At 64.2% G+C, this 52,317-nt stretch carries 52 protein-coding genes, 1 tRNA gene and 1 pseudogene (1 of these 54 cut by a window edge); 25 read left to right on the forward strand and 29 right to left on the reverse strand.

The annotated features are described in order from the left end of the window. From YUA_RS0125925 to YUA_RS0125945, 5 genes are all read left to right on the forward strand, one after another. Nucleotides 1-825, forward strand: the final stretch of a protein-coding gene (locus YUA_RS0125925; protein ID WP_027533321.1) for a 2-oxoglutarate dehydrogenase E1 component. Its footprint begins 2,148 nt before the window's first position; the window shows 825 of its 2,973 coding nt (coding positions 2,149-2,973); its start codon lies off the left edge, out of view; the stop codon is at nucleotides 823-825. Nucleotides 826-1,027: 202 nt separating this feature from the next. Further along, nucleotides 1,028-2,266: a 2-oxoglutarate dehydrogenase complex dihydrolipoyllysine-residue succinyltransferase gene (gene odhB, locus YUA_RS0125930; protein WP_027533322.1), complete on the forward strand. Its 1,239-nt coding sequence runs from the start codon at nucleotides 1,028-1,030 to the stop codon at nucleotides 2,264-2,266. Between the two features lie 55 nt (nucleotides 2,267-2,321). Further along, nucleotides 2,322-3,083 (forward strand): SDR family oxidoreductase, encoded by a 762-nt coding sequence (locus YUA_RS0125935; RefSeq protein ID WP_084292870.1) that lies wholly within the window; start codon nucleotides 2,322-2,324, stop codon nucleotides 3,081-3,083. 38 nt (nucleotides 3,084-3,121) lie between these two features. Next, the gene (lpdA, locus tag YUA_RS0125940) at nucleotides 3,122-4,522 is read left to right on the forward strand and encodes a dihydrolipoyl dehydrogenase (protein WP_027533324.1); all 1,401 of its coding nucleotides are present in this window, start codon (nucleotides 3,122-3,124) and stop codon (nucleotides 4,520-4,522) included. Between the two features lie 34 nt (nucleotides 4,523-4,556). After that, on the forward strand, nucleotides 4,557-5,087 hold the full coding sequence (locus YUA_RS0125945; RefSeq protein ID WP_027533325.1) for a hypothetical protein: 531 nt from the start codon (nucleotides 4,557-4,559) through the stop codon (nucleotides 5,085-5,087). A 154-nt stretch (nucleotides 5,088-5,241) separates the two neighbouring features. Here the strand turns inward: YUA_RS0125945 and YUA_RS0125950 are convergent, their stop codons facing one another. Continuing rightward, a complete protein-coding gene (locus YUA_RS0125950) occupies nucleotides 5,242-5,835 on the reverse strand; it encodes a DUF4337 domain-containing protein (RefSeq protein ID WP_027533326.1) in 594 nt (197 codons plus the stop codon). A 125-nt stretch (nucleotides 5,836-5,960) separates the two neighbouring features. Next, on the reverse strand, nucleotides 5,961-6,926 hold the full coding sequence (locus YUA_RS0125955; RefSeq protein ID WP_027533327.1) for a tyrosine recombinase XerC: 966 nt from the start codon (nucleotides 6,924-6,926) through the stop codon (nucleotides 5,961-5,963). 112 nt (nucleotides 6,927-7,038) lie between these two features. On the opposite strand from YUA_RS0125955, the gene YUA_RS0125960 reads away from it, so the two are divergent. Further along, nucleotides 7,039-9,249 (forward strand): primosomal protein N', encoded by a 2,211-nt coding sequence (locus tag YUA_RS0125960; RefSeq protein ID WP_027533328.1) that lies wholly within the window; start codon nucleotides 7,039-7,041, stop codon nucleotides 9,247-9,249. A gap of 244 nt (nucleotides 9,250-9,493) precedes the next feature. Here YUA_RS0125960 and YUA_RS0125965 read toward each other — a convergent pair whose 3' ends face one another. After that, nucleotides 9,494-10,003: a septal ring lytic transglycosylase RlpA family protein gene (locus YUA_RS0125965; RefSeq protein WP_027533329.1), complete on the reverse strand. Its 510-nt coding sequence runs from the start codon at nucleotides 10,001-10,003 to the stop codon at nucleotides 9,494-9,496. Between the two features lie 614 nt (nucleotides 10,004-10,617). Here YUA_RS0125965 and YUA_RS0125970 point away from each other — a divergent pair. From YUA_RS0125970 to YUA_RS0125995, 6 genes are all read left to right on the forward strand, one after another. Beyond that, nucleotides 10,618-11,178 carry a F0F1 ATP synthase subunit delta gene (locus YUA_RS0125970; RefSeq protein WP_027533330.1) on the forward strand — a complete coding sequence of 187 codons (561 nt, stop codon included), beginning with the start codon at nucleotides 10,618-10,620 and terminating at the stop codon, nucleotides 11,176-11,178. Beyond that, entirely contained in the window at nucleotides 11,178-12,707 is a 1,530-nt protein-coding gene (atpA, locus tag YUA_RS0125975; protein WP_027533331.1) for a F0F1 ATP synthase subunit alpha, read from the forward strand. The genes YUA_RS0125970 and atpA overlap by 1 nt, the downstream gene beginning before the upstream one ends. Nucleotides 12,708-12,883: 176 nt before the next feature. Next, complete coding sequence (locus YUA_RS0125980; protein ID WP_027533332.1) at nucleotides 12,884-13,759, forward strand: F0F1 ATP synthase subunit gamma; 876 nt, start codon at nucleotides 12,884-12,886, stop codon at nucleotides 13,757-13,759. A gap of 51 nt (nucleotides 13,760-13,810) precedes the next feature. Continuing rightward, the gene (atpD, locus tag YUA_RS0125985) at nucleotides 13,811-15,253 is read left to right on the forward strand and encodes a F0F1 ATP synthase subunit beta (protein ID WP_027533333.1); all 1,443 of its coding nucleotides are present in this window, start codon (nucleotides 13,811-13,813) and stop codon (nucleotides 15,251-15,253) included. A gap of 84 nt (nucleotides 15,254-15,337) precedes the next feature. After that, a complete protein-coding gene (locus YUA_RS0125990) occupies nucleotides 15,338-15,745 on the forward strand; it encodes a F0F1 ATP synthase subunit epsilon (protein ID WP_027533334.1) in 408 nt (135 codons plus the stop codon). Nucleotides 15,746-15,894: 149 nt separating this feature from the next. Next, nucleotides 15,895-17,538 (forward strand): adenylate/guanylate cyclase domain-containing protein, encoded by a 1,644-nt coding sequence (locus tag YUA_RS0125995; protein ID WP_027533335.1) that lies wholly within the window; start codon nucleotides 15,895-15,897, stop codon nucleotides 17,536-17,538. 115 nt (nucleotides 17,539-17,653) lie between these two features. On the opposite strand, the gene YUA_RS0126000 is transcribed toward YUA_RS0125995, so the two are convergent. From YUA_RS0126000 to proB, 10 genes are all read right to left on the reverse strand, one after another. Beyond that, nucleotides 17,654-18,154 (reverse strand): RNA pyrophosphohydrolase, encoded by a 501-nt coding sequence (locus YUA_RS0126000; protein ID WP_027533336.1) that lies wholly within the window; start codon nucleotides 18,152-18,154, stop codon nucleotides 17,654-17,656. Nucleotides 18,155-18,216: 62 nt separating this feature from the next. Further along, on the reverse strand, nucleotides 18,217-18,723 hold the full coding sequence (locus YUA_RS0126005) for an RNA pyrophosphohydrolase (RefSeq protein ID WP_027533337.1): 507 nt from the start codon (nucleotides 18,721-18,723) through the stop codon (nucleotides 18,217-18,219). A gap of 72 nt (nucleotides 18,724-18,795) precedes the next feature. Beyond that, the gene (locus tag YUA_RS0126010; RefSeq protein WP_027533338.1) at nucleotides 18,796-20,031 is read right to left on the reverse strand and encodes a divergent polysaccharide deacetylase family protein; all 1,236 of its coding nucleotides are present in this window, start codon (nucleotides 20,029-20,031) and stop codon (nucleotides 18,796-18,798) included. 156 nt (nucleotides 20,032-20,187) lie between these two features. Further along, nucleotides 20,188-21,549 carry a S41 family peptidase gene (locus YUA_RS0126015; RefSeq protein WP_027533339.1) on the reverse strand — a complete coding sequence of 454 codons (1,362 nt, stop codon included), beginning with the start codon at nucleotides 21,547-21,549 and terminating at the stop codon, nucleotides 20,188-20,190. Further along, on the reverse strand, nucleotides 21,546-22,883 hold the full coding sequence (locus YUA_RS0126020) for a murein hydrolase activator EnvC (RefSeq protein WP_027533340.1): 1,338 nt from the start codon (nucleotides 22,881-22,883) through the stop codon (nucleotides 21,546-21,548). The genes YUA_RS0126015 and YUA_RS0126020 overlap by 4 nt, the downstream gene beginning before the upstream one ends. Before the next feature lie 31 nt (nucleotides 22,884-22,914). Then, the gene (gene rlmH, locus YUA_RS0126025) at nucleotides 22,915-23,397 is read right to left on the reverse strand and encodes a 23S rRNA (pseudouridine(1915)-N(3))-methyltransferase RlmH (RefSeq protein ID WP_027533341.1); all 483 of its coding nucleotides are present in this window, start codon (nucleotides 23,395-23,397) and stop codon (nucleotides 22,915-22,917) included. A gap of 93 nt (nucleotides 23,398-23,490) precedes the next feature. Next, nucleotides 23,491-23,847, reverse strand: coding sequence for a ribosome silencing factor (gene rsfS / locus YUA_RS0126030; protein WP_027533342.1), 357 nt, complete (start codon nucleotides 23,845-23,847; stop codon nucleotides 23,491-23,493). A gap of 214 nt (nucleotides 23,848-24,061) precedes the next feature. Continuing rightward, nucleotides 24,062-24,706 (reverse strand): nicotinate-nucleotide adenylyltransferase, encoded by a 645-nt coding sequence (locus YUA_RS0126035; protein WP_027533343.1) that lies wholly within the window; start codon nucleotides 24,704-24,706, stop codon nucleotides 24,062-24,064. A gap of 22 nt (nucleotides 24,707-24,728) precedes the next feature. Then, on the reverse strand, nucleotides 24,729-26,024 hold the full coding sequence (locus YUA_RS0126040; RefSeq protein ID WP_027533344.1) for a glutamate-5-semialdehyde dehydrogenase: 1,296 nt from the start codon (nucleotides 26,022-26,024) through the stop codon (nucleotides 24,729-24,731). 218 nt (nucleotides 26,025-26,242) lie between these two features. Further along, nucleotides 26,243-27,364: a glutamate 5-kinase gene (gene proB / locus YUA_RS0126045; protein ID WP_027533345.1), complete on the reverse strand. Its 1,122-nt coding sequence runs from the start codon at nucleotides 27,362-27,364 to the stop codon at nucleotides 26,243-26,245. A 185-nt stretch (nucleotides 27,365-27,549) separates the two neighbouring features. On the opposite strand from proB, the gene YUA_RS0126050 reads away from it, so the two are divergent. Then, nucleotides 27,550-28,515 carry a Bug family tripartite tricarboxylate transporter substrate binding protein gene (locus YUA_RS0126050; protein ID WP_027533346.1) on the forward strand — a complete coding sequence of 322 codons (966 nt, stop codon included), beginning with the start codon at nucleotides 27,550-27,552 and terminating at the stop codon, nucleotides 28,513-28,515. A gap of 62 nt (nucleotides 28,516-28,577) precedes the next feature. On the opposite strand, the gene YUA_RS0126055 is transcribed toward YUA_RS0126050, so the two are convergent. The 3 genes and pseudogenes from YUA_RS0126055 to YUA_RS0126065 form a co-directional block, all read right to left on the reverse strand. Next, a complete protein-coding gene (locus YUA_RS0126055) occupies nucleotides 28,578-30,212 on the reverse strand; it encodes an alkaline phosphatase family protein (protein ID WP_027533347.1) in 1,635 nt (544 codons plus the stop codon). 240 nt (nucleotides 30,213-30,452) lie between these two features. Further along, entirely contained in the window at nucleotides 30,453-31,493 is a 1,041-nt protein-coding gene (obgE, locus tag YUA_RS0126060) for a GTPase ObgE (RefSeq protein ID WP_027533348.1), read from the reverse strand. Nucleotides 31,494-31,550: 57 nt separating this feature from the next. Beyond that, nucleotides 31,551-31,736 (reverse strand): annotated as a pseudogene (locus YUA_RS0126065) (dehydratase); the annotation flags it as partial. Between the two features lie 127 nt (nucleotides 31,737-31,863). Here YUA_RS0126065 and YUA_RS0126070 point away from each other — a divergent pair. Next, nucleotides 31,864-32,778, forward strand: a complete 915-nt coding sequence (locus YUA_RS0126070) for a DMT family transporter (protein WP_027533350.1) — start codon at nucleotides 31,864-31,866, stop codon at nucleotides 32,776-32,778. A 144-nt stretch (nucleotides 32,779-32,922) separates the two neighbouring features. Here YUA_RS0126070 and YUA_RS0126075 read toward each other — a convergent pair whose 3' ends face one another. From YUA_RS0126075 to rplU, 3 genes are all read right to left on the reverse strand, one after another. Then, complete coding sequence (locus tag YUA_RS0126075) at nucleotides 32,923-33,516, reverse strand: GNAT family N-acetyltransferase (protein WP_027533351.1); 594 nt, start codon at nucleotides 33,514-33,516, stop codon at nucleotides 32,923-32,925. 154 nt (nucleotides 33,517-33,670) lie between these two features. Continuing rightward, the gene (rpmA, locus tag YUA_RS0126080) at nucleotides 33,671-33,940 is read right to left on the reverse strand and encodes a 50S ribosomal protein L27 (protein ID WP_027533352.1); all 270 of its coding nucleotides are present in this window, start codon (nucleotides 33,938-33,940) and stop codon (nucleotides 33,671-33,673) included. 97 nt (nucleotides 33,941-34,037) lie between these two features. Beyond that, a complete protein-coding gene (rplU, locus tag YUA_RS0126085; protein WP_027533353.1) occupies nucleotides 34,038-34,427 on the reverse strand; it encodes a 50S ribosomal protein L21 in 390 nt (129 codons plus the stop codon). Nucleotides 34,428-34,774: 347 nt separating this feature from the next. Here rplU and YUA_RS0126090 point away from each other — a divergent pair, with 347 nt between their 5' ends. After that, nucleotides 34,775-35,935, forward strand: a complete 1,161-nt coding sequence (locus YUA_RS0126090; RefSeq protein ID WP_027533354.1) for an ROK family protein — start codon at nucleotides 34,775-34,777, stop codon at nucleotides 35,933-35,935. A gap of 485 nt (nucleotides 35,936-36,420) precedes the next feature. Here YUA_RS0126090 and YUA_RS0126095 read toward each other — a convergent pair whose 3' ends face one another. Further along, nucleotides 36,421-37,284 carry an alpha/beta fold hydrolase gene (locus tag YUA_RS0126095; protein ID WP_027533355.1) on the reverse strand — a complete coding sequence of 288 codons (864 nt, stop codon included), beginning with the start codon at nucleotides 37,282-37,284 and terminating at the stop codon, nucleotides 36,421-36,423. A gap of 234 nt (nucleotides 37,285-37,518) precedes the next feature. Here YUA_RS0126095 and YUA_RS0126100 point away from each other — a divergent pair. Next, nucleotides 37,519-37,608 (forward strand) — tRNA-Ser (locus YUA_RS0126100). A 194-nt stretch (nucleotides 37,609-37,802) separates the two neighbouring features. On the opposite strand, the gene YUA_RS0126105 is transcribed toward YUA_RS0126100, so the two are convergent. Beyond that, nucleotides 37,803-38,969: an FAD-dependent monooxygenase gene (locus tag YUA_RS0126105; protein ID WP_027533356.1), complete on the reverse strand. Its 1,167-nt coding sequence runs from the start codon at nucleotides 38,967-38,969 to the stop codon at nucleotides 37,803-37,805. Between the two features lie 224 nt (nucleotides 38,970-39,193). Between YUA_RS0126105 and YUA_RS0126110 the strand changes: the two genes are divergently transcribed. The 5 genes from YUA_RS0126110 to YUA_RS0126130 all read left to right on the forward strand — a co-directional run bounded on the left by YUA_RS0126110 (nucleotide 39,194) and on the right by YUA_RS0126130 (nucleotide 42,486). Continuing rightward, on the forward strand, nucleotides 39,194-39,586 hold the full coding sequence (locus tag YUA_RS0126110) for a hypothetical protein (protein WP_035971887.1): 393 nt from the start codon (nucleotides 39,194-39,196) through the stop codon (nucleotides 39,584-39,586). A gap of 88 nt (nucleotides 39,587-39,674) precedes the next feature. Next, nucleotides 39,675-39,905: a type II toxin-antitoxin system Phd/YefM family antitoxin gene (locus YUA_RS0126115; RefSeq protein ID WP_027533358.1), complete on the forward strand. Its 231-nt coding sequence runs from the start codon at nucleotides 39,675-39,677 to the stop codon at nucleotides 39,903-39,905. Nucleotides 39,906-39,909: 4 nt separating this feature from the next. After that, nucleotides 39,910-40,296 carry a type II toxin-antitoxin system VapC family toxin gene (locus tag YUA_RS0126120; protein WP_027533359.1) on the forward strand — a complete coding sequence of 129 codons (387 nt, stop codon included), beginning with the start codon at nucleotides 39,910-39,912 and terminating at the stop codon, nucleotides 40,294-40,296. 328 nt (nucleotides 40,297-40,624) lie between these two features. Then, nucleotides 40,625-41,896, forward strand: coding sequence for a DUF2157 domain-containing protein (locus tag YUA_RS0126125; protein WP_027533360.1), 1,272 nt, complete (start codon nucleotides 40,625-40,627; stop codon nucleotides 41,894-41,896). After that, nucleotides 41,893-42,486, forward strand: coding sequence for a GDYXXLXY domain-containing protein (locus YUA_RS0126130; RefSeq protein WP_027533361.1), 594 nt, complete (start codon nucleotides 41,893-41,895; stop codon nucleotides 42,484-42,486). The genes YUA_RS0126125 and YUA_RS0126130 overlap by 4 nt, the downstream gene beginning before the upstream one ends. Here YUA_RS0126130 and YUA_RS0126135 read toward each other — a convergent pair. Further along, nucleotides 42,483-43,850: a PLP-dependent aminotransferase family protein gene (locus YUA_RS0126135; RefSeq protein WP_051383371.1), complete on the reverse strand. Its 1,368-nt coding sequence runs from the start codon at nucleotides 43,848-43,850 to the stop codon at nucleotides 42,483-42,485. The genes YUA_RS0126130 and YUA_RS0126135 overlap by 4 nt on opposite strands. Nucleotides 43,851-44,012: 162 nt before the next feature. Here YUA_RS0126135 and YUA_RS0126140 point away from each other — a divergent pair, with 162 nt between their 5' ends. Continuing rightward, nucleotides 44,013-44,873, forward strand: a complete 861-nt coding sequence (locus tag YUA_RS0126140; RefSeq protein ID WP_027533363.1) for a DMT family transporter — start codon at nucleotides 44,013-44,015, stop codon at nucleotides 44,871-44,873. A gap of 12 nt (nucleotides 44,874-44,885) precedes the next feature. Here YUA_RS0126140 and YUA_RS0126145 read toward each other — a convergent pair whose 3' ends face one another. The 3 genes from YUA_RS0126145 to YUA_RS0126155 all read right to left on the reverse strand — a co-directional run bounded on the left by YUA_RS0126145 (nucleotide 44,886) and on the right by YUA_RS0126155 (nucleotide 48,371). After that, nucleotides 44,886-46,100 carry an EAL domain-containing protein gene (locus tag YUA_RS0126145; RefSeq protein WP_027533364.1) on the reverse strand — a complete coding sequence of 405 codons (1,215 nt, stop codon included), beginning with the start codon at nucleotides 46,098-46,100 and terminating at the stop codon, nucleotides 44,886-44,888. Between the two features lie 283 nt (nucleotides 46,101-46,383). Further along, entirely contained in the window at nucleotides 46,384-46,809 is a 426-nt protein-coding gene (locus tag YUA_RS0126150) for a hypothetical protein (RefSeq protein WP_027533365.1), read from the reverse strand. Between the two features lie 398 nt (nucleotides 46,810-47,207). Continuing rightward, nucleotides 47,208-48,371, reverse strand: a complete 1,164-nt coding sequence (locus YUA_RS0126155; RefSeq protein WP_027533366.1) for a hypothetical protein — start codon at nucleotides 48,369-48,371, stop codon at nucleotides 47,208-47,210. Nucleotides 48,372-48,712: 341 nt separating this feature from the next. Here YUA_RS0126155 and YUA_RS0126160 point away from each other — a divergent pair, with 341 nt between their 5' ends. Further along, the gene (locus YUA_RS0126160) at nucleotides 48,713-49,330 is read left to right on the forward strand and encodes a LuxR C-terminal-related transcriptional regulator (RefSeq protein ID WP_027533367.1); all 618 of its coding nucleotides are present in this window, start codon (nucleotides 48,713-48,715) and stop codon (nucleotides 49,328-49,330) included. Between the two features lie 40 nt (nucleotides 49,331-49,370). Here the strand turns inward: YUA_RS0126160 and YUA_RS0126165 are convergent, their stop codons facing one another. The 4 genes from YUA_RS0126165 to YUA_RS52715 all read right to left on the reverse strand — a co-directional run bounded on the left by YUA_RS0126165 (nucleotide 49,371) and on the right by YUA_RS52715 (nucleotide 51,354). Next, on the reverse strand, nucleotides 49,371-49,619 hold the full coding sequence (locus YUA_RS0126165) for a hypothetical protein (protein ID WP_027533368.1): 249 nt from the start codon (nucleotides 49,617-49,619) through the stop codon (nucleotides 49,371-49,373). A gap of 99 nt (nucleotides 49,620-49,718) precedes the next feature. Beyond that, nucleotides 49,719-50,096, reverse strand: coding sequence for an Hpt domain-containing protein (locus YUA_RS0126170; RefSeq protein ID WP_027533369.1), 378 nt, complete (start codon nucleotides 50,094-50,096; stop codon nucleotides 49,719-49,721). 147 nt (nucleotides 50,097-50,243) lie between these two features. After that, nucleotides 50,244-50,939: a Crp/Fnr family transcriptional regulator gene (locus YUA_RS0126175; protein ID WP_198029506.1), complete on the reverse strand. Its 696-nt coding sequence runs from the start codon at nucleotides 50,937-50,939 to the stop codon at nucleotides 50,244-50,246. A gap of 190 nt (nucleotides 50,940-51,129) precedes the next feature. Continuing rightward, nucleotides 51,130-51,354 (reverse strand): hypothetical protein, encoded by a 225-nt coding sequence (locus YUA_RS52715; protein WP_027533371.1) that lies wholly within the window; start codon nucleotides 51,352-51,354, stop codon nucleotides 51,130-51,132. A 74-nt stretch (nucleotides 51,355-51,428) separates the two neighbouring features. Between YUA_RS52715 and YUA_RS52720 the strand changes: the two genes are divergently transcribed. Beyond that, a complete protein-coding gene (locus tag YUA_RS52720; RefSeq protein ID WP_371259911.1) occupies nucleotides 51,429-51,770 on the forward strand; it encodes a hypothetical protein in 342 nt (113 codons plus the stop codon). Between the two features lie 194 nt (nucleotides 51,771-51,964). After that, a partial coding sequence (locus YUA_RS45010) for an Hpt domain-containing protein (protein WP_027531868.1) occupies nucleotides 51,965-52,317 on the forward strand: 353 nt, incomplete at its 3' end.

Genomic DNA, 52,317 nt, shown 5'->3' on the forward strand with positions numbered 1-52,317 from the left:
TATTCGCTTGCCGAGCCGAACACGCTGACGCTGTGGGAAGCCCAGTTCGGCGACTTCGCCAACGGCGCGCAGGTCGTGTTCGACCAGTTCATCTCCTCGGGCGAGCGCAAATGGCTGCGCATGTCCGGCCTCGTTTGCCTCTTGCCGCACGGCTATGAAGGCCAGGGACCGGAGCACTCCTCGGCGCGTCTCGAGCGTTATTTGCAGATGTGCGCCGAAGACAACATGCAGGTGGTCTATCCGACCACGCCGGCGAATTACTTCCACGTGCTGCGCCGCCAGCTTCATCGCGAGATCCGCAAGCCGCTGATCGTGATGACGCCGAAGTCGCTGCTGCGTCACAAGCGGGCGGTGTCGCGTCTCGAGGAGCTCGCCAAGGGCACGACCTTCCATCGCATCCTGTATGATGACGCCCAGATGCTGCCGAGCGAGGCCATCAAGCTCGTTCCGGACGACAAAATCCGCCGCATCGTGCTCTGCTCGGGCAAGGTCTATTACGATCTCTACGAGGAGCGCGAGAAGCGCGGCATCGACGACATCTATCTGATGCGCGTCGAGCAGCTCTATCCGGTGCCGCTGAAGGCGCTGGTGGCCGAGCTGTCCCGCTTCAAGAAGGCGGAAGTGATCTGGTGCCAGGAAGAGCCGCGCAACATGGGTGCGTGGCACTTCATCGAGCCCTATCTGGAATGGGTGCTGAACCAGGTGCATGGCGCGAGCCGGCGTCCGCGCTATGTCGGTCGCGCCGCCTCCGCTGCGACCGCCACGGGTCTGATGTCGAAGCATCAGGCGCAGCTGAAGGCGTTCCTGGACGAAGCACTGAGCTGAAGAGTTTTCTAGGAAGCTGTCATGCCCCGCCTTGTGCGCACTTGCGCACTGGGGCGGGGCATCCAGTATTCCGCGGCGTTCGTTCTGAACACGAGAGTCACGGCGTACTGGATTGCCCGCCCCAGTGCGCAACTGCGCACAAGGCGGGCAATGACGTATGAAATTCCCGACCGCTACTCGCGATCTCCTTAAGGAAAAGACCATGACTGAAATTCGTGTGCCGACGCTCGGCGAATCCGTCACCGAGGCCACCATCGGCCGCTGGTTCAAGAAGGCTGGCGACGCCGTTGCCGTCGACGAGCCCTTGGTGGAGCTCGAGACCGACAAGGTCACCATCGAAGTCCCGGCGCCGTCCGCCGGCACGCTGAGCGAGATCATCGCCGCTGACGGTACGACGGTTGCGGTCGGCGCACTGCTCGGCCAGATCACCGATGGCGCCGCCGGTGCCAAGCCCGCTGCTGCTCCGGCGAAGCCCGCCGCTGCTGCTCCGGCTCCCGCTGCTGCCGCTCCCGCGCCGGCCGCGAAGGCGCCGCCGGCTGATGCGCCGCTCGCCCCTTCCGTGCGAAAACTCTCGGCCGAGACCGGCGTCGACGCCTCGACCGTTCCAGGCTCCGGCAAGGACGGCCGCGTCACCAAGGGCGACATGCTTGCCGCCATCGAGCGCGCCGCTTCCGCGCCGACCCCGGTCAACCAGCCCGCCGCTGCCGTTCAGGTCCGCGCGCCATCGCCGGCCGATGACGCCGCCCGCGAAGAGCGCGTCAAGATGACCCGCCTGCGCCAGACCATCGCGCGCCGCCTCAAGGACGTGCAGAATACCGCCGCCATGCTTACGACCTTCAACGAGGTCGACATGACCAACGTCATGGCGCTGCGTGCCCACTACAAGGATGCGTTCGAGAAGAAGCACGGCTCGAAGCTCGGCTTCATGGGCTTCTTCACCAAGGCCGTCGTGCAGGGTCTGAAGGACATCCCGGCCGTCAACGCCGAGATCGACGGCACCGACCTGATCTACAAGAACTACTATCACATCGGCGTCGCCGTCGGCACCGACAAGGGCCTCGTCGTTCCCGTCGTGCGCGATTGCGACAACAAGTCGATCGCCGACATCGAGAAGGGCATCGCCGATTTCGGTCGTCGCGCCCGTGACGGCCAGCTCAAGATCGACGAAATGCAGGGCGGCACCTTCACCATCACCAATGGCGGCATCTACGGCTCGCTGATGTCGACCCCGATCCTCAACGCGCCGCAGTCCGGCATTTTGGGCATGCACAAGATCCAGGATCGCCCGATGGTCGTCGGCGGCAAGGTCGAAGTCCGCCCGATGATGTATCTGGCGCTGTCCTACGATCACCGCGTCATCGACGGCAAGGAAGCCGTCACCTTCCTGGTTCGCGTCAAGGAAAGCCTGGAAGATCCGGCGCGGCTGGTGCTGGACCTCTGATCCCTGATGTCTTGAAAACGCCGTCGCCTCCAGGGGCGACGGCGTTTGTCGAAAGATGGAGAGGAACGTGACGGACAAGGTCGTTGTCATCACCGGCGGCAGCCGCGGCATCGGGCGGGCGACTGCGATTGCGGCGGCCGCGCGCGGCTTCCGCGTCGTGGTCGGCTATGCCAGCAACAAGGCGGCCGCCGACGAGGTGGTCGCCGAGATCGAGGCCAGCAATGGCAAGGCCATCGCGGTGAAATGCGATGTCGCCGAAGAAGGCGATATCATCGACCTGTTCAAGGAAGCCGACAAGTTCGGCACGCTCGGTGCCCTCGTCAACAATGGCGGCATCGTCGGCAAGAGCGGCGTGCGCGTCGACGAGATGTCGGCCGAGCGCATCCAGCGCGTCATGGCGGTCAACGTCACCGGCTCCATCCTCTGCGCGCGCGAGGCTGTGAAGCGGATGTCGACCAGGCATGGCGGCAAGGGCGGCGTCATCGTCAATCTGTCATCGGTTGCTGCCAAGCTCGGCGCGCCGAACACCTATGTCGACTATGCGGCGTCCAAGGGCGCGATCGATTCCTTCACCATCGGCCTCGGCTATGAGGTCGCAAGCGAAGGCATTCGCGTCGCGGGTATTCGCCCCGGCCTGATCGACACCGAAATCCACGCCTCCGGCGGCGAGCCCGATCGGCATCATCGCCTGGCCCATATGGTGCCGATGAAGCGCGTCGGCACCGCCGAGGAAATCGCCAATGCCATCGTCTGGCTGATGTCGGACGATGCCTCCTACGTCACCTCAGCCATTCTCGATGTGTCCGGCGGACGCTGACACATCCTCACCACGTTAAACTCACGGGACTTTCTCTCATGGCTACCTACGATCTCGTCGTCATCGGCACCGGACCTGGCGGTTATGTCTGCGCGGTGCGCGCAAGCCAGCTCGGCATGAAAGTCGCCGTGGTCGAAAAGAACGCCACCCTCGGCGGCACCTGCCTCAATGTCGGCTGCATGCCGTCCAAGGCGCTGCTGCATGCCTCGGAAATGTTCCAGGAAGCCGGGCATTCCTTCGCCAAGATGGGCGTCAGCGTCTCCGCGCCGAAGCTCGAATTGCCTGCGATGATGAACTTCAAGCAGCAGGGCATCGACGGCAACGTGAAGGGCGTCGAATTCCTGATGAAGAAGAACAAGGTCGACGTGCTCAAGGGCACCGGCAAGATCTTGGGCACCGGCAAGGTGGAAGTGTCCGCCGACGGCAAGTCGCAAATGATCGAGACCAGGAACATCGTGATTGCCACGGGCTCGGACATCGCGCGTCTCAAGGGCATCGAGATCGACGAGAAGCGCATCGTGTCGTCGACCGGCGCGCTGTCGCTGGAGAAGGTGCCAGGCAGATTGCTGGTCATCGGCGCCGGTGTGATCGGCCTCGAGCTTGGCTCGGTGTGGCGCAGACTCGGGTCCGAAGTCATGGTCGTCGAATTCCTCGATCGCATCCTGCCCGGCATGGACGGTGAGATCGCGAAGCAGTTCCAGCGCATCCTCGAAAAGCAGGGATTTGCGTTCAAGCTTGGTTCGAAGGTCACCGGCGTCGAAGCGAACGGCAAGGCACTGCTTGCGAAAATCGAACCGGCTGCGGGTGGCGCGGCCGAGACCATCGAAGCCGACGTCGTGCTCGTCTGCATCGGCCGCGTGCCGTACACCGACGGGCTCGGCCTGAAGGAAGCCGGCGTTGCGCTGGACAATCGCGGGCGCGTGCAGATCGATCCGCATTTCGCCACCAGCCTGAAGGGCGTCTATGCCATTGGCGACGTCGTCGCGGGCCCGATGCTCGCGCACAAGGCCGAGGATGAAGGCGTCGCCGTTGCGGAGATCATCGCAGGGCAGGCCGGCCACGTGAACTACGACGTTATCCCAGGCGTGGTGTATACCACGCCAGAAGTGTCCTCCGTCGGCAAGACCGAGGAGGAGCTGAAGCAGGCCGGCGTCGCTTATACCGTCGGGAAGTTTCCCTTTACCGCCAACGGCCGCTCCAAGGTCAACCAGACCACCGACGGCTTCGTGAAGATTCTCGCAGATGCGAAGACCGATCGCGTGCTCGGCGTGCACATTATCGGCATCGAGGCCGGCGAAATGATCCATGAGGCCTGCGTTCTTATGGAGTTTGGTGGTAGTGCGGAAGATCTCGCCCGTACCTGCCACGCGCATCCGACCCGCTCCGAGGCCGTGAAGGAAGCCGCGCTTGCAGTCGGCAAGCGGGCCATCCATATGTAGGCCCGTGCCCAGAGCCGAATCGGGCGGGAAACACATGCTGCGCCGCCTTCTTCAACCGGTCTGGGTCCTGCTGGCGATCATCTTCCTGATCGAAGCCTGGCTGTGGGATCATTGCGAACCGATCGTCGCGCGGGTTGTCGCACTGATCCCGCTCGCCCGGTTCAAGGAATGGCTGTCGGAGCGCGTCGACGCACTCTCCCCGGCGATGACGTTGATCGTCTTCGCAGTCCCGATCATCCCGTTGTTTCCACTCAAGCTGGTCGGCCTGTGGCTGCTTACGCATGAATACTGGACCAGCGCGGTGTTCACGATCCTGTTCGCAAAGATGCTCGGCGTCGGCGTCACCGCCTTCGTGTTCGACGTCACGCGCGACAAGCTGCTGGAGATGCGCTGGTTCGAGCGGCTCTACGAGCTGGTGCTGAAAGTGCGCGCCAAGGCGACCGAACTGGTCGAGCCGGTCAAGCGGCGTATAAGCGAGCTGATCAAGGGCAACGGCGAAGGCTGGTCCTCGCGCACGTTCCGTCTGATCCAGCGCTTTCGCAAGAGCGTGCACGAGGCGCGGTAAACTTTCCCAGGTGTCGTCCCGGCGAAGGCCGGGACCCATACTCCCCGGAGAAGTTTGGCGAAGATTCGTCGTTCGGTATTCCTACCAACCGCAATCGATACATCACGCGGTATGGGTCCCGGCCTTCGCCGGGACGACGGGGAGTGCGCAGCTCTCACCCGTGCAGATGCAACAGATGCGGCCACCATGCGCCCAGCACGGTCATGCCGAGTCCGGCGAGCGTCAGCAGGCCGGCGACCCAGGCGAGCGGCAGCATGCCGGTGATGATGGTGGCCGACGCCAGCACGATGCCGATCTGGAATGCGGCCGACGCCAGCTCGAAGTGATGGTATTTCGCGGTCGCCTCGTCGCGGACGTGCTCGGCTTCCTTGGCCTTCCCGGCGAGCTGCTCGGTGCCTTCGCCGGTCTCGGGCTCGGAGCGGTAGCGCGCCGCGGTCTTCTGCCAGTCGTCGACCTGCTTCTGCACCGCGGCCTTCATGGTGTCGTCGGTGGCGCTGCCCAGCGTCAGCTTGCCCTGGTCGGCGGCGGTCTGCACGACAGTGCGGCGGATGCTCTTGGCCTGGAAGAATGCCCAGAGATTGGAGGCCTCGACGTTCTTGCTGATGGACTCGGTCTGGGCGCCCTTGCCGAGCGTTTCCGAGATCGCCAGGAACAGCGCCAGCACCGCGATCAGCAGGGCAATCTTCCTGTTCTCGCCGGATGCGTGCTCGGCATGCTCGGCGTGCTCCATGCTCTCGTGTGCGCTCATGAGTCCTCTCCTGTGTCGGTTCGGTAACGATTGACCGAACCGCGCGGCCTGCGCAAGAGGCATGCGGGCCAACAGCGAGCTATGACAGCTTGATGTCAGGAATCAGTGGCTCGTTCAGCGGCAATTCAGCGTCTTGGATGCGCGCTCGCATAGACTTCCAGCAGCCGCTCGGAATCGATGCCGGTGTAGATCTGCGTGGTCGAGAGCGATGAATGGCCGAGCAATTCCTGGATCGCGCGCAGATCGCCGCCGCGCGACAGCAGATGCGTGGCGAAGGAGTGGCGGAGCGCGTGCGGCGTGGCGCTGTCGGGCAGGCCGAGTGCGCCGCGCAGCCGCTCCATCGCGAGCTGGATGATGCGCGGACTCAGCGGGCCGCCGCGCGCGCCGACGAAGATCGGTCCTTCCGGCGGCAGCACATGCGGGCACATCGAGACATATTCCTGCACCAGCGCGAGCACGTTTTGCAGCACCGGCACCATGCGCGTCTTGTTGCCCTTGCCGGTGACGATCAGCACGTCGCCTTCGCCAGGCCGCGGCACCTCACGGCGCTTCAGGCCGAGCGCTTCAGAGATGCGCAAGCCCGAGCCATAGAGCAGCGCCATCACGGCGGCGTCGCGTGCCAGGATCCAGGTCTCGCGATCCTCGCCGGCGCGCTCGTCGGCGTCGGCCAGGCGTTTTGCCGATGCCATCGGCAACGGTTTTGGCAAGGTCTTTGCGACCTTTGGCGCACGAATCGCCGAGAGTGCGCCGACCTTGCCCTTGCCTTCGCGCTCCAGGAAACGGCCGAACGAGCGCAGGCCCGCGAGTGCGCGCATCAATGAACGGCCGGCAATATCGTCGGCGCGACGCATCGCCATGAAGGCGCGGATGTCGGTGGCTTCCAGCGCGGCGAAGCGCGCCAGCGTCACGCGCTCGCCCCAATGGCTGCACAGGAAATCCAGGCACTGCCGCAAGTCGCGGCCATAGGCCTCCAGCGTCTTCGGCGACAGCCGACGCTCGGCGCCGAGATGCGCCAGCCAGCGCGCCATTTCCTGCGCGATCGAGGGATCGGCGCTGGCGAACTCGATTGAAGGGGCGGACGCTTTGCTCATGCGCTCTGGACGGAATGATTCCGCACAGTATATCGCATCACACCCGTTTACTGTTCGCTAAGGCCGCGCCGGGGCGCTAGCCTCAAAGCCCCAAGGTTCCGATTCTCCCCTCATGGATCATTCGTCGCGCAGCACGACCGCCCCCGCCAACGCGACCCGCATGGTCGACGTGCTGGTGCCGGTCGCGCTCGACCAGACTTATTCCTACAAGGTGCCGCGCGGCATGGAGCTGAAGGCGGGTGATCTCGTCGGCGTGCCGCTCGGGCCGCGCGAGGTGCTCGCCGTGGTCTGGGCCGAAAACGCCGATCCCGATCCGCGCCTGCACAACCGCCTCAAGGAGGTCAACGAAAAGCTCAATCTTCCGCCGCTGAAGCCCGAGCTGCGCGCGGTCGTCGACTGGGTCGCCAATTACACGCTGAGCCCGCGCGGCATGGTGCTGCGCATGTGCCTGCGCATGGGCGAGAATCTCGGCCCCGAGCGGGTCCGTGCCGGCGTGCGCCTGGTCGGACATCCCCCGACACGACTGACGCCGGCGCGCCAGCGCCTGATGGAGGTGCTGTCGGACCGGCTGCTGCACGGTAAATCGGAGGCTGCCAAGGAAGCGGGCGTCTCGGCCGGCGTGATCGACGGCCTCGTCGATGAGGGCACGCTCACGGTCGAGCCGATGCCGCCGCCGCCTCCGCCGCCCGCGCCCGATCCGGATTTCGGCCGGCCGGATTTTTCGCCGTTGCAGCGCGCTGGCGTGGATGCGATGCGCGCGCTCGCGGCCAACGGCACCTTCCACGTCGCGTTGCTCGACGGCGTCACGGGCTCAGGCAAGACCGAGGTCTATTTCGAAGCCGTTGCGGAATCGATCCGCCGCGGCAAACAGACGCTGATCCTGATGCCGGAGATCGCGCTGACCGGGCAGTTCCTCGATCGCTTCGCGCAGCGCTTTGGCGTGAGGCCGCTCGAGTGGCACTCCGAGCTCACCCCGCGCACCCGCGCGCGCAACTGGGCGGCGATTTCGGAAGGCACCGCGCCGGTCGTGGTCGGTGCGCGCTCGGCGCTGTTTCTGCCCTACGCCAATCTCGGCCTCATCGTCGTCGATGAAGAGCACGACCAGGCCTACAAGCAGGACGAAGGCGTGCATTATCACGCCCGCGACATGGCGGTGGTGCGCGCGCATATCGCCAAGATCCCGATCGTGCTGGCCTCCGCAACGCCGTCGGTCGAATCCGAGGTCAATGCGCGCAAGAACCGCTATCAGCGCATCGCGCTGCCGTCGCGCTTCGGCGGCCAGCACATGCCGCATATCGAGGCCATCGACATGCGCCGCGAGCCGCCGGCGCGCGGCCGGTTCATCTCGCCGCGGTTGGCCGGCGAGATCAGAAAGGCGATCGAAAAGCGCGAGCAGGCGCTGCTGTTTCTCAATCGCCGCGGCTATGCGCCGCTGACACTCTGCCGCGCCTGCGGCCATCGCTTCGCCTGCACCATCTGCGACGCCTGGCTGGTCGATCATCGCTTCCGCCAGCGCCTGGTCTGTCATCATTGCGGCTTCTCGATGCCGCGCCCGCAGACCTGTCCGCACTGCGCGGCGGAGGAATCGCTGGTCGCGGTCGGGCCCGGCGTCGAGCGCTTGCAGGAGGAGGCGGCCGCGCTGTTTCCGGATGCGCGCACCATGGTGCTGTCGAGCGATCTCGTCACCTCGATCGAGACGATGCGCAGCGAGCTTGCCGAGATCGCCGAGGGCCGCGTCGGCATCATCATCGGCACGCAGCTCGTCGCCAAGGGCCACAATTTTCCGCGGCTCAATCTGGTCGGCGTGGTCGATGCGGATCTGGGCTTAAGCAATGGCGATCCGCGCGCCTCCGAGCGCACCTGGCAATTGCTCAACCAGGTGATCGGCCGCGCCGGGCGCGAGCAGGGCCGCGGCGTCGGCTATCTCCAGACCCATCAGCCCGATCATCCCGTAATGAAGGCGCTGATCGCCTGCGACCGCGAGGCCTTCTACGACAGCGAGATCGATCTGCGCGAGCGCACGCTCTATCCGCCGTTCGGGCGCCTTGCGAGCCTGATCATTTCCGCGGGCGATCGTCCGAGCGCGGAAGGCCTGGGCCGCCGTCTCGTTGCGCTCGCGCCGCGCGACGAGCGCGTGGTGGTGCTGGGCCCGGCCGAAGCCCCGCTCGCCGTGATCAAGGGCCGCTACCGCTTCCGCATCCTGGTGAAATCGGCGCGCGGTTTCGATCTCTCGGATTATCTGCGCAACTGGCTCGCGGTGTGCCCGAAGCCGAAGGGCAATCAGAAGCTCGAGGTCGACGTCGATCCGCAGAGCTTTTTGTAAGGGCCGGCTGTCATTCCGGGGCGCGCGCAGCGCGAGCCCGGAATCCATTCATCCACCAACTCTGCTGCCCGATGGATTCTCAGGTGCGCGATTGCGCACCTCAGCTCGCGCTTCGCGTGCCCCGGAATGACGAAGCCCGCGGTCCCCCAAGACCACGGGCTTGTTTCACGCGCGCATCAAACTGCTCATGTCCTTGCGGACGATGATGAAAACTGCGCTCGTGGGTGAGGCGCTAAGCGCGCCGTTAGGAGACGACTTCCGCGGTGACGCGGCCGACGCCGGCGCCGGTGAGGCCGATGGCGCGGGCAGCGCCCGTGGAGAGGTCGAGCACGCGGCCGCGCACGAACGGGCCACGATCATTGATGGTGACGATGACGCTCGAGCCGCCATGGGTGACGCGCAGCTTGGTGCCGAACGGCAGCGAACGGTGCGCCGCGGTCATGGCGTTCTGATTGAAGCGCTGGCCCGACGCGGTGCGGCTGCCGGACTCGTTGCCATAGAAAGAGGCCATGCCGGAGAAGGAGCGGCCGGTGCCCGACGACGGCGTCATCGACGCATTGGCGTTACGCCAATCGGAGGTCGCGTTGGTATCGTCCTGGGCGTGGTGGCGGTGATGATGCTGAGAATATCGGTGATGATGCCTGGATTTGGCGGAAGCTTCGGTGGCAGTTCCGCCGACGAGGAGAGTTGCGGCAACGAAAGCAATCGCCGTACGCGGCCGGGTCACGGAGCCCAGCGTCTTCAAAGACAGCATTTAGTGGTCCCTAAGCTAGTATTGCCACATATGTGGCCAGTGGAGCCCCCATCAGTTTGTGAGCGGGATGGCGTTTCGATTCCTAATGAGGCGTGAATTGGGCAGTAAATCCATTCTGTGTCGTGATGAAACATCTTGTGACCGGCACCGATATTCGGCCGAAGTTCCGTAATATTTTGCTTTAACGATTTGTTAACCGACTGATTACTTGCGAATACTGTAGAGCGAAGTTGTCGTTCCCTTGGTTTAGAATTGGGTAAGTATTCGGCGGGCGAGGCCGGGCGGGCCGGGATCACGCCTCAGCGAGCCGTGTTCATGGCCGTTATGCGCTGAGGGCAGGAACGAAGCGGCGTCTTGTCACCGCAACCCTCGATCGGCGTGAGGGCGTCGTGAACTGCGACGAACTGCCGAAAAACAGCCGAGCCATTAAGTTGCCGTCATGTTGCACGTGCGCGCCTGCTATGTTAGCAAAGCCGCGATTTTAACGGACCCGGCACGTCCCGTGTCGGCCGAGAATCAAAGTCCCGCTTGAATTCCAAGGGCTTGGATCGCTAGGCGCCGCTTCGTGGCGACGGTTTTTCCCTTGCGAATTTGACAGCTAAAAGAGCGCGTCTGTGGCTGCAGAAGATACGTCCGTTTCAGGTGTGTCCGGCCGTTATGCAACGGCCTTGTTTGATCTGGCCCGCGACCAGAAAGTGGTCGACGAGGTCAAAGCCGATCTCGACAAGTTCGAGGGTCTGCTGAACGAAAGCGCTGATCTCAAGCGCCTCGTCCGCAGCCCGGTTTTCGCGGCCGACGCCCAGTCCAGGGCCCTCTCGGCCGTGCTGGACAAGGCTGGCATCGCCGGCATTTCCGCCAATTTCCTCAAAGTGCTGACGGCCAACCGCCGCTTGTTCGTGGTGGGCGACGTCATCCGCGCGTACCGCGCCCTCGTCGCCAGGTTCAAGGGCGAGGCGACGGCGGATGTCACGGTCGCGGAAGCGCTCTCGGACAAGAATCTCGACGCCCTCAAGGTTGCCCTGAAGTCGGTGACCGGCAAGGACGTCGCGCTCAACGTGAAGATCGATCCCTCGATCATCGGTGGCCTCGTCGTGAAGCTTGGCAGCCGCATGATCGATAGTTCGCTTCGCACCAAACTCAATTCGATCAAGCACGCGATGAAAGAGGCAGGCTGATGGACATCCGCGCCGCGGAAATTTCCGCGATCCTCAAGGACCAGATCAAGAATTTCGGCCAGGAAGCTGAAGTCTCCGAAGTCGGGCAGGTGCTGTCCGTCGGCGACGGTATCGCCCGCGTCTACGGTCTGGACAACGTCCAGGCCGGTGAAATGGTCGAGTTCGAGAACGGCACCCGCGGCATGGCGCTGAACCTCGAAACCGACAACGTTGGCGTCGTTATTTTCGGTGCCGACCGTGAGATCAAGGAAGGCCAGACCGTCAAGCGTACCCGCGCCATCGTGGACGTGCCGGTCGGCAAGGGCCTGCTCGGCCGCGTTGTCGACGGCCTCGGCAACCCGATCGACGGCAAGGGCCCGATCCAGGCCGACAAGCGCATGCGCGTCGACGTCAAGGCGCCCGGCATCATTCCGCGCAAGTCGGTGAGCGAGCCGATGGCGACTGGCCTCAAGGCGATCGACGCCCTGATCCCGATCGGCCGCGGTCAGCGCGAGCTGATCATCGGCGACCGTCAGACCGGCAAGACCGCGATCGCGCTCGACACCATCCTGAACCAGAAGCCGCTCAACGCGCAGCCCGACGAGAACATCAAGCTGTACTGCGTCTACGTCGCAGTCGGCCAGAAGCGTTCCACCGTTGCCCAGTTCGTGAAGGTGTTGGAAGAGCAGGGCGCGCTCGAATACTCGATCGTCGTCGCCGCCACCGCGTCGGATCCGGCGCCGATGCAGTACATCGCGCCCTTCACCGGCTGCACCATGGGCGAATATTTCCGCGACAACGGCATGCACGCCGTCATCATCTATGACGATCTGTCCAAGCAGGCCGTCGCTTACCGCCAGATGTCGCTGCTGCTGCGCCGCCCGCCGGGCCGCGAAGCCTATCCCGGCGACGTGTTCTATCTGCACTCCCGCCTGCTCGAGCGTGCGGCGAAGCTGAACAAGGACCAGGGTTCGGGCTCGCTGACGGCGCTGCCGGTCATCGAAACCCAGGCCAACGACGTGTCGGCCTACATCCCGACCAACGTCATCTCGATCACTGACGGTCAGATCTTCCTGGAAACCGACCTGTTCTTCCAGGGCATCCGTCCTGCGGTGAACGTCGGTCTGTCGGTGTCGCGCGTCGGCTCCTCGGCGCAGACCAAGGCCACCAAGAAGGTCGCCGGCAAGATCAAGGGCGAGCTCGCGCAGTACCGCGAAATGGCGGCGTTCGCACAGTTCGGCTCCGACCTCGACGCCTCGACGCAGCGCCTGCTGAATCGCGGCTCGCGCCTGACCGAGCTCCTCAAGCAGCCGCAGTTCTCGCCGCTGAAGATGGAAGAGCAGGTCTGCGTGATCTGGGCCGGCACCAACGGCTATCTCGATCCGCTTCCGGTCAACAAGGTGAAGCCGTTCGAGGACGGTCTGTTGTCGCTGCTGCGCGGCAAGAACGCCGAGATCCTCAATTCGATCCGCGACACCCGCGACCTCACCGACGACACCGCTGCCAAGCTGAAGTCGGTGGTCGAAGGTTTTGCGAAGAGCTTCGCGTAGCTGAGAGCCATCATGGCCGGGCTAAAGCGCGAAGCGCGTCTTCGCATTTGATGTCCCGGCCATCCACGCGCTGCTGCGTGGAGACGAACACGTGGGTGCCCGGCGCAAGCCCGGGCATGACGAAAGAGACAGGCTAGCGGTTTGACCGCAAGGGATCGAACCGTCGGGGACGAAGAATGGCGTCACTTAAAGACATGCGGGTTCGCATCGCCTCCACCAAGGCGACGCAGAAGATCACCAAGGCCATGCAGATGGTCGCGGCATCCAGGTTGCGCCGCGCCCAGCAGGCGGCCGAGGCTGCGCGGCCCTATGCCGACAAGATGAGCGCGGTGATTGCCAATATCGCCAGCGCCGCCGCGGGCTCGCCCGGCGCGCCGGCGCTGCTGGCCGGCACTGGCCGCGATCAGGTTCACCTGCTGCTGGTCTGCACCGGCGAGCGCGGCCTGTCCGGCGCCTTCAACTCCTCGATCGTGCGCCTCGCGCGCGAGCGCGCCCAAGCGCTGATGGCGCAAGGCAAGGACGTGAAATTCTTCTGCGTCGGCCGCAAGGGCTACGAGCAGCTCCGCCGGCTCTACGACAAGCAGATCGTCGAGCATCTCGACCTGCGCGGCGTTCGCCAGCTCGGCTTCGTCAACGCCGAGGATATCGCCAGGAAGGTGCTGGCGCGCTTCGACAACAGTGAGTTCGACGTCTGCACGCTGTTCTACGCGCAGTTCAAGTCGGTGATCGCCCAGATCCCGACCGCGCAGCAGATCATTCCGCTGACCGTGGAAGAAAACGCGGCGAACGCGCCGTCGACGTCCTACGAATACGAGCCGGAGGAGGACGAGCTCCTCTCCCGCCTGCTGCCGCGCAATATCGCGGTGCAGATCTTCCGCGCATTGCTGGAAAACAACGCCTCGTTCTACGGCGCGCAGATGAGCTCGATGGACAACGCCACCCGCAATGCCGGTGAGATGATCCGCAAGCAAACCCAGATCTACAACCGAACCCGTCAAGCCCAGATCACCAAGGAGCTGATCGAGATCATCTCCGGCGCCGAGGCGGTCTGACGCACAAACTAAAGACGGTCGTTCAAGTACAGAATTTCGAAGGAGAGCTTCATGGCTACAGCAGCTAACCCGGTCGGTCGTGTCACCCAGGTCATGGGCGCCGTCGTCGACGTGCAGTTCGAGGGCCACTTGCCCGCCATTCTCAATTCGCTGGAAACCAGGAACGGCAACATCCGCCTCGTGCTGGAAGTTGCCCAGCATCTCGGCGAGTCCACCGTGCGGACGATCGCGATGGACGTGACCGAGGGGCTGGTGCGCGGCCAGGAAGTGACCGACACCGGCCAGCCGATCGCGGTTCCGGTCGGCGCCGGCACGCTCGGGCGCATCATGAACGTTATCGGCGAGCCGATCGACGAAGCCGGCCCGATCCAGTCGGAAGGCTTGCGCCCCATCCACCAGGAAGCGCCGAGCTACACCGACCAGTCGACCGAAGCCGAGATTCTCGTCACCGGCATCAAGGTCGTCGACCTTCTGGCTCCGTATGCGAAGGGCGGCAAGATCGGCCTGTTCGGCGGCGCCGGCGTCGGCAAGACCGTGCTGATCCAGGAGCTGATCAACAACGTCGCGAAGGCGCATGGCGGTTACTCCGTGTTCGCCGGCGTCGGCGAGCGGACCCGCGAAGGCAATGACCTCTATCACGAGTTCATCGAGTCCAAGGTCAACGCCGATCCGCACAATCCGGATCCGAGCGTGAAGTCCAAGTGCGCGCTGGTGTTCGGCCAGATGAACGAGCCGCCGGGCGCCCGCGCCCGCGTCGGTCTCACCGGGCTGACCGTCGCCGAGCACTTCCGCGACCAGGGCCAGGACGTGCTGTTCTTCGTCGACAACATCTTCCGCTTCACCCAGGCCGGCTCGGAAGTGTCGGCGCTGCTCGGACGTATTCCGAGCGCCGTGGGCTATCAGCCGACGCTCGCCACCGACATGGGCGCGCTGCAGGAGCGCATCACCACCACCCACAAGGGCTCGATCACCTCGGTGCAGGCCATCTACGTTCCGGCCGACGACTTGACCGACCCGGCGCCTGCGACCTCCTTCGCCCACTTGGACGCCACCACGGTGCTGAACCGTGCGATCTCGGAAAAGGGCATCTACCCCGCTGTGGACCCGCTCGACTCGACCTCACGCATGCTCTCGCCGCTGGTCGTCGGTCAGGAGCACTACGACACCGCGCGTCAGGTCCAGCAGGTGCTGCAGCGCTACAAGTCGCTTCAGGACATCATCGCCATTCTCGGCATGGACGAGCTTTCGGAAGAGGACAAGCTGACGGTGGCCCGCGCCCGCAAGATCGAGCGCTTCCTGTCGCAGCCGTTCCACGTCGCCGAAATCTTCACCGGCTCGCCCGGCAAGTTCGTCGACCTCGCGGATACCATCAAGGGCTTCCGTGGCCTCTGCGAAGGCAAGTACGATCACCTGCCGGAAGCCGCCTTCTACATGGTCGGCACCATCGAAGAGGCGGTCGAGAAGGGCAAGAAGCTGGCGGCCGAGGCCGCCTAAGGGGCGAATGACGAATAGGGAGTAGCGAATAGACGCGCTGCTCCCCCGGTTCGCTACTCGCTATTCGCTACTCGCAGGTACACCATGGCCAACTTCCACTTCGATCTCGTCTCGCCGGAAAAGCTCGCATTCTCGGGCGAGGTCGATCAGGTCGACATTCCCGGCGTCGAGGGTGATTTCGGCGTGCTGGCAGGTCATGCGCCGGTCGTGGCTGCGATCCGCCCCGGCATCCTCACCGTCACCACCGGCGGCCGGCACGAGAAGATCATCGTGCTCGGCGGTCTTGCCGAAGTCTCAGAGAAGGGCCTGACCGTGCTCGCCGACGTCGCGACGTCGCTGGCCGAGCTCGACCGCGCCCAGTTCGCCGAAACCATCTCGGAGATGGAAGAGGGGCTGAAGGAGCACGAAGGCACCGAGCTCGATCAGGCCATCGAACGGCTCGATCACTTCAAGAGCATCCAGCAGCAGCTCAACTCGACGGCTATGCACTAAGCCCCGGGGCACCGCTTCGGGGCTCACCAGAAATTCCTGAACAAGTTCAGCGCTCGTCACGAAAGTGGCGGGCGCTGAAACTTTGTTGCACCGCGCCGCCGATGGCGGCATTCTGCGCTCGCGAAATTTGTTCCGGGGCGGGTTAGCAGATGAAACGCAAGATCGCAGCGATCTTTGCAGCCGATATTGCCGGTTACTCGAGGCTGGTCGCGGAAGACGAGGAAGAGACGTTGCGGCGTCTGGCGTCCTACCGCTCCGTCGTCGACGATTTCATCGCAAAAGCGCATGGCCGGATCTTCAACACCGCGGGCGATGCCGTGCTCGCGGAGTTCCCGAGCGCGGTGGACGCCGTGCGCTGCGCGATCGACATCCAGGAAAGCTTGCGAACCCGCAACATGGCCTATCCGCCGAGCCGGCAGATGTCGTTCCGCATCGGCATCACCATCGGCGACGTGGTCGAACGCGACGGCGATCTCCTCGGTGACGGCGTCAATATCGCAGCCCGGCTCGAGGGGCTGGCGGAGGTCGGCGGCATCTGCGTCTCCCGTGCCGTGCACGAGCAAGTCGCCAACAAGCTGTCGGTGCAGTTCGCCGACATCGGCGCGCAGGAAGTGAAGAACATCCCGACGCCGGTGCACGCTTATATGGTGGCGATGCGGCGCGAGGACGGGACTTACGCGACGCCGCAGGTGAAGAAGGTCGCCAAGCCGGAGCCCGCGCCGAACTGGATGTGGCCGCTGGTGGTGGGCGTGGTTTCCGTCGTCGCCATCGGCGTCGGTGGTTTCCTCTATTTCACCAAGCTCGAGACCACGCAGGTCAAATCCACCGCGGCTGCGCTCGCGCCGAGCCCGGTCGCCGGGCCGTCACCCAGCCCAACGCCGACGATCGCCACAAAGGCGCCGGAGCCCTCGCCGACGCAGATTGCCACGGCGGGCGCGACGCCGAGCTTGCCGCCGGCGGCTGCATCAGGCGGCAAGATTGCCGTCGATGCGGTGCCGTTCATCGGCGAGCGCCAGCGTGCCTATCTCAGCAACGAATATGCCGCCGCCGGCGATTACAAGGCGTTCGCTCTGAACACCGCCGGCTTCACCGGCTCCGCGCTCGGTCAGCCGAACGAGGAGGCCGCCCGCAGCGCCGCGCTCGACCAGTGCCAGAAGCGCGCCGACGCTGCGCAATCGCCGCGGCGTTGCGAGCTCTATGCGGTTGGCAGCAAGGTCGTCTACAGCCATGGCAGCCCGCCGATGCCGCCGCAGCCCTGGGTGCGATACGACACCATGACCGAGCGCCCGTTCGTGTCGAAAGACTTTCCGATGCTGCGCGATCAGGCCCGAAATCGCGTCGAAAACATCTACGCGCCGGCGGCGAAATCACGATCGGTCGCGCTCGGCCCGAACGGGCAATATTTCATGGTGCTGGGCGCATCGTCGGTCGATGAAACGACGCGGCGTTCGCTGGAATCCTGCGGCGCCATCGCCGGCGTGGCCTGCATGATCGTGGCGGTCGACGATAATTTCGTCGTGCCGATCCCGACCCTGCTCAAGGCCAACGGCTTCTTCCACGCCGCGACCAATTCCTCGATCGTGGCCGATGCGCGCGACGAGGTCGTGCGCAAGCTCGGCGATGGCACGGGCTGGAATGCAGTTGCCGTCGGCACTGCGGGCCGCCCGGGCCTTGGCCTGAAAGCCACCGACGAGCAGAGTGCCGTCAACGGCGCGCTCGCCGACTGCGTCAAGCACGACAGCGACTGCCACGTGATCGCGATCGGCCCGTTTACGGTCGGGCCGACGAATTAGCCCGAAAGCAGCGCGCTTTCGCTGATTTCGCCTGACCTATCAGCTGCTTCGTGAAGGCCACCGCGCATCTCGCCGGAAATCGCCGGCTACTGTGCATGGGGTTGTTTTCGCGCTCTCAGTTTGCGAAGGGCGCAAACTGCTCTGCCACTGCGCGGTAGACCTCGCGGCGGAACGGCACCACGATATCGGCGACACGGTCGAGGCGCTCCCAGCGCCACGCGTCGAATTCCGCGGGCTGGTCGTTGCGTGGCGTCAGCGGGTCGATCTCGTCATCCTCGCCGGTGAAGCGCAGCGCGAACCACTTTTGGCGCTGGCCACGAAATTTTGCGAGCCGATGCGTCTGCGGTCCGTCATAAGGCGGGAACTCGTAAGTCAGCCAGTCGGTTTCGCCGAGATAGGCTGCGCTCTTGACGCTGGTCTCCTCCCAGAGCTCGCGCATCGCGGCTTCGCGCAAATTCTCGCCCTCGTCGACGCCGCCTTGCGGCATCTGCCAGTCGAGCCCCGGCAAAATGATCTCGGGACCGTCGCCCTTGAAGCGGTGCCCGATCAGCACGCGGCCGTCGGCATTGAAGAGGGCGATGCCCACGTTGGGACGGTAGGGTTTTTCGTTCGTCACGCGGGATCTTTCGTTGTCAGCCCGGCGATGCCTTAGCACCAAAGGCGGGATGACAATTTGATTTAGTCATCCGCCAGCGCGGAAAATTCCTTCACCACGCGCTCGTAAACCGGGCGCTTGAAGGGCACGATCAGCTCGGGGAGGTTTTTCATCGGCTCCCAGCGCCAGTTGACGAATTCGGCCTTGTGGCCGCCGCCGCCGGGCTTCTCGACGTTGATCTCGCTGTCCTTGCCGGTGAAGCGTACCGCGAACCATTTCTGGCGCTGGCCGCGGAAGCGGCCCTTCCAGGCGCGCCCCGCCACCGTGCGTGGGATGTCGTAGATCAGCCAGTCCGGAACCTCGCCGAGCCGCTCGATCGAGCGCACGCTGGTCTCTTCATAGAGCTCGCGTTTGGCAGCGTGCCAGTTGTCCTCGCCGGGATCGACGCCGCCCTGCGGCATCTGCCAGACATGGCTGTCGTCGAGATGCTCGACGCCACCGGCGCGACGACCGATGAACACCAGGCCCTTCGTATTGATCAGCATCACGCCGACGCAGGTTCGGTAGGGCAGATCCTCATAACGCGCCATTCCGCCAAACCCTCTCGCGTACTGTCGGGACGCTATCAGGCGCTCGGGCCCGTAGCGTACCAATTCTTTGATTTAGCTGGATTTTGATTTCAGCATCGCGGTTGTCAATGGCACCAAAAGGATACCCCGGTCGCTCAATGTCTTGATCCAGGCGCCGACCCGCTCGATGGAGACGGGTAGTGCAGAGGCGGTGCCGACGGCGACGCCGCGTTCCCGGGCCATCGATTCCAGCTTGTTCAGGGCGCGGTCGATCTCGGTCGGGGTCGGCACGGCGTCGAGCGCGATGTCGCCCTTGCCGAACGGCACGGCGAGGCTTCCTGCGGCCTGCGGCGCGATGCTGCGGGGGGAGGAACCGTCGTCAAAGAAGCCGAGCCCCCGCTTGGAGGCCTCGCGGATGATCGGCTGCATCGCCGGCTCCGTCGCGACGAAGCGGGCGCCCATGAAATTGGTGATGCCGGCATAGCCCTGCATCCGGCTCAGATGCCAGTACAGCCGGTCGGTGTTCTGGTCGGCGGTGAGCGAGGTCAGCAGCGTCTGCGGCCCGGGATCGTTGTCCGGGAAGTCGTAGGGCTCCATCGGGATCTGCAGGAAGATCTCGTGGCGCTGGGCGCGGGCGCGCTCTGCGAGCTTGCCGGGGTCGGCGCCATAGGGCGTGAAGGCCAGCGTCACGGCGCCCGGCAGCTTCATGATCGCATCGGTGGTCTTGGCGGCGCCGACGCCGAGGCCGCCGATCACGATCGCCACGACAGGCATTTTCGCGGCCTTGGCGCGGTCGGCCTCGGCTGCGTAGACGTTGAACGGCTTGAGATCGCCGGAGACCATGGGGATCATGCCGTAGCGCGATTTCTCCAGCAGTTTTGGATCGATCCCGGCCATGGCGGCCGGTGCGGCGGAAGCCGCCTCGGCCTTGTCGGCGCCGTCGCCTGCGCCGATCACCACGTCGTGGCGGGCGCCGGTCGAGCCGTCGATCATGGTGACGGTCTTGTGTTCGCCGGAGGCGGCCTCTTTCGGCGCTTCCTTGGTCGCGTGCTTGCTCTCTTGACCCTGGCCGGCCGCAGCCGCCTCGGCCGCGGGCTTCTCCTCGGTCGCCTTGTCTGTGGCCTTGGAATCGCGGATCGCGATCCGCGTCATCGGCTCGCCGCCGAGCGGATCCTTGTTGAAGATGGCGAAACCGGCGAAGGCGACCAGGAACAGGCCGAGCATCACGGCCAGGGCCTGCATGGCGGTAAACGGCAGCCGCAGTCGCCGTTTTCGGCGCGGCTTGTCCTGTCCGAGCGGGGCGCTCAGATCATCGGCCGTTTCAGTCATGCGAGATCCCGAATCACTCCACCGACGATACCACGCCGAGGTCAAGCGGCGGCAGGCCGGGATGGGCCGGAGACGTCAGGAGTTCCAAGCAAAAAGGGCGGCTCCGGGAGCCGCCCTTTTTCGTCAGATCTCGCAGATCGCGCTTAGTTCGCGGCCTTAGTTCGCCGCTTTGGGCTTGTCGGCTGCCGCCTTGTCGGTGGCGCTGCCCGGCGTCGGCGCCGCGGAGGCGCTGTTCTTGATACCGTGGAGCAGGTCGTCGGCGAGCTTGAGCGCCTTGTCGTCCTTGGCATCCGGCGGAACGTAGGACTGCGAGCCGGTCTTCTCGTCGCCGTCGTTCTTGAGATGGCCGCGCAGCGAAGCCTCACCCTTGGTGTCGGTGCGCGACTTCAGCTCGTCCGGCACGTCCTGAAGCACTTCGATGTCGGGCACGATGCCCTTGGCCTGGATCGACTTGCCCGACGGTGTGTAGTAGCGCGCGGTGGTGAGGCGCAGCGCGCCGTTGCCCGAGCCGAGCGGGATGATGGTCTGCACCGAGCCCTTGCCGAACGAGCGCGTGCCGACGATGGTCGCGCGCTTGTGGTCCTGCAGCGCGCCGGCGACGATTTCCGACGCCGAGGCCGAGCCGCCGTTGACCAGCACGATGACCGGCTTGCCCTTGGTGAGGTCGCCCGCATGCGCGGTGCGGCGCTGGGTCTCCTCGGCATTGCGGCCGCGCGTCGATACGATCTCGCCCTTCTCCAGGAACGAGTCGGAGACGGTGACGGCCTCCTCGAGCAGGCCGCCCGGATTGTTGCGGAGGTCGATGACGTAGCCCTTGAGCTTGTCGCCGATCTGGGTCGAGAGGTTGGCAACCTCCTTCTTCAGGCCTTCGGTGGTCTGCTCGTTGAAGGTGGTGATGCGGATATAGGCGATGTCGTCAGCCTCGACCCGCGCGCGCACCGAACGGACGCGGATGTTGTCGCGCACCAGCGTGACGTCGATCGGATTGTCCTGGCCCTTGCGAATGATCTTGAGCTTGATCTTGGTGTTGACGGGGCCGCGCATCTTCTCGACCGCCTGGTTCAGGGTCAGGCCCTGCACCGCTTCATCGTCGAGATTGGTGATGATGTCGTTGGCCATGACGCCGGCGCGCGAGGCGGGCGTATCGTCGATCGGCGAGACCACCTTGATCAGGCCGTCTTCCATCGTGACCTCGATGCCGAGGCCGCCGAACTCGCCGCGGGTCTGCACCTGCATGTCGCGGAAGCTCTTGGCGTCCATGTAGCTCGAATGCGGATCGAGACCGGTGAGCATGCCGCTGATGGCGGATTCGATCAGCTTGGTGTCGTCGGGCTTCTCGACATAGTCGGAGCGCACGCGCTCGAACACGTCGCCGAACAGATTGAGCTGGCGATAGGTGTCAGCGGTTGCGGCTCGCGCGCTGGAGCCCATGAACACTGCGCGCGGCTGGGTCACGAACAGCGTCAGCGCCGCGCCGGTGGCCGCGCTGAGGAGGATAACTGAAGTCTTGCGCATCATCCGCGAACCTTCTCGCCTTCATTTGCGGCCCACCATGGGCCTGGATCGATTGGAGTGCCGTCTTTGCGGAACTCGACATACAGCACAGGTTGACTCGCGTTCGTGGCGAGAATGGAGGCGACTTGAGAGGTCGACCCCATGGTCGCGACCGGCTCCCCCGTGAGCACAAACTGGCCGATGTTGACCGAAATGCGCTCCATCCCGGCGATCAGGACATGATACCCGCCACCGGCGTTGAGGATCAAGAGTTGTCCATAGCTGCGGAACGGGCCGGCATAGACCACCCAGCCGTCGCACGGCGTTGTGACCTGCGAACCGGGCTTGGTCGCCAGCGAAATGCCCTTCTGGACCCCGCCGACCCCGTCGGAACCGCCAAAGTCCCTGATCTTGTTACCGTTAACCGGGAAGGGCAGGAGCCCCTTGGCCGAGGCGAACAGGATGGCCGGGGTGGTCCGGGAGCGGTCCTTGAAAGTGCTTGGGCCCGGTTTGGCGTTGGCGGCCGCGTTTTCTGCTGCCTTGGCCTCGGCCTGCTTGGCGGCCTCGGCCGCCTTCTCAGCCGCCTTGGCAGCACTTTGCAGGTCCTGCTCCATCTTGGCGATCAGCCCCTGGAGATCGCCGACCTGCTTTGACAGCGTGATGGCGCGCGAGTTCTCGGCATCGAGGTCCTTTTCGCGCGAGGATTGCTGGCGCTGCCGCTCGTCGACCAGCGCGGTGAGCCGGGTCTGGTCGTTGCGGACTCTGTCGCGGTCGGAGGCGAGCTGGTCGCGCTCGGCGGCGATGTTCTTGTGCAAGGCCACGAGTTCGCCGAGCTCGCCCGCGATCTTCTCCGCGCGGCCGCGCAATTCCGGCACCACGGCGCCGAGCAGCATCGCTGTGCGCAGCGATTGCAAGGCATCTTCGGGCCGCACCAGTAGCGCCGGCGGCGTACGCCTTCCGGCGCGCTGCAGGGCCGCCAGCACCTCGACGATGTCGGCGCGGCGCGAATCGAGCGAGGCGCGCGCCTCCTGCTCGCGGCCGTTCAGCGTGCGCAGCCGCGCCTCGGCCTCGTCGATCTTGGTCTCGACGGTGCGGACATTGGCGGCAGTGTCGATCAATTGCTGATTGAGCTGGGTGCGGTCCTGGCCGAGCGAGGTAATCTCGGCCTTGAGCTTGGCCTGCGCCTCCTCCGCACTCTTCTTGCTGGCGCGTGCCGCCTCCAGCTCCTGCTCGCGCTGCTTGATCGCGTCGGGCGAGATGGCTGCAGTCTGAGGCGCCGGCGTTGCCGTTTGAGCTTGCGCGAGGCTTATGCCGGCGCAGCTTGCAATCAGCAGCAAATTGAGAATCGGCGCTCGCATTTCGTCGGCAAGGTGCTCGTTGTGGCGCGAATCACGCGCGATGATAGGGGTGGCCGGCCAAAATGGTGGCGGCCCGATACAGCTGTTCCAGAAGCAGGACGCGGACCATTTGGTGCGGCCAGGTCGCAGAGCCGAACGCGATCGCGAGCTTGGCCTTACGGCGCAATTCGGGCGAAAGTCCGTCCGCCCCTCCAATCACGAAGATAGTATGACCGGCGCCCTCGTCGCGCCAACGGCCGAGATTCCGTGCGAATACGGTGGAATCCAAGTTTTGCCCGCGCTCGTCCAGCGCCACCAGGATCGACTTGTCCGGAATATGTGCGGAGATCGCCGCGGCCTCCTCAGTCATTCGCGTCGCGGTGTCGCGCGCGCGGCTCTCAGGGATTTCGTGGATGGTGAGTTCGCGGAATCCGAGCTTGCGGCCAGCCTCGTCGAACCGCTCGAAATAGCGGTCGGCAAGCTCCCGCTCGGGGCCCTGCTTCAGCCGGCCCACCGCAATGATAGCAACACGCATGATATCTTCAGGGTCGTGTTTCCGGACCGCGCGCATTCTCCGCGCGCACGACGCTAGCATGCGCGTCAACCGATTCGAAATCGGTTCGGTCGTTTAGATCGCCTTCGCCGCCCCTGGGCCCTGCGTGTACAACCGCTCGAGGTTGTAGAACTCGCGGACCTCGGGTCTGAACACGTGCACGATCACGTCGCCGGAATCGATCAGCACCCAGTCGCAATTGGGCAAGCCCTCGACATGGATGTTCTTGACGCCGTTTTCCTTGAGGCCTTTGGCGACGTTCTCCGCGATCGCGCCAACGTGCCGGTTCACGCGGCCCGTGGTGACGATCATGTAGTCGGAGTATGCCGATTTGCCGCGAAGGTCGATGGTGACCGTCTCTTCCGCCTTCATGTCGTCGAGGCGGGAGAGGATCAGGCTCAGCGTCTTGTCGGCGTCGGGTTGCGCCTTCAAGGCTGCAGCTTTGGTCGATGTTTTACGCGTCGGTTTCGTAGCCTTGGGTAAAACAGACTTCGATGAAGCTGACTTGGACAATACAGACGTGGCCAGGGACCATTCCTTTCACTGTATCGCGAAAGCCGAATCCGACCTTCGCTGGTTACACTACATCATGTGGGGTTAAGGGTTTCAATATGCCAGAGAGCCCTCAATCTCCCCGCACTCTGTCTCACTTCGTACCTTTCCAGCTCCCGTCCGGGTTCCGTAGCCGGGTCGAGGAGAGATTGAGCTTCAATCCGGTCAGAAAGACCCAGGCCGGCGCCGGCCGATCCGCAAGCGATGCTGCCTCATTCTCCGGCAGGCGATAGCGCGAAAGTGCCTTGGCGGCGGGCGAGGCGAGGGCGCGAAAACTCTGCGGTGGGCGATCAATGATTGCCATCGGGACCTGGGCGGCGATGCGCCGCCAGTCCTGCCAACGATGGAATTGAGCGAGGTTGTCGGCGCCCATAATCCAGACAAAGCGCAGGCCGGTGAAGCGGCGGCGCAAGGTGTTGATCGTGTCGATAGTATACCGAGTACGAATGACGGATTCGAGACAGCTCACCTCGATCCTGGGATCGTTGGCGACGTCGCGCGCCGCCCGCATGCGCTCGCCGAGCTCATGCAGATTGCCGTTCTCCTTCAACGGATTGCCTGGCGTTACTAGCCACCAGACGCGATCGAGTTGCAATCGCGTCAGCGCGAACCGGCTGATCGCGCGATGGGCCTGATGCGGAGGATTGAACGAGCCGCCGAGCAGGCCGATGCGCATGCCCTGGGTGTGGGGCGGGACCGCTTGCGCCACAGAACGCGGCACGACGAATTTGTTACTCAATGCCCCCGCCTCGCGACGTTACTTACGGCCGCGTCTGCCCAGTGCCGTGAACGCGATATTTGAAGCTCGTCAATTGCTCGGCACCAACAGGACCACGGGCGTGGAAGCGACCGGTAGCGATGCCGATCTCGGCGCCGAAGCCGAACTCGCCGCCATCGGCAAACTGCGTCGAGGCGTTGTGCAGCACGATTGCGGAATCGACTTCGCTCAGGAATTTCTTCGCAGCCGCGTCATTCTCGCTCACGATCGCATCGGTGTGATGCGAGCCGTGGTTCTGGATGTGCGCGATTGCGCCGTCGACGCCATCGACGACCTTCGCCGCGATGATCGCGTCGAGATATTCGGTGTCCCAATCGTCTTCGCTGGCAGGCTTGACGCGCGAATCGGTCTTCTGCACGGCGTCGTCACCGCGCACTTCGCAACCGGCCTCGAGCAGCATCTCGATCAGTGGCTTCAGGCTCTTCGCAGCAGCGGCGCGATCAACCAGCAGCGTTTCGGCCGCACCGCAGACGCCGGTGCGGCGCATCTTGGCGTTGAGCACGATCGACTTCGCCATGGCGAGATCGGCGCTGGCATCGATATAGACGTGATTGACGCCTTCGAGATGCGCGAATACCGGCACGCGCGCTTCCTGCTCGACGCGCGCGACGAGGCTCTTGCCGCCGCGCGGCACGATCACGTCGATGGCGCCATTGAGGCCGGACAGCATCATGCCGACCGCCGCGCGGTCGCGCGTCGGCACCAGCGTGATCGCGGCTTCGGGCAGGCCGGCTTCGCGCAGGCCTTGCACCAGGCATTCATGGATGGCGCGGCAGGAGCGGAAACTGTCGGAGCCGCCGCGCAGGATCACGGCATTGCCGGACTTCAAACAGAGCACGCCGGCATCTGCCGCAACATTCGGCCGGCTCTCAAAAATCACGCCGACGACGCCGAGCGGCACGCGTACGCGCTCGATGGTCATGCCGTTCGGCCGCTGCCAGCTCTCGGTGACGATGCCGACCGGATCGGCGATCCCGCGCACGACGGCGATGCCTTCGGCCATGCCTTCGACACGCGCCGGCGTCAGCATCAGGCGGTCGATGAAGGAGGAGGTGGCGTTGCCGGACGCACGGGCCTCCGCGACGTCCTCGGCATTGGCGGCGAGGATCGCTGCCGCATGCTCTCGGATCGCCCGTTCCATGGCTTCCAGCGCCCGGTTCTTCTGCTCCGGCGGCGCCAGCGCCAGCACACGCGCGGCGGCGCGAGCTTTGGCTGCGAGATCGGACATCAGCGCCTGAAGATCGGCATTGCCGTCGACGGCTTTGAGAGGGGCGGCCATGGAGAGTTCAACCTTTTGCTAAGCCAGTGTCCTAGCACGGAAATCCCGCGTTTGCGAAGGGCGGGCAAGGGTATGGCAGGGCTTCGGCGGCGAGTTCGGGGTTTGGCCAGCGGCCCATCCCCGGGGTCATGGCCGGGCCTGACCCGGCCATCCACGCCTTGGCTGTCCCCGAAAGAACGTGGATGCCCAGGACAAGCCCGGGCATGACGGCAAAGGCCTTACCCGCCCACCACGAGATCGTCGCGGTGGATCATCTCCGACCGCCCGCTGATGCCAAGGATGGTCATCACGTCCGGGGAGGAGCGGCCCTTGATCCGCTCGGCGACGTCGGCGTCATAGGCGATCAGGCCGCGGCCGACCTCGCTGGTGTCGGGGCCGCGGACGATCACGGCGTCGCCTCGGGCGAACTGGCCTTCAACCTTGATCACGCCGGCCGGCAGCAGGCTGGCGCCCGCGCGCAGCGCGGTCACGGCGCCGGCGTCGATGGTCAGCGTGCCCTTCGGCTCCAGCGTGCCCGCGATCCAGCGCTTGCGCGAGGTGATGGGATTGGCCGGCGTCAGAAACCAGGTGCAGCGGCCGCCATCGGCGATCGCCCGCAACGGATGCTCGATCTTGCCGGACGCAATCAGCATATGTGTGCCGCCGGTGGTGGCGATCTTCGCCGCCTCGACCTTGGTGCGCATGCCGCCACGCGACAGTTCGGATTCGGCGTCTCCCGCCACCGCCTCGATCTCCGAGGAGATGCTCTCGACCACCGGGATCAGTTTTGCATTCGGATTGTTCTTCGGCGGCGCGTCGTAGAGCCCGTCGATGTCGGAGAGCAGCACCAGCAGATCGGCGCTCGCCATGGTGGCGACGCGGGCAGCGAGACGGTCATTGTCGCCGTAGCGGATCTCGTTGGTGGCGACCGTGTCATTCTCGTTGATGACAGGGATCGCGCGCCACTCCAAAAGCTTGCCGATGGTAGAGCGCGCATTGAGATAACGACGGCGCTCCTCGGTGTCCTGGAGCGTGACCAAAATCTGGCCGGCGCCGATGCCGTGGGCGCCGAGCACCTCGGACCAGATCCGCGCCAGCGCGATCTGGCCGACGGCGGCGGCGGCCTGGCTTTCCTCCAGCTTCAGCGGCCCGCGCGGCAATTTGAGCCGGCTACGGCCGAGCGCAATCGAACCCGAGGACACCACGAGGACATCACGGCCCTCCTTGTGCAGCTTGGCCATGTCGTCGGCGAGCGCGGCGAGCCACGACGCCCGCACCTCGCCCCTGTCGGAATCCACCAGCAGCGCGGAGCCGACCTTGACGACGATGCGGCGGAATTGACTGAGTTCGGGGCTGGCCATGGCGCTACGGGACGGAATTGCTCGGAAAACGGCGGAGCGACAGGCGGCGCCGATGACGCTGCTTTTGCAGCAGGACGATGGCCGGCGCAAGGCGGGTGGGATGGTAAACGGCACCAATGTCGGCCTTGTGTCGGACGTCTGCCCGGCTCTAATTGCCGCCAACGATAATGGGCTGGAGGAAACGAATGGATCGCCGCAAGTTCATCGCCGGATGTCTGGGGCTGCCACTCGTGGCACAGGCGAGCGGAGCGCAAGCGCAGGCCGGGCTGACAAAGATCATCTTCCCGTTCGCCGCGGGGGCCGGCGGCGACACGCTGTGCCGGCTGATCGCGCAGGAGATGGCGCTGGTGCTGCAACGAACCATGGTGGTCGAGAACCGCACCGGTGGCGACGGTCTGATCGGCATCAAGGCGGTGAAGGGCGGCAGCCTCGACGGCAGCATGGTGCTGGTGACGACAGGGCCCACCATGTACCTGCTGCCGATGGTGGAGACGACGCCGAGCTTCGACACGGCGAAGGATTTTGTGCCGGTATCGCTGCTGGCGCGGTTCGAATTCGCGCTCGTGATCGGCCCGGGGATCGACGCCACGGATTTCAAGGGCTTTGTCGCCTGGCTGAAGGCGCATCCGGACAAGACGTCATTCGGCGTGCCGAGCAATGGCACCATCCCGCATTTCATGGGCTCCAAGCTCGAAAAGGATCTCGGCATTCCCTTGACCCGCGTGCCCTATCGCGGCAGTGCGCCGATCCTCAACGACATCATCGGCGGCCACATTTCTTTCGGGATCACCACGCTGGCTGATGCGCTGCCGCAGCATCGCGCCAAGGGCGTGAAGATCATCGCGGTCTCGAGCGCAGAACGTTCGCCGTTCGCGCCTGACGTTCCGACGCTGAAGGAGAGCGGCATCGATCTCGTGGCGGATGCCTGGTACGGCATGTGGCTTCCCGCCGGCAGCCCATCGGAATTCGCCAGCAAGCTCGGCGCGGCCGCAAGCGCCGCGCTTGCCAAGCCCGAGGTGAAGGAGAAGCTCACGGCGATCGGCCTGATCCCGGTCGGCAGCAGCGCGGATGGGCTGACAAAGGAGCTGGCTGCCAACACGGCGTTCTGGCAGCCGATTGTGAAGGCGACCGGTTACAAGATCGAGAATTGAGATCACCCGCCGCGCTATGCGCGTCGGCCTCTCCCCGCGCGCGAGGAGAGGCGAAGGAGCGCCTACACCTTCGCGCGCTGGGCGATGCCGTCCTTGATCGCGGTGAGCTCGGCTTCATCCCAGATGCCGATCAAAATGCCGCCCTTTACCTGGAGCTGGCTATCCGCATAGTTCGCGATCTTCTCGCGCGGCGTGGTGATGTGGTCATTCGGATGCAGCGCCCAGTCGAACAGCTCGGCCTGCAAGCGGGCGATGATGCCGGCGCAATCAGGGTCGTCGCCGCGATCAACATATTCGTCTGGATCGGTTTCGAGATCGTACAGCATCGGGCGGAAGCCGGAGGCGTGGATGTATTTCCAGCGGCCATCGAACACCATGAACAGGCGGCAGCGCTCGATCGGCTGGTTCAGCTTCAGCCGGACGTCCTGCATGGCGTAGTCATATTCGGAGAACGCCACTTTGCGCCAATCGCCCGGCGTCGGGCCGCGGAGCAGCGGTAGCAGCGAGCGTCCTTCGAGGATGTGGCCTGGCACCTTGCCGCCGAAATAATCGACGAAGGTCGGCGCGAGATCGATGCCTTCCACCAGCGCGTCGCTGCGCGTGCCGCGCGTGACATCGGCCTCCTTCGAGGGATCGATGACGATCAGCGGGATCTTTGCTGATTGCTCGTGGAACAGGTCCTTCTCGCCCATCCAGTGATCGCCGAGATAGTCGCCGTGATCGGAGGTGAACACGATCATGGTAGTTTCCGAGAGGCCGCGTTCCTCCAGGAATTTCATCAGCACGCCCATCTGGTCGTCGATCTGGGTGATCAGGCCCATATAGGTCGGGATCACCTTCTCGCGGGCATCGTCGCGCGCCATGTTGCGGGAATAGCGCATGTCCATATAGGCGCCGAACACCGGATGCGGATTTTGCCGCTCGCGCTCGGAGCGAATCACCGGGATCATGTCATCTGTCGAATACATGCTCGCGTAAGGCTCTGGCGCGATGTAGGGCCAGTGCGGCTTGATGTAGGACAAATGCAGGCACCACGGCCGGCCGTCGATCTCGGCCTCGCTGATGAAGTCCATCGCGCGGCGGGTCATGTAGGGCGTCTCGGAATGCTCGTCCGGCACGCGCGCGGCCTTGTCGGCGTGCACCAGCAGCCAGCCGTTCTGCAACGAGCCATCTTCGGCTGCGCCTGAATTGGCCCAGTGCTCCCACGGATTGGTGGCTTCAAAGCCCTGCTGGCGCAGATATTCATCGTATTTCGGGCGCGGCCGGCCGGTCGGGTGCAGGCCGTCGTCGCGCTCATAAGGCTCGAAGCCGCACTCGGCGACGTGCACGCCGATCATCGATTCCGGCGGGATGCCGAGCGCCTTCATGCCTTCGAGGTCGGGCGCCATGTGGGTCTTGCCGACCAGCACGTTGCGCGCGCCGATTGTCTTGAGGTGATCGCCGAGCGTCGGCTCACCGACGCGCAGCGGCCAGCCGTTCCAGTGCGATCCGTGCGAGCGCATGTAGCGGCCGGTGTAGAACGACATCCGCGATGGGCCGCAGATCGGCGACTGCACATAGGCCTTCGAGAACAGCACGCCACGCCTGGCCATGGCATCGATGTTCGGCGTCTTCAGCGTGGGATGGCCGGTGCAGCCGAGATAATCATAGCGAAGCTGGTCGCACATGATCCAGAGAACGTTCTTCGCGCGCGCCATGCTTCGCCCCTGTCGTTTCTTGATTGTTCGATGCTGCGTTATCGAGGGCGCGAAGGCAACCGGACAGTGATGTGCGCGCGCGCGGCCACACATTCCAATGTCGTCCCGGCGCAGGCCGGGACCCATAACCACAGGAAGTGGTTTGGCGAAGACTCGTCGTTCGGTACTCCAACCGCCCGCAACCGATAGATCACGCGGTATGGGTCCCGGCCTTCGCCGGGACGACCGTGGGGAAAGAGTTTACGCCGACCACGGCTCCGCTTCAGCCGCGCTCTTGGCCTTGGCCGAGACCGGCGCCTCGCCGATCAGTTCGACAAGCGCGCGGAGCGCTTCCTTGACGCCGTCGCCGGTGATGCCGGAGAGCAGCAGCGGCGTTTTCTTCGCTGCACGCTTCAAGCGCTCCTTCTGCTTCTTCAGCGCGTCCGGCTCGACCGCGTCGATCTTGTTGAGCGCGACGATCTCGATCTTGTCGGTCAGCAGCCCGCCATAGGCGTCGAGCTCCTTGCGCACCGTCTTGTACGCTTTGCCGGCGTGCTCGCAGGTCGCGTCGATCAGATGCAGCAGCACGCGGCAGCGCTCGACATGGCCGAGAAAGCGGTCGCCGAGGCCGGTGCCTTCATGCGCGCCTTCGATCAGACCGGGAATGTCCGCGAGTACGAATTCGCGGCCGTCGGCGTTCACGACGCCAAGCTGCGGATGCAGCGTGGTGAAGGGATAGTCGGCGATCTTCGGTCGCGCCGCGCTGACCTTGGAGAGGAAGGTCGACTTGCCGGCATTGGGCATGCCGACGAGACCGGCATCCGCGATCAGCTTCAGCCGCAGCCAGATCCAGCGCTCGTCGCCGGTCTGGCCGGGATTGGCGTTGCGCGGCGCGCGGTTGGTCGAGGTCTTGAAATGCGCGTTGCCGAAGCCGCCATTGCCGCCTTCGGCCAGCACGAATTTTTCGCCGACATTGGTGAAGTCGTGGATCAGCGTCTCGCGATCCTCGTCGAAGATCTGCGTGCCCACGGGGACCTTCAGCACGATATTCTTGCCGTTGGCGCCGTGGCGATCCGAACCGGAGCCGTTCTCGCCCTTCTGGGCCTTGAAATGCTGCTGGTAGCGGTAGTCGATCAACGTGTTGAGGCCGTCGGCGACCTCAATGATCACGTTGCCGCCGCGGCCGCCATTGCCGCCGGACGGGCCGCCGAATTCGATGAACTTCTCGCGGCGGAACGCCACGCAGCCGTTCCCGCCGTCACCGGAGCGGATATAGACCTTTGCTTCGTCGAGGAATTTCATGGGCCATAGGTAGGCCAGCCGGTCCCTCGCGGCAACCCGGACTTACCCGCAAATCGGCCGAAATTCCGCGAATTTGGCCCCGTGCTTAACCAGTCGGGCGTCGCCGCTCGCGGTCTGGAACGCCGCGAACACCGCTGACGTCTGGGTGCGGCTCGGCAGCACGAAGCGCTCGCCGACCACGAAATCCTCAAACCAGCGTTGCGCGGTGATCATGCGATGCTGGGCCGGGTCGAAGTCGGTCATTTCCAGGCTCTCTGTATTCTTTGTTCTCGGGCGGCCTATCGCTACCGCGGCGCGAAGAGTGCGACAATCCGTTCAATTCGGCTGCCGCGGGCTTGTCGCGCGCGCCTGCTTCATTAAAACGGCGCCAATGCCCTTCTTCAAGAATCTCTCCGCCTATGACGACCGTTCGGCACGGCTGGCCGGCATCGCCCTCATGGTGCTGTCGATCTTCATGTTCTCGTTCGGCGACGCCATGGGCAAGTTCCTGGTCGGCACCTATTCGGTGGGGCAGCTCTTGTTCCTGCGCGCCTGCGCGGCGCTGCTGCTGCTGTCGCCGCTGATCTGGCGGCAGCGTCATCAGTTCCTGCATCTGGAGCGGCCGCGCCTGCAGCTGTTTCGTGTCGTGCTGTCCACACTGGAAGTGGCCGCCTTCTTCCTCGCGACCGTCTATCTGCCGCTCGCCGATGTCATCACCTATTATCTCGCCGGTCCCATCTTTGTCACCGCGATGTCGGCGATCTTTCTGGGCGAGAAGGTCGGCTGGCGCCGCTGGACGGCGATCCTGATCGGCTTCTGCGGCGTGCTGATCGCGCTGCGGCCGTCGGCGCAGACGGTGAGCCTGCCGGCGCTGATCGCGCTCGGTGGCAGTCTCTCCTTCGCAACCCTGATGCTGATCACCCGCAGCCTGCGCAAGACGCCCGATATCGTGATGGCGTCCTCGCAATTCATCGGCACGTTTTCGCTGGGCGCTGTGCTGTCCGCATTCCACTGGGTGCCGCCAACGCCGGGCAGCCTCGTGTTCTTCACGCTGGCGGGGTGCATCTCGGTGACGGCATTGTTCTGCGTCAACCGGTCGCTGAAACTCGCGCCGGCGAGCGTGGTGGTGCCCTACCAATATTCGATGATCGTCTGGGCTGTAATCTTCGGCTTCGTCGTGTTCGGCGATGTCCCGCAGGTCGCCACCATCGTCGGCGCCGTGATCATCATCGGCGCCGGCTTCTACATTTATTTGCGAGAGCGCGATTTGGGGCGTGCAAGCGAAGAGGTGAATCCGCCGGTTTAGCCTCAACGTCGTCCCGGCGAAGGCCGGGACCCATACCCACAGGGAGTGGTTTGGCGAAGACTCGGAGTGGGAATCTTCGCATCAAGATCATTCGTGGTTATGGGTCCCGGCCTTCGCCGGGACGACACGCGGAGAGACTTGGCTCTACCTCATCCGCCGCGCGCTGCTCCAGCTCTTCAGCGACGACCACACCCCGCGCGAGAGGCGGAAGCAGTCGACCGGCGTCGACGAGCCCAGCGCGAGGAAGCGATGCAGCTGCACGCCGCTCCACTGGAAGCCGCACTTCTCCAGCACGTTGCGCGAGGACGGATTGGTGACGCGCGCTCCCGCATAGAGGTGGTCGTCCTCGAACTCCTCGAAGAAGAAGTCGATCGCGCCGCGCGCGGCTTCGGTGGCAAAGCCCTGGCCCCAATGCTCGACGCCGAGCCAATAGCCGAGCTCGGCATTGTCAGGCGTGGAGCAGTCGATGCCGACCATGCCGACCGGCCCGCTGTCGTGCTCGATCAGGAACACGGTCTCGCTGCCGAGCGCGGCGGTGGCGCGGATGAATTCGACGGCGTCGTCCTGCGAATAGGGATGGGGGAGGCGGCGGGTGTTTTCCGCGACGCGGCGGTCGTTGGCGAGGCGGGCGATGGTCCTGACGTCGGCGAGTGTCGGCCGGCGCAAGGTCAGCCGCTCGGTGGCGACGACACTGGGTCTCGCCTCCCGCAAGGTCACGCTCGAGAAATCCTGCAACATGTCCGGCTCCGTCAAAGTCACTAAGTGGAAAGTGAACACGACAAACAAAAGGGGAGGCCGGTTTCCCTGCCTCCCCTGGAGCCTTCGATCTTTTGATCTCTGGACTCCGCCGGTTCGGTCAAGGACCCGGCGGACTCCAAATGAGATCCACCGTCTATTCCGCAGCCTCTGCGAGCGGGAGTACCGCTACGAAGGTGCGTCCGTTGGCTTTGGCCTGGAATTCAACACGACCCTCGATCTTGGCGAACAGAGTGTGGTCAGTGCCCATGCCGACATTAAGGCCGGGATGCCAGGTGGTGCCGCGCTGACGTGCAATGATGTTGCCGGGAATCACGCGCTCCCCGCCGAACACCTTGACGCCAAGGCGCTTACCCTTTGAATCGCGACCGTTGCGCGATGAACCGCCTGCTTTTTTGTGAGCCATGGCTCGTCTCCGAAATCCTGCGTATGTCTAGGTCAATTCCTTGACGGAATCATTTCAAAATCTCTCACGCATCAATTCGTGAATTGGCGTGATCGATTTATGCGGCGTCGGCTTCCTTGTCGGCTTCCTTCGCCACCTTTTCCCGCTTCGGGCGCGGGCCCTTGGTGGGCTTGGCATTGTCCGTCAGGATCTCGCTGACGCGCAGCACCGTGATCTCGTCGCGGTAGCCGCGCTTGCGGCGCGAATTCTTGCGGCGGCGCTTCTTGAACGCGATGACCTTCGGCCCGCGCTTGTGGTCGAGCACCTCGACCGCCACGGATGCACCGGCCACCGTCGGCAGGCCCAGAATCGGCGTGTCGCCGCCAACCACCAGGACTTCATTCAGCTGCACGATCGTGCCGACTTCGCCTTCGATCTTGCCTACTTCCAGGACATCATCCGGAACGACGCGGTACTGCCGGCCGCCGGTTTTGATGACTGCGAACATCGTTGTTTTCCTTCGTGTTCAATCCCAGCCTCGGGACGAGGATCGTCCGGGCCGGCTTTTTGTCAGTCGCTATGGGTTTATGCGAGTATGGATTTATGCGCGTTTTGTGCGGGCGGGAATGATCCCTTTGAAAACCCACGCAAAAACAGGCGGCGCGAGAAACGCCCCGCGCCGGTTGTGGGACTTATAGCCGCCAGCAGCGGAGAGTCAAGGAAAAGCGGGCGAAAAGAGCCGGATTAGAAGCATTTGGGCCGTTTCCATGCAGGCTATTGAATCTCGGCTCGCGCAGCAACCAACGGGTTCCCCCGCGGTTGTCCCCGCGAATTGGTATTCGGGCAAGGGCTTCCATGGCAACGGATGAGTCGATCAGGACAACGGGCATCGCCCAGCACGGGGCGAGCCGGCTGCCGTCGGTCGACGTCGACAGCTGCAACATCGAGATCAAGGACGACGAGGGCTTTCTCGGCGACCGCGCCAGCAAAGGGGCGTTTCGCGAGATTCTCGAAGAATGGCGCAAGTCGCTCCGCAAAAGCGGCGAGGACCCCTTTGGCGATGAGCCGTCCGACAAGATCAGCAGGAAGACCCTCGACGCCGTTCTCAGCGGCGACGATACGGAGGCCTCGGCCGTCGTGCATAGCGCGATCGAGGACTTCGCGCAGGAGCTTGCTTACGTGACGCGGCGGTTCCTCAAGACCAAGGCGTGGGCCAAAACCGAGTGCATCGTGGTCGGCGGCGGCTTTCGCGCCAGCCGGCTCGGCGAGATTGCCATTGCCCGGGGCGAGATCATCCTCAAGTGGGAGGGCTTCAAGGTCGATCTGGTGCCGATCCGCTTCGATCCGAACGATGCCGGCTTGATCGGAGCCCTGCATCTCGCACCGACCTGGATTTTTGAGGCTTATGACAGCATCCTCGCGGTCGATATCGGCGGAACCAACATCCGCTGCGGGATCGTTGAGACACGCTGGAAGAAGGCGCCGGATCTGTCCAAGGCGATCGTCTTCAAATCCGATCTGTGGCGCCATGCCGGCGATGAGCCGAGCCGGGAGGCCGCGGTGAAGCGGTTGGTCAAGATGCTCCAAGGCCTCATCGAGGATGCCGAAGCCGAGGGATTCAAGCTCGCGCCCTTCATCGGCATCGCCTGTCCCGGCGTGATCAACGAGGACGGCTCCATCGAAAAAGGCGCGCAGAACCTGCCGGGCAATTGGGAGAGCAGCAAATTCAACCTGCCGGCGAGTTTGATCGAGGAGATTCCCACGATCGGCGAGCACGACACCGCGGTCGTGATGCACAATGACGGCGTGGTTCAGGGCCTCTCCGAGGTGCCGTTCATGCAGCATGTCGAGCGCTGGGGCGTGCTCACCATCGGCACCGGGCTTGGCAATGCGCGCTTCACCAACCGCCACAAGGACAAGAATGGTGGCAACGGCAAGGACCGCGATACTACGGATAATGGGAAGAAGAAAGCCAAAGAAAACAACAAGAACGGCCAGAAGGCCGACAAGGAGTAACCTTGACTGGTTAGGTTAAGGGACGGATTGCGTTGCGGGAAGCTGCCTGCACGCTAGGGTCGAATCGTCGCCTCACGCGGGCCCGCGAAGCCGCCCTTCCTGGCCAGCATTGTAATGAGCGGCACGGGACCGCCAGTATTTACCGCGTCTGGCGGTCCCACCCGTTCTCTTGAACATGATGAGATGAGACTGGACTCGCGCCGCGATGGAGGTGCGTCCCCTGCGGCCTTGTGGTGGGCACGATGCGGCGGCATCGGCACCGCGCTCCCTCTCCCGCTTGCGGGGGAGGGCTGGGGTGGGGGTATCTCCGCGTCGGGATTGTCAGGGATTGCAGACGATGTCCCTGTGCGGCGAGAGCCCTCACCCGCCGCGCGCGGGACGATGCTTCGCATCGCCGGGGGCGCGTCGGCCTCTCCCGCAAGCAAGCGGGAGAGGCGGAGCAAGCCCGCGGACCTCAACTCATCCCGCTCTGGCTCCCCTTCGATTCAGCTCCAGCCGATGCGCTGGAAGAACGCCGCGATCTCGCTTGCCGCGCGATCGGGATCCTCGCGATGCGGGAAGTGTCCGACGCCTGGAAACATCGCGAGATCGAGTTCGCTGAACGTCTCTCCCAATCGGTCGGTCCAGGCATAGGGAAACAGCGGATCGTGCTCGGCCCAGCGCACGCTGGTCGGCACGCTGATCGGCGGCAACTGCGGCGCCTCGCCCTTCATCATCGCGATCCGCCCGGCATGTGATGCCCGATAATGGGCGAAGCCGCCGGCGAGATTGCCATCCGCAAAGAAGTTGTCGCCGAACGCGTTGAGGACGTCATCGAAAGCGTCCTTCCGATGCGCCCAGTTCTTGAGGAAGTGCGCGATATAGAGCCGGCAGTTGTCGCGGCTCGCGCCGACCAGCCGCGCTGCCATCTCCATCTGGTGGAAGGATTGGTACCAGATGTGGTTGAGCCTATCGGGTGCGGCCATGCGTGGCCCGATGCCGGGATAGACGAAATCGAAGAAGAACAGCCCGGCGAGCCGCTCGGGTGCTTGGCGAGCCAGCGGCTGCATCACGGCCCCGCCGACATCATGCCCGACCACGGCGAATCGGTCGATGCCGAGCCCGTCCATCAGGCCCAGCATGTCGGCCGCATGGCCGTCCGGCCCATAAGCCCCGTCCGGCTTGTCGCTGTCGCCAAAGCCGCGCAGATCGGGTGCGATCAGCATGAATCGGTTCGACAGCCGCGCCATCATCGGCTCCCAGGTCAGCCAGAATTCCGGCCATCCATGCAGCAAAAGCAGCGGTTTTCTCGCTCCGGCGCGAACCACATGGAATTTGGCGCCATTGGCGGAGATCGTCAGGTGCTCCATGGCAGTTCCTCCCGGTATTGAGAGCGTTTCAAGCGAAGTGGACGCCGGTTCGCGTCAAGAAAACGCGTCAAAGCAAGAATCAACAGCCCCATTCCGATTCGATCGGAACGGGCTCTCGGAGGGCGGGAATGAAAGAGGCAGCGGATTTTCCCCTTTCGCGCCTTGTCTGGCCCGCCATCCTCGCCTATTAACGCCCCCAACCACAGGGGCCCTGCTCCTACCATGGCGCCTTCAGGAGAGGTGGCAGAGTGGTTGAATGCACCGCACTCGAAATGCGGCATAGGTGCAAGCCTATCGGGGGTTCGAATCCCTCCCTCTCCGCCAGTAAATAACTGATATTGCAATATAAAATTCTGCGCTCCATCGATCACATAGCGAGCGTGTGAGAAATCACGAATCAAGCTGACGGTCCACTGAGGAAGGATGAAATAGGCGGGCTTCCCCGAGAGCTCGGCAGCATCCAACGTCCGTCGATTACACCCTGTTTAGCCCGCCTGCCCTACAAGCCGCTTCGTGGATCAGCGGTTGTCCAATTCGGCCAATTGTCTTGCTATCCGATCGGGCATGCCAGGGAGATGGCCGATGAGGCTGATGGCGGCGTTGCGCAGCAGCTCGGCCGGCCATGACTTCAACGTCGCGGCGCGGGTCATTCGGTCGGTGAGGCTGACGACCGACTTGGCGATTTCGCGTCGGCGCTCGGACCAGGCGTCCAATCCCTCGGCGTCGCCGTTTGTCAGCGCGCGGATCAGCGGCTCAGCCACGGCGATGGCGTCCTGGATACCGGTGTTCATTCCCTGTCCACCCGCCGGGCTGTGCACGTGGGCGGCGTCGCCGCAGAGCAGAACGCGTCCGGATCGGAAAGTAGCGACGACTCTGTGCTGAATGCGAAAGCGCGAGCCCCAGACGACTTCACGGATGCGCCTCTCGCCTTTGGTGGGGCCGCGGACGTCGATGATGCCTTGCACGTAGGCGATGTCCGGTTTCTCGGGTGGATCATCCACAGTGGCTACGATGCGGAACTGATCATCGGGCAGAGGTGCGACGACTACCAGGCCTGCAGGTGAAAAGAACAAGCTGACTTCCCCTCGGCTGAGCGGCCAGTCCATCCGCACGTCGGCGAGTACGAAACCTTGCTCATAGGCGCCGCCCTCGAAGTTGATTCCTGAGTTGTCGCGGACGAAGCTGTGCGCGCCGTCGCAGCCCACCAGCCACTTTGCACGAAGCCTATGGATGCCATCGGGAGCCTTGATCTGGGCGTCGACGCGCTCGGAGTCGGCCCGGAAGCCGGTGAGCTCCAGCGGTCGTGAGACCCCACCACCAAGCGCCTTCAGGCGCGCCAGCAGGATCGCCTCGGTCCGATTCTGCGGACACATCAGGGTGAAAGCGTAGCGCGTCTGCGTTTCCAGATGGCGGAAATCGACTTCCAGCAAGGCGCGATCGCGGTCCCGCGCCCGAAAGATCGGGATAACGACACCGTCTTCGAGCATCTGCGGAACTATCCCTAACGGCTCCAGGACTTCCAGCGTGCGGGCGTGGACGACCGCCGCGCGGGATGTATTGGCACCTTCGGCCTGCTTATCGATGAGAAGCGCCTCGACCTTGCGTCGCCGCAACTCCGTGGCCAGGGCCAGGCCCGCAGGTCCAGCGCCGACGATGAGAATGTCTGTAGTCGATGGAAGCTGCATGGCCCATCCTTACGAATGCGAAAAGCCCTTTCCATCTAAAACACTTTCCGGCGGCTGGTTTCTTAGAAACCAGCCTATGACCGCACATAACCGGAGCACTCCGCACACAACCGGAGCACGAGGAACACGCAGGCGGGTTCCTCGTTGGCAAGTGAGCAGCCATGGTTGGCGCAAACGCGCGACCCTGGGCAAGTTCTAACCGCGACCGGTACACGTATTTCGCGATGGCGATAAAGATCGGACCGCAGCCCGCAAAGCGGCTCCGAAAGAAAGCCAGGCAGGGAATGCGCGGCTACCCCGTCGGCACGATCGCCTTCTATGGTCCCGACAATCGGCGGGCCTCCAAAGCGGCTGTCAGTTGCATCCAAGCAGAAGGAGCCGAGCCCGAACTGCGCCGTTGGTTTTCGGAGACGGCGGATGTGCGGGCCGATGAGACCATCCTTGCCGAAATCGCCGCTTTCCTGAAGCAGAGTTCAGCGCACTCGGTGGCTATGGCGGACGGAATCATTGGCTGTCCGCACGAAGAGGGCGTCGATTACCCGATGGGAGAGCCTTGTCCGCACTGTCCGTATTGGAAGGGACGGGATCGTTGGACCGGTGAACTCGATCCGGCTTAGGCTGAGCCGCACAAACTGACGCGCGACCACTGCCATCAAGAACAAGCCAGCTTGACCTAGCTAGGTCTCCCTAGCTAAGGTGGCTCCCATGGAAACCGTCACGATCCACATCGCAAAGACAACCCTGTCGCAACTTCTGGCGCGTGTCGAAGCTGGCGAGGAAATTGTCCTGGCCCGGGGAAAGCAACCGATCGCCAAATTGGTGCCTTTCCAGCCGCCATCGGTAAAGCGCAAGTTCGGCGCGTTGCGTGGCATCGTCAGTGTCGGGCCTGAATTCTTCGAGCCCCTGTCCGAGCAGGAATTGGCGGCTTGGGAGTAGCGGCATGCAGTTGCTGCTGGATACGCACGCCTTTCTTTGGTGGCTTTCCGGCGATGACGCGCTGTCCGCTGCGGCGCAATCGGCCATAGCCGACGAGAGCAACGGCATTTTCATCAGCGCTGCTTCGGCCTGGGAAATAACGACGAAGCACCGGATCGGCAAATTGCCCGGCGTTGCCGCCATTGTTGCGGATATCGAGGGCGCGATTGCCGATCAAGGCTTCGTTGGCTTGCCGATAAGCCTTCGGCATGGGCAAGCGGCGGGCACCTTGCCTGGCCCTCACCGCGACCCATTCGACCGGATGCTGATCGCCCAGGCGATGCTGGAACGTCTTGTGCTTGTCTCCAATGAGCAAGCCTTCGACGCCTATGGCGTCGGAAGATTATGGTGAGGATCGTCGCCCGCCCTGTCGACGCGCGACGCTACTTGCCGACTCCAGCGTGCATTTGGACCCAGCACCGTCCGGCGTGCTCCACTCTCCGAATTCTGCCCGCCGCATCAGATACTTCCTCGGACGCCGAGTGCGTGGTGCCGGCAGTGGCCGCCTACTGTGCATGGGGTTGTTTTCGACTTTTTCGTTGTCCGGTATGCGATGGGGCCTGATCGTGATCCCGCGGCAACCGGCAGCTCCCGTAACCAGAGCGGTGATAGGTTGAACCTGCCACTGGCGCGGTCCGACCAACCTTTCGCGGCCGGCAGGGAGCCAGTGATCCACGACCATGTTCGACAAGACCTATCGCCAGCGCCTCGAAGCTGATCTTGCGCAGTGGGAGGCCGATGGCGTGATTGCGCCGGCGGCCGCCGCCTCGATCCGCCATGCGCTGCCGCCGCTCTCGCCGGGCATCAACATCGCGGTGATCGTTGCCATCGTCGGCGGCCTGCTGATTGCGGCCGCATTCCTCGCCTTCGTCGCGGCGCACTGGACCGAGATTGCGCGGCTGCTGCGCTTTGCGATCCTGCTTGCCGGCATGATCGTCGCCGGCGGCCTTGGCGCGTGGTTCGCCGCGACCGGCCGCAATGTTCTCGCCGATCTCTGCGCCAGCATCGGCGCCATCATCTTCGGCGCGGGCGTCGCGCTGGTCGGCCAGATGTATCATCTCGGCGACGACTTTGCCGGCGGCATGCTGCTGTGGTCGATCGGCGTGTTTGCCGCAGCAACGCTGACCGGCTCGCGCGGCGCGCTCGCGGTCGGGCTTGCGGCTGCCTGCATCTGGACCTGCATGCGGGTCTATGATGCACCCGATGTCCTGCATCTTTCGTTCGTGGTGGTCTGGCTGATTGCCGCCGCCGTCGCCTTCGCGTGGAATTCGCAGGTGGCCGCCCACCTCGTCGGGATCGCGGTGCTTCCGTGGTGGATCGCGACGTCGCTTCGCTTCGACATCGATGGTGTCCAGCCGTCCTTCGTGCTGGCGAACGGTGGGGCCCTGCTGTTCGGCGCCGGGCTCGCGATCGCCGCCGCGCCGTCGCCGCGGGCGCACCGGCTTGGATCTGTCCTGGCGACCTATGGCGCGTTCTCGCTGGCCGTCGTCGCCTTCCTGGAGGTGACAACGGTCGACGACATCATCCGCCTCCGGACCGGCACGGCTCCGGCCCAACCATCGTGGGCGATCATGTGCGGCGTCGCGGGTGCGGTCCTCGCGCTCGCGTCCGCCGGCGTTACGAAGCGTGTCGGCGAAATCCTCGCAGCATGCGCGATCGGGCTCCTGCTGCTCGCCGCGCCGATCTGGCCGGCATCCGCGGCCGGCGAGCCATGGTTTGCCTATGCCGCGCTGCTCTGCGCCATGCTGTGCCTCGTCGTCTCCGGTGTGCTCGATGACGTGCGTCCGCGCATCGTAGCCGGCTGGCTCGGCATTGCCGGCGTCATCGCTGCCATCACCTGGGCGGTCAAGGGCTCGCTGCTTCGCCGATCGGCCTTCCTGGCGGTGGCGGGAATCATCGCCGTCGTATTTGCGACCGCGCTCAATCGCGCGCTGCCGAGGGCCGAACGATGATCAATCTTACCGCGCTATGGCAACGTATCCCGAAGCCCGTGCTGTTCGGCGTCGCCATCCTGTTGCAATGCGCGATATTGGTCGTGATGGTCGCCGATCGCATGCAGATCCTGCGCGAAGGTCGTGAGGTGACCTTGCAGACGCAGCCGGTCGATCCCCGCGATCTCCTGCGCGGCGACTATGTCGTGCTCGGCTACGACATCTCGCAACTGCCGGCAGGTACGCTCGCGGGCCAGCCGACCGCCGAACGCAATCCCGTCGTGTTCGTCAAGCTCGCGCCTGATGCCAACGGCCTCTATCAGGCCGTTTCCGTGCATGCCGCGCCCGTGACTGTCACGGCAGCCGAAGTGCTGATCCGCGGCCGCATCACCCATTCCTGCGGTTCGACCAGCCGCACTTTCTGCGACAAGCTGCAGATCAGATACGGGCTCGAAAACTATTTCGTGCCGGAAGGCGAGGGCAAGACACTCGAGCAGGCCCGTAACCAGCAAAAGCTGCGCGTCGTTGCCGCCGTGCTGCCGTCGGGTCGCGCGGCGATCAAGCGTCTGCTGCTCGATGGCGAGCCGGTGTACGAGGAGCCGTGGTACTAGCGGTTCGGCTGCGCCTTCAACGCCCGCCGCAGCACGTCCCACATCCGCGGATCGTTCATGTGCGCCACGTTGAAGCGCAGGAAGCTTTCCGCGGTCTGCGACACGCTGAACACGTTGCCGGGCGCGAGCACCACGTCCTCTTCGAGCGCGGCACGCGCAACGGCTGTCGCATCCTGCCCGTCGGCGAGGTGGCACCACAGGAAGAAGCCGCCACGCGGCATCAGCCAGGGTTCGATGCCCAACGCCCCGAGTTTTCGCGCGATGTCGCGACGCGTCCGCGTGAGCTTTTGCCTGAGCTCGTCCATGTGCTTGCGATAGCTGCCGCCGGCCAGGACTTTTGCGATGATCTCGGTCGCCACCGGGCTCGGACCGCCAAAGCTGGTTGCGACCTGGAGGTCGACGAGATGCTCGACCCAGTCGGCGCGCGCGGCGATGTAGCCGCAGCGCACCGAGGCCGACAGTGTCTTGGAGAAGCTCCCGATCCGGATCACGCGGTTCAAGCCATCCAGCGCGGCAAGGCGTGGCGATCGTTCCGGCTCGAAGTCGCCAAAAATATCGTCCTCGATGATGGTGAGGTCGTGCGCGGCGGCCGCGGTCAACAGCCGGTGCGCGGTCTGAAGCGAGAGCGTCGCGCCGGTCGGATTGTGCAGCGCTGAATTGGTGATGTAGAGCCGCGGCCGTTCGCTGCTGAGAATCTGCTCGAAACGCGTGACATCAGGGCCTGACGGTGTGTAGGGCACGCTGACGATTCTCGCCTGATGCGCGCGCAGCAGCGCGCGAAAATTGAAGTAGCAGGGATCGTCGACCAGCACCGTGTCGCCGGGGCGGAGCAGGAAGCGGCAGATGAGGTCGGTCGCCTGCGTGCCCGAACCCGTCAGCATCAGCTGGCTGATCGAGGCCTCGATCTCGTCTTCGGCGAGGCGCGCGAGCAGCATCCGGCGCAGCGCAAGGGAGCCGGATGTCGAGCCGTAATTGGTCAGCACGCTCGCGTCGGTGCGGGCAAGCGCGCGGGTGGCTCGCCGCAGTGCCGCTTCCGGCATCCACTCCGGCGGCAACCAGCCGCAGCCGGGTTTTGGTACGGCAGCATCGGTATCGAGCGATTGCCTGGAGACCCAGAACGGATCGACCGCCCGATCGCGGCGCGGCTCGACCTCGGTCAAGGCAAGCGGCGGCGTGACCGTCGGCGAGACATAGAAGCCCGAACCGCGGCGCGCGCGGATCAAGCCTTCTGCGGCGAGGCGATCATAGGCTTCGACCACCGTGGACGGCGAGACCCCCATCGAGGCGGCAAGGCTGCGGATCGATGGCAGGCGGTCGCCGGCGCTGAGCGCGCGGCCGGCGACCTTGGCGCGGATCGCGCTCATCACGTCGACGGTCCGCGTTCCGCCGCGACCTCCGGGTTTCACTTCGATGTCCAAGGTGTACTACCTTCCACACCCATACAGATTTGCCAGATTGTACTGGATTGTGACTGGTCTCGCCACCGGAGAAGGCCGAGGATCGCGGCTCAAAAAAGTGGGACGGACATGCAATCTGCGGGCAGCGGCTGGGGCAACGGGCTTCTCGGCGTCATTATCTTCAGCGGCTCATTGCCGGCAACGCGCGTGGCGGTCGGCGGCTTCTCGGCGCTGTTCTTGACGTCGGCGCGGGCCATCATCGCGGCGCTGATCGGCGCGGCCGTGCTCGGCCTGCTCCGTCAGACGTGGCCGCCGCGGAAGGATCTCACCTCGCTCACCATCGTCTCCATCGGCGTCGTGGTCGGCTTCCCCTTGCTGACGGCGCTGGCGCTCCAGCACATCACCTCGGCGCATTCGATCGTCTTCATCGGCTTGCTGCCGCTGTCGACCGCGATCTTCGCCGTGCTGCGTGGCGGCGAGCGGCCGCAACCGCTGTTCTGGTTGTTCGCAATGCTCGGCAGCGCCACGGTGGCAGGCTTTGCCCTCGCAAATGACGGCACCGCATCAGTCGCCGGCGATCTCTTGATGGTCGCCGCGATCGTGCTGTGCGGGCTCGGCTATGCCGAGGGTGCTGCGCTGTCGCGTCGGATCGGCGGCTGGCAGGTGATCTCCTGGGCGTTGCTGCTGGCGCTGCCGCTGATGCTGCCCGTCATGATCTGGACTTGGCCGTCGACATGGAGCAGCGTCGGTGCGCCGGCCTGGATCGGGCTCGCTTATGTCTCGATCTTCAGCATGTTCGTCGGATTCATCTTCTGGTATCGCGGGCTCGCGATCGGCGGCATCGCGCGCGTCGGCCAGTTGCAGCAGCTGCAGCCCTTCTTCGGGCTCGCGCTGGCCGGCTTCCTGCTGCACGAGTCCGTCGCATGGAGCATGATCGCCGCGACCGCGCTTGTGGTTGTCTGTGTGTTCTTTGCGCGGCGGTATGCCTGAGGCTTTCGTGCTTCACACCTGATCCATCACCGTCCGCGTCAGCGCGCTCCGCGCAAATTTCTTGAGCGGCATCGGCTTTCCGAACAGGAAGCCTTGCACAAGATCGAAGCCGAGCTCGTTCGCTGCGACGAGGTCGGCGCGGCTCTCGACGCCCTCGGCGGCAGCGCGGGCGCCATAGCCCTGAGCGAGCTCGACGATGTGACGGCACACCGTGCGCTTGAGGCGGTCGTTGGCGCTACCGGTCACGAAGTGGCGGTCAGCCTTCAGCTTGATGAAAGGGATCTTGTCGAGATCCATCAGCGACGGCCAATTGGCGCCGAGATTGTCGATCGACAGGCCAATATTGTGCAGGCGCATCTCGCGCGAGATTTCGGTGAGAAGCTCGAGATCGCGGATCGCTTCCTCGCTGTTGATCTCGATCGTCAATCCGCCGAAGGCCGGATGCGTCGGCACGCGGCGGCAGAGGTCGCGCACGGCCTGCGGTTCCTTCAAATACGACGCCGGCAGGTGGATCGAGAGATCGACCGGGCTGTGCTGCTCCAGCAGATAGTGCCAGTCCTGCACCGCGCGTTCGATCACGAACTCCGAGAGATCGCGCAGATGCGGATCGTGCTCTTCCGGGATGAAATAGGCCGGCGGCACCACGCCCCAGGTCGGATGGCGCATCCGCACCAGTGCCTCGGCGCCGCTGCGGATCAGCGTGCGCGCGTCGATCTTGGGCTGGTACCAGAGCTCGAGCCAGCCCGCATGCAGGGCCTCGCCGACATGAACGGCCGGGCTCGGCGCCGGCTCGTCCGGCAGCAGCATCGCGACGCGATCGCGCAGCGTCTCCGCGGCAAAGGGCGTGGTGAGCGGCGGCAGCATCGCGAGGCCATATTCCTCCCCGACCTGCTGCACAGCCTTCACGATAATCGACTCGCGGGCGCCGACGGTCAGGACCTTGCCGTCGAAGGCCTCGCGCACCAGCGTCTCCAGAAATGTGCCGGGCTCGATGCCGTCCGCGGCGACTCCGAAAAGAATAAGATCCGGCAGCTCGCCGGCGAGCACGGTCTTCAGCTCGTCGGCGCTGGCGCATTCGCTGGTGACGAAGCCAAGATCCTCCAGCACTTCGGCTAGGAACGCACGTAGATGGCGCTTGCCGTCGGCGACACATGCGCGCGGCGTTACTTTTCGCCGTCCGAAGGTTTTGGGCCTTCGTCCGGCGAGCTCAACAATTTCATCGTCCATCGCAAACCACTCCCGTTCCGCGACCGGTGTTAGCGACGGGAGCAGTTTCAAATAAGGAGGGCTTCAGCCGATTGTTGAATTATCTGGGTAACGTTAAAGCCCCCATCATTTCTAAAATTGTTCGGATCTCGTTCGAGAAGTCTTTACGTCTGCCCTCGCGTTGCGCATCCGCGTGCGACAATCGTGCAAGATTTTCCCGAACGTGCAGTTCGGCAGCGCGCGCAGCCGTGTCCTGTAATTGGACGAATCTGCGCGCGCTTCGCCCAATTGAATAATGGGCGCCTCAATTGGCGGCGGCTTTGTCGTGCTCGGCCATGCCGACCGGCTTGTAGTCATAGGTCGGATAGAACTCGGTGCGGTACGGGCCCCACGCCGTGTCCTCGATGATGCGGTTGACCTCGCGCAGCCGCGAGGCCGGCAGCCGCAGCGTGACCACCTGGCCGATGCCCATCATCACGTACCAGCTCACGACCTCCACGCCCGCCGGTGGAAAGGCTTTGCGGAAGCCCTGCTTGTCGAGTTGCGCATTCAGCTCACTGAGCGGACGCGACTGGTCGTGTTTGAAGAAGACGGTGAGCAGGACGGCATTGTCGGCGGTCGGCGCGGCATTGGCGGGCGGCGGCGCCGTCTGCGCCATCGTCGCCGGTGTGAGCGCGCACGCGCCGGTCAGCCACGTTGTCACCATCAACGCCAGTCGGATCGATCTCATCGCCTATGTCCTTCCCAATGCAGACTGCGATGCATCGGAGAATAGGAGCGATACGTTCAGTCCACGAATTCATTTTCGCGCGATGCGCGCATATTCCCGCGCCGCGCGTGACAGTTATGCGACAACTCGCCCGGCTGCTGAGCCAACAAGTGTGAAGCACCTCACATACGTATTGCGACACCTGCGCTATTGGTTCCGCCTAGCCGGTGGTGGGCTGTCAGGGATTGCAGCTATGACGACGCGGCGATTGATCTACTGGTGGTTCAGGTTCGTGATGTCAGGGCGATTTCTCGATCGCTTCCTGTGCCTGCCGCACGCGCCCGAATAGCCCAGGGGAACGTTTTCTGTTTGAGCATGATCTTGTCGGAAAACCGCTTCACACTTTTCCGGATCATGCTCTAAGTCGCCCCGATCAATTTGCGGAGCGCCGCCGCGCCGTCCTGCACGGCGTCGCGGCCCTTCCAGGCCAGATAGCTCAGCTTGCTGCCCAGCGTCTCCTGGCTGCGCAGCCGGCGTGATCCCAGGATGTGACCGACATTGGCGGGAAAGCGGCTGACCTCGGCCGACACAAGCGCCGCAATCGCGTCCATCAATTGCTGAAGCCGGACGCCCCACTCGCTCTGCTCGATGCCGTCGATGCGAAGCTTGAGCGCATGTTCGGCGTCGTAGATTTCGGTGAGCAGGTCGCGTGCGACGAGGAAACGGTTGTGGCGGAGCGCGATCCGCAGGGCGATGCGCTTGTCGTCGAGCCGGTCGAGCACCATGGGAACGACGCAAGCGTAGGGCGCCGCGGCAACCTCGGCAGCGCTCTTGCTCGCGGCCGCCCTGGTCGCAAGGTATATGAGTTGCCAGAATGTCTTCAGGCGCCTCGCCACCAGCGCCAGTGCAAAGGGCAGCGCATTAGGATTGGCCTTCTTGAAAGCATCGAGCTGCGCGGTGATCTGGGCGACCTGGCCGTCGTCGAATTTCGTAATGGTTTCGGGCAGCTTTCCATTAAACTTCGGCAGCGCGTCGCCGGCGCGCAGCACTTGCTGCATCTTCGTCACGTCGTCGAAAGCGGTGCGCGAAGCCGTGTATTGCGCGAGCTTGCCGCGCGCGAATTCGGCGCTCTCGGCTGAAGCGAGCGTGTTCTCGAGCACCTTGACAACCTTGACCTGAAAGGTCGTCGCGATCTTCAGAACTTCCTTGGGGTTGTTGGCGGTGACCTGGTCGTTGATCGCCTTGACATAGTCGCGCGCCATGGTCGGCAGCAGGTCGCGGCAGATCCATTCCCAGATCGGCGTGAGCGTGTTGCGCGAAATCCGTCCCGCACTGGCGTGCTCAGGCGCGCCGTCGATCAGCAGCAGCTCGAGTGGAGCGAAGAAATAGCGGGACGGGCTGGTGGCGCGCGCCTGGATCGATCCGTCCTTGCGGAACTCGGCGCGCAGCTTGGCCTGGATCTCGGCCGAGCCCGGCATGTCGATGCCGCACAGCTCGAGCCGCTCGAGCTCGCTCAGCAGACAGCTGCGCGACAACGGCGTCAGCTTCTGCAGGAACTCCGATAGCTGGTCGACCTCGTTCATGGCACGCAATCTTCCGCAACGTTTCCAGCAGGCCTTCCGGCTCCAATGCATGGAGGCATTTGCGCGCTCTCAATTGTGACAAAGAGAAGCAGGTCGCCGTTAATTTATCCGTAAAGTCCGGGGGACTCTGCGGCCGGGCGTGGCGCGGATCGTTAAGAAGGTCTTTGCGGTTCCGCCGGCGGTTTGGGCGGAATATCAACCCTGACATAGGCAACGAGCGAGGGATGCAAGCACAAATTGTGCCGTTGTCGGCATTTCAGCACAAAACTGACAAAATCACCGTAGTCTTACGGAGCAGAAAGTTAACCCCAGAACGCCCCGGGTTCCGCTAAACGGGTCACATGGGGTCACAGAACGATATGGTTGCTGATTCGCGGCCGTCGGAATGGTTCGAAAGCGCTGCTCCGGCCGAAGAGCTTGATTTCGCCCGGCTGAACGCCGCCCGTGCCAAGGCGGCCGACGAGATGGCCGCGGCCATTGCCCGCGAGCTCAACGGTCCCCTGACCGCACTCCTGCTCTACATGGGCGAGATCAAGCACCACAGCGACCAGCTCGCGCCTGTCTCGGCTGACCGTGCGTATTTGCAGCAGGTGGTGGAGAATGCATTGGCGCAGACCGAGCGCGTCTGCGGCGTGGTCAAGCAACTCGCCGGCTCCCACAAGGGCGCGTTGCCTGCACCGTCCACGACCGAGGATGCCGAGTTCAAGGCCGGCCGCGCGCTGCCGGCGCCGCGGGAGACGGGCTCCGAACTGTCGAGCCCGTCGGGCAAGCGGCTGACCAAGCGTGAGCGTGAAGTGCTGCGGCTGATCAGCGAGGGTTTCTCGAACAAGCAGGGGGCGCTGCGGATGCAGATCAGCCCGCGCACTTTCGAGAGCCATCGGGCGGAAGCGATGCGGAAGCTTGGCGCGCGCAACACCGCGGATCTCGTCCGCGCGGCGCTGCTGCATTCGATCGATTGAAGCCGTCGTCTCGCGCCGCCTTGGTGGCGGCGCGTCATGCCTAAAAATAGTCTTCTGAGAAGGGGCGCATGCGCGAATTGGGCCGCAGCGCCTTCGGCTCTTCCTTCGGCGCAGTCGGGATGATGGTGATGGTCCAGCGCGGGGGGATCGTCGAATCCTGCTCCAGCACCGAGCGCACAAAACCCGTCACCGTGGACTCGCCCGCCTTCACCGTGGCCATCCGGCCGTTGAACTGTGCGATGCGGAAGCGACGGACCTCTTTCTGGTCCGCAGTCTCATAGGTGAACATGGAAACCCTCCTGGTTTCCGGCGACTATCGCCATCTATGATTAGTCATCCGTGAAAATCGCAAACCGTATAAGTACGGCGGGTTTTTGGGCGGGGATGGTCAGCCCTGCGGTTCCTGCGCCTTCGCGGCGGTGAAGGCCACGTCCATCTGCCGCAGCAGATCGCCAAATTCGGCGTCGTCGACGGTGTCGGCGGTGCTCTCTAGTCGCAGCGCCAGCGCCGCGAGCCGGAGATAGCCGAACGTTCTGGCCGTGCTCTTCAGCGAATGCGCCTCGCGCGCGATCCGGCCCCGGTGCAGGCCGAGCGCGAGCGTGTGAAACAGCTTGAGCCGTGCGCTCGTCTCGCTCCAGAACACTGCGCGGACTTCGCAGGCGCCGTCCTCGCCAATCTCGTGCACCAGCACGTTGAACGCGCCGGGCTCGCGCAGGGGCGCTGCATCGAGCGCGCCCTGCGCGGGAGCGAAAGCGGCGTCGAACATGATGTCCCGGTCCCCGTGATGCGCGCCGCGGTGCGAGGCGTCCGGGATGTCTACGCCATTCCGATTTCGGTTCTGGTCACGAGTTATGCAGTGTTTGCAGGCGGCGTTAAGCACTTGCTTTACCATGCGCCGCACCCGCGCGGCCCGTCAGGGCCCGAGCAGCCGATCGTACTGGGCCTTGACCGTGGCGTAGCATTCGCACGCCGTCTGGCGCAGTCCGTCCAGATTGAGGATCTGGATGTGTCCGCGGCTGTAGTGGATGAAATTGGCCTGCTGCAGGGTGTTGGCGACCAGCGACACGCTGTTGCGCCGCGCCCCGATCATCTGCGCCATGGCCTCCTGGGTCAGCAGCAACCGGCAGTCGCCCGACAGATCATGGGTGTGCAGCAGGCAGCGCGACAGCCGTGACTCCACCGGATGCGCCGCGTTGCAGCCCGCGGTCTGCTGCACCTGCGCGTAGACAGCGAGCCCGTGGCGCGTCAGCAGCGTTCGCAGGGTGGAGCTCTGTTCGGCCGCGATGCGCAGCCGGTCGAGATCCATCACCGACGCGACGCCGGGAACCAGCACGACGGCCGTGTTCAGCGCGCAGGCATCGCCCATGGTCGAGAGTGTTCCGAGCAGGCTGTCGCGGCCGATCATGGCCACCTGCACATGCTCGCCCTTGGCAAGTTTCACGACCAGCGAGACCACGCCTCGGTGCGGGAAATAGGCGCGCTTGAGCGTCTCACCGGTTTCGACCAGCACTGCGTCATGGGGTAGATCGACCGTGCGCAGATGTGCACGGATCAATTCATAATCGTCTGCCGACAGTGCCGACAGGAAACCGTTGGATGGGCGCAGCATCGTTTCCAAATCTGCCTCCCGTCTCATCCGCCGGTGGAATGCCCGTCACCGAATCCGCTATTCCCTACGTGGCAAGTTCCACCATGTTCACGGCGGGATATATTGGCAATTGGTTCATTGTCCACAGTTGCGCCCCAATCACCTGATGCCGTCTGGCGTGCACCCGGCATGCAGGCGGCGATGGTAGCGCTCACATCATCTCCATCATGCGGAAAGTTGGACATGTCGCAGCGTTACGCCCTGCTTCACCCAAGACAGTCTCTCTGACCAATTCAATCGTGATGAGATGAGGGCGCAACAGATCGAAGTCGGCCGCGTCGAGCATTCGCAGCAATTGGTTGGGCGGTGGTCCGCTCGCGATCATGCAGGATCGATCCAGCGCGTTCGGTGGGACGTCGGCGTCGCGCTTCGGCATCTGGTTGCGCGACAAAATGGGCTATACCGTAATGGTTGTGTTTATGTCCACATACCCGTTGGAGGGCAGACAGCTTGCCGCAGCTCGGCGCCGCGCGCTGCCCGCGCAAGCCGTTCACGCCGGATGCGCTGCTGGCCGCCGTCAGGGACTGTCTCGCGGAGCAACGTGCCGCTGCCGCGCAGTTGCATTACCGCGTTATCGATCGCGACGCCCGCGAGGTAAGAGTCCGTTTACCGCGAGCGCAGCCCTTGCGGACTTCAGCACAACATCGACAGACGGTCGCACACGCGATTCCGATCGCGCGTGATTTGATTCAATTCGCGCGTGCCGTGCATATCCCTCCATATTGGCAGGCTTTTTTTACGCGCGTCGTGGCGCTGTTATCCGCGCGTTTACCTGTCGCGTTTCCGACCTGATGCTGCGTACGGGGTTTGCCGAAAACGGCAGACCCGCGCGGTCGAACAGCAAACTTCGCTTCAATCTCCGTATTAGCACGGAGGATGAAATTAACGGGACCGTGAAATGGGTTGTCTAACGATCTAGGAGCGGACTTCCGCCGATTCCAAGCGCGGCGCAGGTGTCGAGGTCCAGCTCAGTTAAGGCGTAGCTCATGGATGATCTGTTGCGGGAGTTTCTGACGGAGACCAGCGAGAGCCTGGACACCGTCGACAATCAGCTGGTGAAGTTCGAGCAGGAGCCGAACAACGCCAAGATTCTCGATAACATCTTCCGCCTGGTCCACACCATCAAGGGTACGTGCGGCTTCCTCGGACTGCCGCGGCTTGAAGCGCTGGCGCATGCCGGCGAGACCCTGATGAGCAAATTCCGCGACGGCATGCCGGTGACCGGACCGGCGGTGACGCTGATCCTGTCCTCGATCGACCGCATCAAGGAAATTCTCGCAGGCCTGGAGGCGACCGAAGCCGAGCCCGAAGGCACCGACCGCGATCTCATCGACAAGCT

It is taken from the genome of Bradyrhizobium sp. WSM3983 (assembly GCF_000473045.1).
GTDB lineage: Bacteria > Pseudomonadota > Alphaproteobacteria > Rhizobiales > Xanthobacteraceae > Bradyrhizobium.

What these genes read in the sequence shown, in the direction of transcription:
- YUA_RS0126135 (WP_051383371.1), bottom strand. Translation starts at nt 43,850, where the DNA reads ATGAGCGCGATCCGCGCCAAGGTCGCCGGCCGCGCGCTCAGCGCCGGC.
- YUA_RS0126165 (WP_027533368.1), bottom strand. Translation starts at nt 49,619, where the DNA reads ATGTTCACCTATGAGACTGCGGACCAGAAAGAGGTCCGTCGCTTCCGC.
- rlmH (WP_027533341.1), bottom strand. Translation starts at nt 23,397, where the DNA reads ATGCGTGTTGCTATCATTGCGGTGGGCCGGCTGAAGCAGGGCCCCGAG.
- YUA_RS0126125 (WP_027533360.1), top strand. Translation starts at nt 40,625, where the DNA reads ATGTTCGACAAGACCTATCGCCAGCGCCTCGAAGCTGATCTTGCGCAG.
- YUA_RS0125980 (WP_027533332.1), top strand. Translation starts at nt 12,884, where the DNA reads ATGGCGTCACTTAAAGACATGCGGGTTCGCATCGCCTCCACCAAGGCG.
- YUA_RS0126020 (WP_027533340.1), bottom strand. Translation starts at nt 22,883, where the DNA reads ATGCGAGCGCCGATTCTCAATTTGCTGCTGATTGCAAGCTGCGCCGGC.
- YUA_RS0126040 (WP_027533344.1), bottom strand. Translation starts at nt 26,024, where the DNA reads ATGGCCGCCCCTCTCAAAGCCGTCGACGGCAATGCCGATCTTCAGGCG.
- YUA_RS0125990 (WP_027533334.1), top strand. Translation starts at nt 15,338, where the DNA reads ATGGCCAACTTCCACTTCGATCTCGTCTCGCCGGAAAAGCTCGCATTC.
- YUA_RS0125935 (WP_084292870.1), top strand. Translation starts at nt 2,322, where the DNA reads ATGGAGAGGAACGTGACGGACAAGGTCGTTGTCATCACCGGCGGCAGC.
- YUA_RS0126145 (WP_027533364.1), bottom strand. Translation starts at nt 46,100, where the DNA reads ATGGACGATGAAATTGTTGAGCTCGCCGGACGAAGGCCCAAAACCTTC.
- obgE (WP_027533348.1), bottom strand. Translation starts at nt 31,493, where the DNA reads ATGAAATTCCTCGACGAAGCAAAGGTCTATATCCGCTCCGGTGACGGC.
- proB (WP_027533345.1), bottom strand. Translation starts at nt 27,364, where the DNA reads ATGGCCAGCCCCGAACTCAGTCAATTCCGCCGCATCGTCGTCAAGGTC.
- YUA_RS0125965 (WP_027533329.1), bottom strand. Translation starts at nt 10,003, where the DNA reads ATGCTGTCTTTGAAGACGCTGGGCTCCGTGACCCGGCCGCGTACGGCG.
- YUA_RS0126010 (WP_027533338.1), bottom strand. Translation starts at nt 20,031, where the DNA reads ATGACTGAAACGGCCGATGATCTGAGCGCCCCGCTCGGACAGGACAAG.
- YUA_RS0125955 (WP_027533327.1), bottom strand. Translation starts at nt 6,926, where the DNA reads ATGAGCAAAGCGTCCGCCCCTTCAATCGAGTTCGCCAGCGCCGATCCC.
- YUA_RS0126155 (WP_027533366.1), bottom strand. Translation starts at nt 48,371, where the DNA reads ATGAACGAGGTCGACCAGCTATCGGAGTTCCTGCAGAAGCTGACGCCG.
- YUA_RS0126005 (WP_027533337.1), bottom strand. Translation starts at nt 18,723, where the DNA reads ATGGCGCGTTATGAGGATCTGCCCTACCGAACCTGCGTCGGCGTGATG.
- YUA_RS0126150 (WP_027533365.1), bottom strand. Translation starts at nt 46,809, where the DNA reads ATGAGATCGATCCGACTGGCGTTGATGGTGACAACGTGGCTGACCGGC.
- YUA_RS0126175 (WP_198029506.1), bottom strand. Translation starts at nt 50,939, where the DNA reads ATGCTGCGCCCATCCAACGGTTTCCTGTCGGCACTGTCGGCAGACGAT.
- YUA_RS0126050 (WP_027533346.1), top strand. Translation starts at nt 27,550, where the DNA reads ATGGATCGCCGCAAGTTCATCGCCGGATGTCTGGGGCTGCCACTCGTG.
- YUA_RS0126090 (WP_027533354.1), top strand. Translation starts at nt 34,775, where the DNA reads ATGGCAACGGATGAGTCGATCAGGACAACGGGCATCGCCCAGCACGGG.
- odhB (WP_027533322.1), top strand. Translation starts at nt 1,028, where the DNA reads ATGACTGAAATTCGTGTGCCGACGCTCGGCGAATCCGTCACCGAGGCC.
- atpA (WP_027533331.1), top strand. Translation starts at nt 11,178, where the DNA reads ATGGACATCCGCGCCGCGGAAATTTCCGCGATCCTCAAGGACCAGATC.
- YUA_RS0126070 (WP_027533350.1), top strand. Translation starts at nt 31,864, where the DNA reads ATGCCCTTCTTCAAGAATCTCTCCGCCTATGACGACCGTTCGGCACGG.
- YUA_RS0126095 (WP_027533355.1), bottom strand. Translation starts at nt 37,284, where the DNA reads ATGGAGCACCTGACGATCTCCGCCAATGGCGCCAAATTCCATGTGGTT.
- YUA_RS0125945 (WP_027533325.1), top strand. Translation starts at nt 4,557, where the DNA reads ATGCTGCGCCGCCTTCTTCAACCGGTCTGGGTCCTGCTGGCGATCATC.
- rplU (WP_027533353.1), bottom strand. Translation starts at nt 34,427, where the DNA reads ATGTTCGCAGTCATCAAAACCGGCGGCCGGCAGTACCGCGTCGTTCCG.
- YUA_RS0125960 (WP_027533328.1), top strand. Translation starts at nt 7,039, where the DNA reads ATGGATCATTCGTCGCGCAGCACGACCGCCCCCGCCAACGCGACCCGC.
- YUA_RS0126140 (WP_027533363.1), top strand. Translation starts at nt 44,013, where the DNA reads ATGCAATCTGCGGGCAGCGGCTGGGGCAACGGGCTTCTCGGCGTCATT.
- YUA_RS52715 (WP_027533371.1), bottom strand. Translation starts at nt 51,354, where the DNA reads ATGCCGAAGCGCGACGCCGACGTCCCACCGAACGCGCTGGATCGATCC.
- lpdA (WP_027533324.1), top strand. Translation starts at nt 3,122, where the DNA reads ATGGCTACCTACGATCTCGTCGTCATCGGCACCGGACCTGGCGGTTAT.
- YUA_RS0126170 (WP_027533369.1), bottom strand. Translation starts at nt 50,096, where the DNA reads ATGTTCGACGCCGCTTTCGCTCCCGCGCAGGGCGCGCTCGATGCAGCG.
- YUA_RS0126160 (WP_027533367.1), top strand. Translation starts at nt 48,713, where the DNA reads ATGGGGTCACAGAACGATATGGTTGCTGATTCGCGGCCGTCGGAATGG.
- YUA_RS0125950 (WP_027533326.1), bottom strand. Translation starts at nt 5,835, where the DNA reads ATGAGCGCACACGAGAGCATGGAGCACGCCGAGCATGCCGAGCACGCA.
- rpmA (WP_027533352.1), bottom strand. Translation starts at nt 33,940, where the DNA reads ATGGCTCACAAAAAAGCAGGCGGTTCATCGCGCAACGGTCGCGATTCA.
- YUA_RS0126110 (WP_035971887.1), top strand. Translation starts at nt 39,194, where the DNA reads ATGGCGATAAAGATCGGACCGCAGCCCGCAAAGCGGCTCCGAAAGAAA.
- YUA_RS0126115 (WP_027533358.1), top strand. Translation starts at nt 39,675, where the DNA reads ATGGAAACCGTCACGATCCACATCGCAAAGACAACCCTGTCGCAACTT.
- YUA_RS0125995 (WP_027533335.1), top strand. Translation starts at nt 15,895, where the DNA reads ATGAAACGCAAGATCGCAGCGATCTTTGCAGCCGATATTGCCGGTTAC.
- YUA_RS0126055 (WP_027533347.1), bottom strand. Translation starts at nt 30,212, where the DNA reads ATGGCGCGCGCGAAGAACGTTCTCTGGATCATGTGCGACCAGCTTCGC.
- YUA_RS0126105 (WP_027533356.1), bottom strand. Translation starts at nt 38,969, where the DNA reads ATGCAGCTTCCATCGACTACAGACATTCTCATCGTCGGCGCTGGACCT.
- YUA_RS0126130 (WP_027533361.1), top strand. Translation starts at nt 41,893, where the DNA reads ATGATCAATCTTACCGCGCTATGGCAACGTATCCCGAAGCCCGTGCTG.
- YUA_RS0126075 (WP_027533351.1), bottom strand. Translation starts at nt 33,516, where the DNA reads ATGTTGCAGGATTTCTCGAGCGTGACCTTGCGGGAGGCGAGACCCAGT.
- YUA_RS0126015 (WP_027533339.1), bottom strand. Translation starts at nt 21,549, where the DNA reads ATGATGCGCAAGACTTCAGTTATCCTCCTCAGCGCGGCCACCGGCGCG.
- YUA_RS0126120 (WP_027533359.1), top strand. Translation starts at nt 39,910, where the DNA reads ATGCAGTTGCTGCTGGATACGCACGCCTTTCTTTGGTGGCTTTCCGGC.
- atpD (WP_027533333.1), top strand. Translation starts at nt 13,811, where the DNA reads ATGGCTACAGCAGCTAACCCGGTCGGTCGTGTCACCCAGGTCATGGGC.